The sequence below is a fragment of the Micromonospora sp. AKA38 genome (genome assembly GCF_027925725.1).
In the GTDB taxonomy this organism is placed as follows: Bacteria; Actinomycetota; Actinomycetes; order Mycobacteriales; family Micromonosporaceae; genus Micromonospora.
Window position 1 is genome coordinate 57,319 of record NZ_BNEI01000004.1, and the last position, 56,854, is coordinate 114,172.

Annotated in this window: 50 protein-coding genes (2 of these 50 running past the window's edge); 34 read left to right on the plus strand and 16 right to left on the minus strand. The window is 72.7% G+C overall.

All coding sequences use genetic code 11. From position 1 onward, the window contains the following. On the plus strand, window positions 1-711 hold the 3' portion of the coding sequence (locus tag TPA0908_RS15905) for a DUF3097 domain-containing protein (protein WP_281938723.1). Its footprint begins 102 nt before the window's first position; only the last 711 of its 813 coding nucleotides appear in the window; its start codon lies beyond the left edge, outside the window; its stop codon occupies window positions 709-711. Window positions 712-877: 166 nt separating this feature from the next. Here TPA0908_RS15905 and TPA0908_RS15910 read toward each other — a convergent pair whose 3' ends face one another. Together TPA0908_RS15910 and TPA0908_RS31795 are read right to left on the minus strand one after the other, a co-directional pair. After that, a complete protein-coding gene (locus TPA0908_RS15910) occupies window positions 878-1,768 on the minus strand; it encodes a transposase (protein WP_374709222.1) in 891 nt (296 codons plus the stop codon). Next, window positions 1,765-1,932, minus strand: coding sequence for an IS110 family transposase (locus tag TPA0908_RS31795; protein ID WP_374709223.1), 168 nt, complete (start codon window positions 1,930-1,932; stop codon window positions 1,765-1,767). Before TPA0908_RS31795 ends, TPA0908_RS15910 begins: the two co-directional genes overlap by 4 nt. A gap of 317 nt (window positions 1,933-2,249) precedes the next feature. On the opposite strand from TPA0908_RS31795, the gene TPA0908_RS15915 reads away from it, so the two are divergent. After that, a complete protein-coding gene (locus tag TPA0908_RS15915; protein WP_281938725.1) occupies window positions 2,250-3,323 on the plus strand; it encodes an IS110 family RNA-guided transposase in 1,074 nt (357 codons plus the stop codon). A 105-nt stretch (window positions 3,324-3,428) separates the two neighbouring features. On the opposite strand, the gene TPA0908_RS15920 is transcribed toward TPA0908_RS15915, so the two are convergent. After that, window positions 3,429-4,739, minus strand: a complete 1,311-nt coding sequence (locus tag TPA0908_RS15920) for a serine hydrolase domain-containing protein (RefSeq protein ID WP_281938726.1) — start codon at window positions 4,737-4,739, stop codon at window positions 3,429-3,431. 87 nt (window positions 4,740-4,826) lie between these two features. Between TPA0908_RS15920 and TPA0908_RS15925 the strand changes: the two genes are divergently transcribed. From TPA0908_RS15925 to TPA0908_RS15935, 3 genes are all read left to right on the plus strand, one after another. After that, a complete protein-coding gene (locus tag TPA0908_RS15925) occupies window positions 4,827-5,300 on the plus strand; it encodes an NfeD family protein (RefSeq protein ID WP_281938728.1) in 474 nt (157 codons plus the stop codon). Window positions 5,301-5,304: 4 nt separating this feature from the next. Further along, entirely contained in the window at window positions 5,305-6,411 is a 1,107-nt protein-coding gene (locus TPA0908_RS15930) for an SPFH domain-containing protein (protein WP_281938730.1), read from the plus strand. A gap of 129 nt (window positions 6,412-6,540) precedes the next feature. Then, on the plus strand, window positions 6,541-7,362 hold the full coding sequence (locus TPA0908_RS15935; RefSeq protein ID WP_281938732.1) for a hypothetical protein: 822 nt from the start codon (window positions 6,541-6,543) through the stop codon (window positions 7,360-7,362). 11 nt (window positions 7,363-7,373) lie between these two features. On the opposite strand, the gene TPA0908_RS15940 is transcribed toward TPA0908_RS15935, so the two are convergent. Further along, complete coding sequence (locus TPA0908_RS15940) at window positions 7,374-9,074, minus strand: glycoside hydrolase family 27 protein (protein ID WP_281938734.1); 1,701 nt, start codon at window positions 9,072-9,074, stop codon at window positions 7,374-7,376. 230 nt (window positions 9,075-9,304) lie between these two features. On the opposite strand from TPA0908_RS15940, the gene TPA0908_RS15945 reads away from it, so the two are divergent. Beyond that, on the plus strand, window positions 9,305-11,506 hold the full coding sequence (locus TPA0908_RS15945) for a transglycosylase domain-containing protein (protein ID WP_281938735.1): 2,202 nt from the start codon (window positions 9,305-9,307) through the stop codon (window positions 11,504-11,506). Window positions 11,507-11,651: 145 nt separating this feature from the next. After that, window positions 11,652-12,212, plus strand: a complete 561-nt coding sequence (locus TPA0908_RS15950; protein ID WP_281938737.1) for a dihydrofolate reductase family protein — start codon at window positions 11,652-11,654, stop codon at window positions 12,210-12,212. A 40-nt stretch (window positions 12,213-12,252) separates the two neighbouring features. On the opposite strand, the gene TPA0908_RS15955 is transcribed toward TPA0908_RS15950, so the two are convergent. Further along, a complete protein-coding gene (locus TPA0908_RS15955; RefSeq protein WP_281938738.1) occupies window positions 12,253-14,091 on the minus strand; it encodes a thiamine pyrophosphate-requiring protein in 1,839 nt (612 codons plus the stop codon). A 111-nt stretch (window positions 14,092-14,202) separates the two neighbouring features. On the opposite strand from TPA0908_RS15955, the gene TPA0908_RS15960 reads away from it, so the two are divergent. From TPA0908_RS15960 to TPA0908_RS15970, 3 genes are read left to right on the plus strand one after another with little or no spacing between them, the layout of a single operon-like run. Beyond that, window positions 14,203-15,012: a TrmH family RNA methyltransferase gene (locus tag TPA0908_RS15960; RefSeq protein WP_281938740.1), complete on the plus strand. Its 810-nt coding sequence runs from the start codon at window positions 14,203-14,205 to the stop codon at window positions 15,010-15,012. Window positions 15,013-15,054: 42 nt separating this feature from the next. Beyond that, a complete protein-coding gene (gene argG, locus TPA0908_RS15965; RefSeq protein ID WP_281938741.1) occupies window positions 15,055-16,506 on the plus strand; it encodes an argininosuccinate synthase in 1,452 nt (483 codons plus the stop codon). A gap of 59 nt (window positions 16,507-16,565) precedes the next feature. Continuing rightward, window positions 16,566-18,446, plus strand: coding sequence for a PucR family transcriptional regulator (locus TPA0908_RS15970; RefSeq protein ID WP_458575193.1), 1,881 nt, complete (start codon window positions 16,566-16,568; stop codon window positions 18,444-18,446). Between the two features lie 78 nt (window positions 18,447-18,524). Here the strand turns inward: TPA0908_RS15970 and TPA0908_RS15975 are convergent, their stop codons facing one another. Further along, a complete protein-coding gene (locus tag TPA0908_RS15975; RefSeq protein ID WP_281938745.1) occupies window positions 18,525-19,874 on the minus strand; it encodes a hypothetical protein in 1,350 nt (449 codons plus the stop codon). Between the two features lie 48 nt (window positions 19,875-19,922). Between TPA0908_RS15975 and murD the strand changes: the two genes are divergently transcribed. From murD to TPA0908_RS16010, 7 genes are all read left to right on the plus strand, one after another. Beyond that, window positions 19,923-21,272: a UDP-N-acetylmuramoyl-L-alanine--D-glutamate ligase gene (murD, locus tag TPA0908_RS15980; protein WP_281938746.1), complete on the plus strand. Its 1,350-nt coding sequence runs from the start codon at window positions 19,923-19,925 to the stop codon at window positions 21,270-21,272. Window positions 21,273-21,285: 13 nt separating this feature from the next. Then, window positions 21,286-22,050, plus strand: a complete 765-nt coding sequence (locus tag TPA0908_RS15985; protein ID WP_281938748.1) for a protein phosphatase 2C domain-containing protein — start codon at window positions 21,286-21,288, stop codon at window positions 22,048-22,050. Between the two features lie 175 nt (window positions 22,051-22,225). Beyond that, window positions 22,226-22,606, plus strand: coding sequence for a hypothetical protein (locus tag TPA0908_RS15990; protein WP_281938750.1), 381 nt, complete (start codon window positions 22,226-22,228; stop codon window positions 22,604-22,606). A gap of 59 nt (window positions 22,607-22,665) precedes the next feature. After that, window positions 22,666-23,679 (plus strand): UDP-N-acetylmuramate dehydrogenase, encoded by a 1,014-nt coding sequence (locus TPA0908_RS15995; RefSeq protein WP_281938753.1) that lies wholly within the window; start codon window positions 22,666-22,668, stop codon window positions 23,677-23,679. A gap of 204 nt (window positions 23,680-23,883) precedes the next feature. After that, a complete protein-coding gene (locus TPA0908_RS16000; protein WP_281938755.1) occupies window positions 23,884-24,219 on the plus strand; it encodes a CATRA system-associated protein in 336 nt (111 codons plus the stop codon). Continuing rightward, window positions 24,216-25,670: a CATRA conflict system CASPASE/TPR repeat-associated protein gene (locus tag TPA0908_RS16005; protein WP_281938756.1), complete on the plus strand. Its 1,455-nt coding sequence runs from the start codon at window positions 24,216-24,218 to the stop codon at window positions 25,668-25,670. The genes TPA0908_RS16000 and TPA0908_RS16005 overlap by 4 nt, the downstream gene beginning before the upstream one ends. Window positions 25,671-25,710: 40 nt before the next feature. Beyond that, window positions 25,711-27,084: a hypothetical protein gene (locus TPA0908_RS16010; protein ID WP_281938758.1), complete on the plus strand. Its 1,374-nt coding sequence runs from the start codon at window positions 25,711-25,713 to the stop codon at window positions 27,082-27,084. On the opposite strand, the gene TPA0908_RS16015 is transcribed toward TPA0908_RS16010, so the two are convergent. The 3 genes from TPA0908_RS16015 to TPA0908_RS16025 are packed head-to-tail and all read right to left on the minus strand — an operon-like array spanning window position 27,077 to window position 31,388. Further along, a complete protein-coding gene (locus TPA0908_RS16015) occupies window positions 27,077-29,386 on the minus strand; it encodes a CHAT domain-containing protein (protein ID WP_281938760.1) in 2,310 nt (769 codons plus the stop codon). The genes TPA0908_RS16010 and TPA0908_RS16015 overlap by 8 nt on opposite strands. Then, window positions 29,383-30,543: a VWA domain-containing protein gene (locus TPA0908_RS16020; RefSeq protein WP_281938762.1), complete on the minus strand. Its 1,161-nt coding sequence runs from the start codon at window positions 30,541-30,543 to the stop codon at window positions 29,383-29,385. Before TPA0908_RS16020 ends, TPA0908_RS16015 begins: the two co-directional genes overlap by 4 nt. Continuing rightward, on the minus strand, window positions 30,540-31,388 hold the full coding sequence (locus TPA0908_RS16025; RefSeq protein ID WP_281938764.1) for an AAA family ATPase: 849 nt from the start codon (window positions 31,386-31,388) through the stop codon (window positions 30,540-30,542). Before TPA0908_RS16025 ends, TPA0908_RS16020 begins: the two co-directional genes overlap by 4 nt. A gap of 413 nt (window positions 31,389-31,801) precedes the next feature. Between TPA0908_RS16025 and TPA0908_RS16030 the strand changes: the two genes are divergently transcribed. Together TPA0908_RS16030 and TPA0908_RS16035 are read left to right on the plus strand one after the other, a co-directional pair. After that, the gene (locus tag TPA0908_RS16030) at window positions 31,802-32,686 is read left to right on the plus strand and encodes a hypothetical protein (RefSeq protein ID WP_281938766.1); all 885 of its coding nucleotides are present in this window, start codon (window positions 31,802-31,804) and stop codon (window positions 32,684-32,686) included. Beyond that, window positions 32,683-33,681: a hypothetical protein gene (locus tag TPA0908_RS16035; protein ID WP_281938768.1), complete on the plus strand. Its 999-nt coding sequence runs from the start codon at window positions 32,683-32,685 to the stop codon at window positions 33,679-33,681. The genes TPA0908_RS16030 and TPA0908_RS16035 overlap by 4 nt, the downstream gene beginning before the upstream one ends. A gap of 4 nt (window positions 33,682-33,685) precedes the next feature. On the opposite strand, the gene TPA0908_RS16040 is transcribed toward TPA0908_RS16035, so the two are convergent. From TPA0908_RS16040 to TPA0908_RS16050, 3 genes are all read right to left on the minus strand, one after another. Then, a complete protein-coding gene (locus TPA0908_RS16040; RefSeq protein WP_281938770.1) occupies window positions 33,686-34,162 on the minus strand; it encodes a DUF6114 domain-containing protein in 477 nt (158 codons plus the stop codon). 2 nt (window positions 34,163-34,164) lie between these two features. Continuing rightward, window positions 34,165-34,794: a DUF6230 family protein gene (locus TPA0908_RS16045; RefSeq protein WP_107156882.1), complete on the minus strand. Its 630-nt coding sequence runs from the start codon at window positions 34,792-34,794 to the stop codon at window positions 34,165-34,167. A gap of 176 nt (window positions 34,795-34,970) precedes the next feature. Beyond that, a complete protein-coding gene (locus tag TPA0908_RS16050; RefSeq protein WP_281939322.1) occupies window positions 34,971-35,714 on the minus strand; it encodes a TetR/AcrR family transcriptional regulator in 744 nt (247 codons plus the stop codon). Window positions 35,715-35,893: 179 nt separating this feature from the next. Between TPA0908_RS16050 and TPA0908_RS16055 the strand changes: the two genes are divergently transcribed. The 3 genes from TPA0908_RS16055 to TPA0908_RS16065 all read left to right on the plus strand — a co-directional run bounded on the left by TPA0908_RS16055 (window position 35,894) and on the right by TPA0908_RS16065 (window position 39,544). After that, window positions 35,894-36,580 (plus strand): Tat pathway signal sequence domain protein, encoded by a 687-nt coding sequence (locus TPA0908_RS16055; RefSeq protein ID WP_281938772.1) that lies wholly within the window; start codon window positions 35,894-35,896, stop codon window positions 36,578-36,580. Between the two features lie 178 nt (window positions 36,581-36,758). After that, window positions 36,759-38,057: an aspartate aminotransferase family protein gene (locus tag TPA0908_RS16060; RefSeq protein WP_281938774.1), complete on the plus strand. Its 1,299-nt coding sequence runs from the start codon at window positions 36,759-36,761 to the stop codon at window positions 38,055-38,057. Then, on the plus strand, window positions 38,054-39,544 hold the full coding sequence (locus TPA0908_RS16065; RefSeq protein WP_281938776.1) for a CoA-acylating methylmalonate-semialdehyde dehydrogenase: 1,491 nt from the start codon (window positions 38,054-38,056) through the stop codon (window positions 39,542-39,544). The genes TPA0908_RS16060 and TPA0908_RS16065 overlap by 4 nt, the downstream gene beginning before the upstream one ends. Here the strand turns inward: TPA0908_RS16065 and TPA0908_RS16070 are convergent. Beyond that, the gene (locus TPA0908_RS16070; RefSeq protein WP_281938778.1) at window positions 39,516-40,955 is read right to left on the minus strand and encodes an acyltransferase family protein; all 1,440 of its coding nucleotides are present in this window, start codon (window positions 40,953-40,955) and stop codon (window positions 39,516-39,518) included. The genes TPA0908_RS16065 and TPA0908_RS16070 overlap by 29 nt on opposite strands. 145 nt (window positions 40,956-41,100) lie before the next feature. On the opposite strand from TPA0908_RS16070, the gene ngcE (TPA0908_RS16075) reads away from it, so the two are divergent. The 4 genes from ngcE (TPA0908_RS16075) (at window position 41,101) to TPA0908_RS16090 (ending at window position 44,796) form a co-directional block, all read left to right on the plus strand. Beyond that, window positions 41,101-42,516 (plus strand): N-acetylglucosamine/diacetylchitobiose ABC transporter substrate-binding protein, encoded by a 1,416-nt coding sequence (ngcE, locus tag TPA0908_RS16075; RefSeq protein WP_281938779.1) that lies wholly within the window; start codon window positions 41,101-41,103, stop codon window positions 42,514-42,516. Between the two features lie 7 nt (window positions 42,517-42,523). Next, window positions 42,524-43,435 carry a carbohydrate ABC transporter permease gene (locus TPA0908_RS16080; RefSeq protein ID WP_281938780.1) on the plus strand — a complete coding sequence of 304 codons (912 nt, stop codon included), beginning with the start codon at window positions 42,524-42,526 and terminating at the stop codon, window positions 43,433-43,435. A 98-nt stretch (window positions 43,436-43,533) separates the two neighbouring features. After that, entirely contained in the window at window positions 43,534-44,307 is a 774-nt protein-coding gene (locus tag TPA0908_RS16085; RefSeq protein ID WP_199199721.1) for a carbohydrate ABC transporter permease, read from the plus strand. 90 nt (window positions 44,308-44,397) lie between these two features. Next, window positions 44,398-44,796 (plus strand): hypothetical protein, encoded by a 399-nt coding sequence (locus tag TPA0908_RS16090; RefSeq protein ID WP_281938782.1) that lies wholly within the window; start codon window positions 44,398-44,400, stop codon window positions 44,794-44,796. A gap of 319 nt (window positions 44,797-45,115) precedes the next feature. Here TPA0908_RS16090 and TPA0908_RS16095 read toward each other — a convergent pair whose 3' ends face one another. Beyond that, window positions 45,116-46,105, minus strand: a complete 990-nt coding sequence (locus TPA0908_RS16095) for an N-acetylglucosamine kinase (RefSeq protein WP_281938784.1) — start codon at window positions 46,103-46,105, stop codon at window positions 45,116-45,118. Window positions 46,106-46,263: 158 nt separating this feature from the next. Between TPA0908_RS16095 and TPA0908_RS16100 the strand changes: the two genes are divergently transcribed. The 8 genes from TPA0908_RS16100 to TPA0908_RS16135 all read left to right on the plus strand — a co-directional run bounded on the left by TPA0908_RS16100 (window position 46,264) and on the right by TPA0908_RS16135 (window position 54,766). Next, on the plus strand, window positions 46,264-47,211 hold the full coding sequence (locus tag TPA0908_RS16100; protein WP_281938786.1) for a MurR/RpiR family transcriptional regulator: 948 nt from the start codon (window positions 46,264-46,266) through the stop codon (window positions 47,209-47,211). Further along, window positions 47,208-47,957: an SIS domain-containing protein gene (locus TPA0908_RS16105; protein ID WP_281938788.1), complete on the plus strand. Its 750-nt coding sequence runs from the start codon at window positions 47,208-47,210 to the stop codon at window positions 47,955-47,957. The genes TPA0908_RS16100 and TPA0908_RS16105 overlap by 4 nt, the downstream gene beginning before the upstream one ends. A 25-nt stretch (window positions 47,958-47,982) precedes the next feature. Then, window positions 47,983-49,392, plus strand: coding sequence for an N-acetylglucosamine/diacetylchitobiose ABC transporter substrate-binding protein (gene ngcE / locus TPA0908_RS16110; RefSeq protein WP_281938789.1), 1,410 nt, complete (start codon window positions 47,983-47,985; stop codon window positions 49,390-49,392). A 23-nt stretch (window positions 49,393-49,415) separates the two neighbouring features. After that, complete coding sequence (locus tag TPA0908_RS16115; RefSeq protein WP_107156895.1) at window positions 49,416-50,357, plus strand: carbohydrate ABC transporter permease; 942 nt, start codon at window positions 49,416-49,418, stop codon at window positions 50,355-50,357. Window positions 50,358-50,370: 13 nt separating this feature from the next. After that, window positions 50,371-51,327 carry a carbohydrate ABC transporter permease gene (locus TPA0908_RS16120; protein ID WP_374709224.1) on the plus strand — a complete coding sequence of 319 codons (957 nt, stop codon included), beginning with the start codon at window positions 50,371-50,373 and terminating at the stop codon, window positions 51,325-51,327. 152 nt (window positions 51,328-51,479) lie between these two features. Beyond that, window positions 51,480-53,141 carry a bifunctional 3'-5' exonuclease/DNA polymerase gene (locus TPA0908_RS16125; RefSeq protein WP_374709228.1) on the plus strand — a complete coding sequence of 554 codons (1,662 nt, stop codon included), beginning with the start codon at window positions 51,480-51,482 and terminating at the stop codon, window positions 53,139-53,141. A gap of 143 nt (window positions 53,142-53,284) precedes the next feature. Beyond that, a complete protein-coding gene (locus TPA0908_RS16130) occupies window positions 53,285-53,878 on the plus strand; it encodes a nucleotidyltransferase family protein (protein WP_107156896.1) in 594 nt (197 codons plus the stop codon). Window positions 53,879-54,043: 165 nt separating this feature from the next. Further along, the gene (locus TPA0908_RS16135; protein WP_281938794.1) at window positions 54,044-54,766 is read left to right on the plus strand and encodes a VOC family protein; all 723 of its coding nucleotides are present in this window, start codon (window positions 54,044-54,046) and stop codon (window positions 54,764-54,766) included. Window positions 54,767-54,951: 185 nt separating this feature from the next. On the opposite strand, the gene TPA0908_RS16140 is transcribed toward TPA0908_RS16135, so the two are convergent. Beyond that, window positions 54,952-55,761 carry a metal-dependent hydrolase gene (locus tag TPA0908_RS16140; protein WP_281938795.1) on the minus strand — a complete coding sequence of 270 codons (810 nt, stop codon included), beginning with the start codon at window positions 55,759-55,761 and terminating at the stop codon, window positions 54,952-54,954. Between the two features lie 81 nt (window positions 55,762-55,842). Continuing rightward, window positions 55,843-56,854, minus strand: partial view of a serine/threonine-protein kinase gene (locus TPA0908_RS16145; protein WP_281938797.1) — the 3' portion only. 1,598 nt of this gene lie beyond the right edge of the window; the window shows 1,012 of its 2,610 coding nt (coding positions 1,599-2,610); its start codon lies beyond the right edge, outside the window; it ends in the stop codon at window positions 55,843-55,845.

Consider the following 56,854-nt stretch of genomic DNA (forward strand, 5'->3'; position numbering starts at 1 on the left):
GACTCCGGGTTCTGCGGCGCGGTGGTCGGTTTCGACTCGGGCGCCGTGGTGCTGGAGGACCGGCACGGTCGGCGGCGCAACTTCCCGCTGCTGCCCGCCGCGTTCCTGCTCGACGGCCGGCCGGTCACGCTACGCCGCCCGGCTCGCGCCCCGGTCCCGGCCGCCCGGCGTCGGACCGCCTCCGGCTCGGTCGCCGTGGACGGCGTGCGGGCGCAGGTCGCCAAGGCCAGCCGGATCTGGGTGGAGGGTGTGCACGACGCCGCGCTCGTCGAGCGGATCTGGGGCGACGACCTGCGCATCGAGGGCGTGGTGGTGGAGCCGCTCGACGGCATCGACGCGCTCGCCGACGAGGTGCGCACGTTCGCGCCCGGGCCGGGCCGGCGGCTCGGGGTGCTTGTCGACCACCTCGTCCCCGGTTCGAAGGAGAGCCGGATCGTGGCCCGGGTGACCTCACCCCACGTGCTGGTCACCGGTCACCCCTACGTGGACGTGTGGCAGGCGGTGCGGCCGGCGGCGCTGGGCATCGCGGCGTGGCCGGTGGTGCCGCCCGGGCAGCCCTGGAAGGAGGGCGTCTGCGCCGCGCTCGGGGTGGCCGAGCCGGCCGACATGTGGCGGCACATCCTGTCCCGGGTGGACAGTTTCGCGGACGTGGAGACGCCGTTGATCAACGCGATGGAGCGGTTGATCGATTTCGTCACCTTGCCGGGGTGAGTGGTTGCGGTCGCCCCCGGCCCGTCGGGTGCGGTGCTCGCGGCTCGGTTCCGCGGTCGGTGGGTGAGGTCTTGCGAGGCGCTACGAACTTGAGTACGCGGACGAGTCACCCCTGACCCGTCCACGTACTCAAGTTCGTAGGCGCCCGGGGATGCTCCTATGGAAGTCAAGGGGTGTTGAGGGTGGTGAAGTCAGCGAGGAGGGCGGTGTGGACCTCGCGGACGATGTAGCGCTTGAGGCAGCGCATGATTTCTTTCTTGTTGAGGCCTTGTTTGGTGCGTTTGTCGACGTAGGCGCGGGTGCGGGGGTCGTGGCGCATGCGGACCAGGGCGATGGTGTGCAGGGCTGAGTTGGCGGCTCTGTCGCCGCCTCGGTTGAGGCGGTGGCGATCGGTGCGTCCTGAGCTGGCGGGGATAGGCGCGGCGCCGCAGAGGTGGGCCAGAGCGGCTTCGGAGCGGAGTCGGTCGGGGTTGTCGCCGGCGGTGGTGAGTAGTTGTCCGGCGACGTCGGTGCCGATGCCGTAGACGGCGTGCAGGTGTGGGGCGGTGCGGGCGACGGCGGGTCGTAGCCGCCGGTCGGCTTGGGTGATCTCGGCGGTCAGGGCCTGGATCCGGGCGGCGATGGCGGTCAGGGCGGCTTTGGTGGCCTCGACGGGATCAGTGAGTCGGGTCTGGTCGACGGGTAGCGCGGCGCACCGGTCGACCAGCGGTGGTCCCGGCTGGCTGAGGTCGTGGCGCAGGGACTCCGGAGCAGAGGCGACCAGGCCGTGGAGCTGGTTGAGCGCGGCGGTGCGGGCCTTCACCGCGCCGCGGCGGGCCACCCGCAGGGCGCGGATGGCCTCGACCGGGCCGGTGCGGGTCTTCGGCGTGCCGCTGGCCAGTCCGGACAGGGCCGCCCGGGCTGCGGCAAGCGCGTCGAGAGGGTCGGACTTGCCCTTGGCCCGGCGGGCTCGCCGGGCCGGACGGTCGACCTCGACCACAGCGATGCCCTCAGCGGTGAGGTGGCGGGCCAGTCCCGCACCGTAGGTGCCGGTGCCCTCCACCCCAACCTTGATCACTGACCGAATCGGCGTAGCCAGGCCAGTAGTTGCCGGTAACCCGCCGCCGACGCGGGAAACTCCTGGTCACCCAGTACCCGGCCAGCACCGTCGATGACGGCGGCGTGATGAGTCTTACCGTGGGTGTCGACACCACCTGTGACCTGACGCTTCTTGGCTGCCATGCTGGAACCGTCGTCCCTCTCGCTTGCACCGAACAGGGTCGGCACGCACCGCCGGGACGGGCGGACAGGACAGTGACGGGACCTCTTGCACAGGCTCCTGACTTGTTGAATCGGGGGCAGACGCGAGGGTCTGCAGCCCATAGCGTCCAGGGCGCCGGTCGGCTCAGGTCCGCATGTTCCTTGCCGCCTTTGGGTTGGCTCACTGATAGCGTGCCACGCCGGCCGGCGCCCGGCCGTGGCGTGGCTCGACAGAGGCATGCGATCGATCTTCAAGTCAGGATGCCCACCACGGCGAACGTCACCCCGTCAACGCCGTCGTGGAGAACCTCGCTGTGATCGTGATCGGTATCGACCCGCACAAGTCATCGCTGACCGCCGTCGCCGTCGACGACACAGGGCATGAACTCGCCGCCCGACGCTTCGTCGTCAATGCCGGCACCTTCACCCAGCTGACCAGTTGGGCCCAGCGCTGGCCGCAGCACCGCTTTGCCGTCGAAGGCGCCAAGGGACTCGGCCGCGGCATCGCCCAACAGCTCGCCGCCGGTGGCGCTGACGTCGTCGACGTCCCCGCCACCCTCGCCGCCCGAGCACGGCTGCTGACCACCGGCGGCGGCCGCAAAACCGACGCCACCGACGCTGCCAGCGTCGCCCGAGTCGCCCTGCACCATCACCGGCTCAATCCCGTGCAACCCGAAGATCAGAGCACCATCCTGCGGCTGCTGACCGAGCACCGCGACGACCTCACCCACGAACGCACCCGCATCCTCAACCGCCTGCACGGACTCCTGCGAGAGCTGGTCCCCGGCGGCGCACCCACCGGCCTGTCCGCCGATAAAGCCGCCACGGCCCTACGAGGCGTGCGACCGGCCACCGCCACCGACGCCTGCCGGCGAGACATCGCCCGACACCTCCTGGCCACGCTCCGACGAATCGACGCCCAGCTCAAGACAAACGAGACCCAGCTGAGCCAGGCAGTAACCGCAGCCGGAAGCAGCCTGACCGAACTACCGGGCGTCGGCGTAATCATGGCGGCGAAGATCCTTGGCCACGTCGGCAACGTGGCCCGGTTTCCCAACGCCGACCACTTCGCCAGCTACACCGGCGCCGCGCCTATCGACGCCTCCAGCGGACCCCGCAAACGACACCGCCTCAACACCGGCGGCAACCGCCAACTCAACTCAGCCCTGCACATCATCGCCGTCGTCCAAGCCCACCACTCAGACCTCGGACGCGCCTACTACCAGCGCAAACTCGACGAAGGCAAGACACCAGCCGAAGCCCGACGCGCCCTGAAACGCCGCCTCGCCAACATCATTTACCGACAGATCCTCAAAGATCAAAAACAAGCACTCCCAGCGCCCGCTATCAGGTCACGAACGCCCAGCAGGTGAGTGCAGGAACGGGTCACCCGGGCAAGTCGACGAATCCCTAGGACACCACGGTCAGTCAGAGGGTGAGTCAGACCGGCCGGGTGACCCGCTCCCACATCATCACTGTCAGGGGGCCTGGTCGGGGGAGCGGGTGAGGACGAACGTGGCGATGTCGAGTGCGACCGCCTCGCCGGAGTCGTCGCGGACGACGGTGAGGACCTCCCCGTCCTGCGGGCCGGACCGGCCCCGCCAGCGGTCCGGCCCCTGCGGGGTGAAGCGGAGCGGCGGGCCGCCCATCGGCCCACCCACCAGGTCACCGGCCGGATCGGCGCGGAACTCGTACTCGATGCCCATCCACCACCAGCGGCCGGTCAGCTCGGCCTCGTCGGCGGCGGGGGGAGCGGCCGGGCGCCACGGGGCGGGCGCGGGCGGCTCGGCGTCCAGCACTCGGGTGAGCACGTCGCGGGCCATCCCCACGACGTGGTGCCCGCGCAGCCCGTACGCGTTGGCGAAGTCCACCACCGCGGTCCGGGTGGGGCGGTGCACCACCAGGCCGGCGACGAAGCCGGGCATCGACCCGCCGTGGCCCACGTACACCCGGTCGCCGACCCGGTAGAGCTCCACACCGAGGCCGTGGCCGCCGGTCCACGAGTCCAGGTCGCTGATCGCCACCGGGACGCACATCTCGGTCAGCGTGGCCGGGTCGAGCAGTGCCGGGTCCGGGTCGGCGAGGAACGCCGCCCAGCGGGCCAGGTCCTGGACCGTCGACCAGAGCTGCCCGGCCGGCGCCATCGCCCCGGTGTCGGTCAGCGGCTCCTCGCGCAGCGTCTGGTGCCAAGGGTGCACGACGAAGCCGCGGGCGTACGGCTCGGTCGGCAGCACGGTGGTGCGGCGCATGCCGAGCGGGGTCAGCAGCCGCTCGGTCAGCAACGCGCTCCACGGGGTGCCGGTGATCCGTTCCAGCGCGCCGCCGAGCAGCCCGTACGCGAGGTTGGAGTAGTGGTAGACCCGGTGCGGCGGGTAGGCGATCTTGTTCGGGGTCAGCCCGGCGAGCAGCGTGTCGAGGTCGGTGCCGTCGGCGCGTTCCCACCATCCGCCGTCCGGCTCGCGTTGCAGCCCGCTGGCGTGCCCGAGCAACTGGCGCACGGTGAGCGCGCCGACCGGGGTGCCGGGCAGGTGCTTGTCGAGCGGGTCGTCGAGGGTCAGTCGCCCGGCGTCGCGCTGCTGCATCACCAGCACGGCGGTCATGGTCTTGGTGATCGAGCCGATCCGGTACTGCGTGTCGACGTGAGGGCGGGGCTGTTCGCCGGCGACGGACACGTGTGCCAACTCGCCGTCGCGGACCACGCCGAGGGCGACCGACGGCCCGCGTCCGTCCGCCTGGGCGTGGGCGACCAGCAGGTCCACCTGGCGTGCGGTCTCGGGCAGCAGAGCCATCTCGTCCTCCTCGTCGCCGTCGGCCCGGCCAGCCTAGCGATCATGACAGTTCGATGACACGTGCTCCGACGTGTCACGATTGGCCACGTGGACGCCGTGTTCTGGATCGTTCTGGGTGTGGTATTGGCGGTCGCCGAGATCTTCACGACGACGCTCTTCCTGATCATGTTCGGGGTCGGGGCGTTCGCCGCGGCCGGCGCCGCGGCGCTCGGCGCGCCGGTGGCGCTCCAGGCGGTGATCTTCGCGGTGGTCTCGGCGCTGTCCCTGGCGCTGGCCCGGCCGGCGCTCCGCCGCAACGCCCGGTCGGCGCTGGAGAACGGCGAGCAGCCGTTCGGCGTCGAGGCCATCGAGGGGGCCAGCGCGGTGGTGCTGGAGCCGGTGGACGCCGACCGCGGCATGGTCAAGATCGACGGCGAGTTGTGGACGGCCCGTTCGTTCGACGCGACGCGGGCGTACGCCGTCGGCGCACGGGTGCAGGTGATAAAGGTCCGGGGCGCGACCGCCCTGGTCTGGCAGGACGACATTTCCGCCCCGGGCGAGCTGCCCGAAGCGAGAGGGTGAAGATATGGAGTTTGCAGCGGTCCTGTTGATCGCCGTGGCGGTGATCGTCGTGGTGACCCTGGCCAAGGCGGTGCGGATCGTGCCGCAGCAGCGCCAGGACGTGGTGGAGCGGCTCGGCAAGTACAAGCGCACCCTGAGCCCGGGCCTCAACCTGCTGGTGCCGTTCGTCGACGCGGTGCGCACCAAGGTCGACATGCGTGAGCAGGTGGTCAGCTTCCCGCCGCAGCCGGTGATCACCTCGGACAACCTGGTCGTCTCGATCGACACCGTCCTCTACTTCAAGGTGGTCGACTCGGTCCGGGCCACCTACGAGATCTCCAACTTCCTCCAGGCGATCGAGCAGCTCACCGTCACCACGCTGCGTAACGTGATCGGCTCGCTGGACCTGGAGCGCGCGCTGACCAGCCGCGAGGAGATCAACCGGCACCTGTCCGGCGTGCTGGACGAGACCACCGGCCGCTGGGGCATCAAGGTGACCCGGGTCGAGATCAAGGCGATCGAGCCGCCGCCGAGCATCCGCGACTCGATGGAGAAGCAGATGCGCGCCGAGCGGGACCGCCGCGCCGCCATCCTCAACGCCGAGGGGCACAAGCAGTCCCAGATCCTCACCGCCGAGGGTGAGAAGCAGGCCGCGGTGCTGCGCGCCGACGGTGACCGGCAGGCCCGGATCCTCCAGGCGGAGGGTCAGGCCAAGGCGATCCGTACCGTCTTCGACGCGATCCACACCGCCAACCCGAGCCAGAAGGTGCTCGCCTACCAGTACCTCCAGGCGCTGCCGCAGATCGCCAACGGCACCGCCAACAAGGTCTGGATCGTGCCGACCGAGCTGACCCGGGCCCTGGAGGGCATGGGCGGCGCGTTGGGCGGGCTGGCGAACATGGTCGGCGACCAGCCGTCGCCGGAGGCCGCCCGGACCGCCAGCGAGGTCGAGCGGGAGGCCGCCGAGGCGGCCCAGGCCGCGGCCGTCGCCGCCCAGGAGATCCACGACGAGGTACGCGTGGCGGAGGCGCAGGCCACCGGCGGCAACACGGCGAAGGGCCTGCCGGCCCCGGAGCCGGTGGCCCCGGAATCCCTGCTCAACGATCCGGTGGACCAGCGCGAACGGGGCTGACCCGGCAAATCCGAGAATCGCTCATCCGGCGCCCCGGCGCCTGCCACCATCGGTCTCAGGACGGGTGGTGACCAGGGCCGGGGCGTCGTTGCGCGTACCGGGCCACCCGTGGCGCGAGCGAGGTGGCGCATGACGGAACCGGCGAACCGGCTCTTCTCCCGTACCCCGGTCCCCGGCGCGCACGACCCCGGCGGACCGCTCGGCTCCCGGCGCACCGGTGGGGGGTTCCGGGTCCTGCCGTTCGTCTCCGAACCGGGGCCGGGGGCCCCGGCCACGGACGCGAGCTGGGCCTGGTCCGTCCGGCGGTTCGCCCGCGCGGCGGTCTGGCTGCTCCCGGCGTACGCGGTCCTCTACGGCGTGGTGGCGATGGCCAGTGACGGCGGGGTGGGCAACGACCCCTACCCGGCCGACGGCCAGCCGCTCTATCTGGTGGGCTGGGTGCTGTCGGTCTGGCTGGGGTTGCTGGCCCTGCTCGCGCTCACCGGCCTGCTCGCGGCCACCCGCTGCCGCCGCGTCGCGCTGGCCGGGCTGCTGGCCAGCATCGGCGGCATGGTGCTGATGCTGCCGTTCGCCGGACTGGCCGAGCAGACGCCGGTGTTCGGCCTGACCGCGCGCGGCATCGTGCTGTTCGGGGCCACCTGCTACAGCGCGGGCTGGTTGCTCACCGGCTGGTCGGTGGCCCGCTCCGGGATGTTCTCCTACGGCGACGGCACCATGCTGATGATCGCCGCGCCCCTGCTCGGCCTGGGCGGCGCGCTGATCGGCTCGTTGCAGACGTTCGGCGCGATCTTCGTGCTGGTCGCCGGCATCGGCATCGGCTACCGCAGCGGCCGGCTGGTCCCGGAGACCATCGCCCGCGACGCCGCCAGCGCCAGCGTCGCCACGCCCGCCGGGCCGGGTGGAGGCGGTGCGGTCCCCGGGGCCGGCGGCGGCCCGCTCGCCGCCGGCTGACCGGGCGCTGCCTAGCGCCAGCTCCACCGCTGGTTGTCGGCGGAGCCGCAGCTCCAGAGCACGATCTTCGTGCCGTTGGCGGTGGCCGCCCCCGACGCGTCGACGCACAGGCCGGACTGCACGCCCCGGATCGTCCCGTCGCTGTTGACGGTCCACTGCTGGTTCGCCTGACCGTTGCAGTCCCAGATGACCACCCTCGTGCCGTTCGCGGTGCCGGCGCCGTACGCGTCCAGGCACTTGTTGCCGTAGACCATGAGCTGCCGGCCGGTGGTGTACGTCCAGGTCTGGTTGTTCGCGCCGGTGCAGTCCCACAGTTGGGCCTGGGTGCCGTTGGCGGTGGCGAAGTTGTTGATGTCCAGGCAGCGGCCGGACTGCCGGCCGACAAGCGTTCCGGTGCGGTTGCCGCCGCCGGGGTTCTCGGTGCCGGTGACGACGAGCAGGACGGCCTTGCGGGCGGGCACGCTCGCGGTGTAGCTGGTCGTACGGGTCCCCAGGTCGGTGGCGCTCCACACGTTGCGCACGGTCGCGCTGGCACCGAGCCCGAGGTCGGCGAAGCGGGTCGTGACGTTGGCGGTGGCGCCGGTGCGGTTGAGCAGCAGGACCGCCCGCCGGCCGGTGGCGGCGAGCACCTTGCTGTAGACCTGGAGGCCGGCGGCGTCCTCGGCGACCTTGACGCCCTGCCGGCTCAGCGGGTCCTGGTCGATGGCGACGACCTCCGGGTTGCCCAGGATGGCCCGGGTCTCCGCGGACATGGTGGTGAGGTTGTTGCCGGCGAGCAGCGGGGCGCCGGAGATCGCCCACAGGCTCAGGTGGGTGCGGTTCTGGGCCGCGCTGAACCCGGGCATCCCGGCGACCAGCATGTCCGGGTCGTTGTAGTGGCCGACGCTCTGGGCGGCGGGATGCTGCGCGGAGTCGAAGTTGGCCAGCACGCGGTCCATCGACGGCTGCTGGCCGTAGTAGATGATGTCCCCGCTGGTGCGCCACATGGTGGACATGCCGGGGGCCCAGTCCCACGGGTTCTGCACGCCCCAGTTGCAGACCGACAGCACCATCGGCCGGCCGGTCTGCGCGGTGGCCCGGCTGATCGAGTCGCTGATGGCCTGGTACGCGGTCCGGGGGCTGAGCCCTTCGGCGGCGCCGCCGCACCAGTCGACCTTGACGAAGTCGAAGCCCCACCGGGAGAACGCCAGGAAGTCCTGGTCGTAGTGTCCCTCGCTGCCCGATCCGGGGGCGGCGGGCCGGCCGGTGGGGTAGTAGTACCCGCAGCCGTCCCGGCCGGCGTCGGTGTAGATGCCTGCTTTCAGCCCCTTGCTGTGGATGTAGTCCGCGATGGCCGTCATGCCGCCGGGCCACTCGGCGGTGTCCACGGTGATGTTCCCGGCCGCGTCCCGGGTGCCCTGCCACCAGCCCTCGTCGATGTTCACGTACTGGTAGCCGGCGGCGGCCAGGCCGCTGGACACGAGGCTGTCGACCTGCGCCTTGATCACGTTGTAATTGATCTTCGCGGCGAACGTGTTCCACGACGCCCACCCCATGGGTGGCCGGCTGACCACCGGGTCCGCCGCGGCTGCCGCCGCCGGGGTCTCGTCGGTCGTCGCCCGGGTCGCGCCCGCCGAGGCGCTGGCCGGCGTGGTCCCGCCGGCCAGCGTCGAGGCCAGCGCCAGGGCCACGGCTACCACCGCCCGTACGGTCGGCCCGCTGACTGCTCTCATCTGATGTCGCCTTCCGTTTCGGGGATGTTGCCGTCCGGTGCGCACCCCGTCAGTGTTAGCGTTAACATCGCTGTCTGTCAATTGCTGTCCGCGTTGTCCGGTCCGGGACCGGACAACGGCCCCCAGAGGCCACCCGACGCCGCGAAGGCGCTGGCAGTCGCCGGTGAATTAGCTGACAACCCGTTACCGGAGGTGGTCGGATCGCAACTTTCGTGGCAATCCTTGGCTCCATGCCGTCTCCCCGGTCGCCGCTGTCGCGGCTGTTCACCGTGCTGCTCGCGGGCCTGCTCGCCGGGCTCGTCCTGGCGCTCGCCGCGCTCCCGACCGGCCTGCTCGGCGGGTTCGTCGCCAAGGCGAGCCTCGGCGCGTACGCGGAGCTGCCCGACGCGCTGCGCACCCCCGCGCAGCCGCAGCGCTCCTACCTCTACGCCAACGACGGCAAGACGCTGATCACCACGTTCTACGACGTGAACCGCACCGACGTGCCGCTGGCCGAGATCGCGCCGGTGATGCGCCAGGCGATCATCTCGGCCGAGGACCGGCGGTTCTACTCGCACGGTGGCGCCGACCTGCGCGGCATCGCCCGCGCGCTGGTCGCCAACGTGAAGGGCGGCGGCACCGAGCAGGGCGGCTCCACGCTGACCATGCAGTACGTCCGCAACGTGCTCAAGACCGACCCCACCCGCACCGCCGAGGAGCGGCAGGCCGCCACCGAGCAGACCGTCGGGCGCAAGCTCCAGGAGATCCGGTACGCGAACGCGCTGGAGCAGTCGCTGTCCAAGGACGAGATCCTCAACCGGTACCTCAACATCGCGTACTTCGGCTCCGGCGCGTACGGCGTCGCCGCCGCGAGCCAGCGCTACTTCGGCAAGGCGCCGGCGGACCTGACGCTCGGCGAGGCGGCGCTGCTCGCCGGCCTGGTCCAGTCGCCCGACGAGTACAGCCCGATCGACGGCGACAAGGACGCGGCGCTGGCCCGCCGGGCGTACGTGCTCGACTCGATGGCCGAGACCGGCGCGGTCACCGCCGCGCAGGCGGCGGCGGCCAAGGCCGAGCCGCTGAGGCTGCGCCCGACCGCCCAGCCCAACGGCTGCACGGCGACCGCGCAGGGTCACGACGACTGGGGCTTCTTCTGCGACTACCTGCGCCAGTGGTGGCTCACCCAGCCGGCGTTCGGTGACACCGCCGACGAGCGCGAGCAGGCGCTGCGCCGCGGCGGCTACCGGGTCGTCACCACGCTCGACCCGAAGATCCAGCAGACCGCGCAGGCGCAGGCCACCAAGGTCTACGGGTACGACGACAAGCGCGCGCTGCCGATCGCGGCGGTCGAGCCCGGCACCGGTCGGGTGCTCGCCATGGCGGTCAACCGGCACTACAGCCTCGCCGACAACCCGGACGGGCAGGCCAACCACCCGAACACGGTCAACCCGTTGATCTCCGGCGGCGCGAGCGTGGACGGTTACCAGGCCGGGTCGACGTTCAAGCTGTTCACCATGCTGGCCGCGCTGGAGGCCGGCAAGCCGCTCGCCACCGGCTTCGACGCGCCGGCCAAGCTGCCCACCCGGTACGCCTCCGACGCCGAGGGCAACTGCGACGGCATGTGGTGCCCGAGCAACGCCAACCCGGAGTGGATGGACGGCTACCGGATGATGTGGGACGGCTTCGGCCGCTCCGTCAACACGTACTTCGTCTGGCTGGCCGAGCAGGTCGGCGAGGACAAGGTGGTGGAGATGGCGCAGCGTCTGGGCATCACGTTCCGGGCCGACTCCGACGCCGCGTTCGCCCGGAACAACGCCGCCAACTGGGGCGCGTTCACGCTCGGCGTGGCCGCCACCACCCCGCTCGACCTGGCCAACGCGTACGCGACGGTGGCCGCCGAGGGCACGTACTGCACGCCGCTGCCGGTGGTCTCGGTCACCGCGCCCGACGGCGACGCGGTCGACGTGGGGCAGCCGAACTGCAAGCAGGTGCTCGAACCCGACGTGGCGCGGGCGGCCACCGACGCGGCCCGCTGCCCGGTGGGCCAGCAGTCGGCGTACGGGCAGTGCAACGGCGGCACCGCCACCGGCGTCGACGGGATCGTCGACCGGCCGGTGGCCGGCAAGACGGGCAGCTCGGAGCGGAACGCCACCGAGACGTTCGTCGGGTTCACCCCGCAGGTGGCCGTGGCCGGCATCGCGGCCAACCCGGACGACGCGACCGACCTGGTCGGCTCCGCGGTGCAGGCGAAGGTGATCGACGCGGTGGCCCGGACCATCAAGGCGGCGGTCGCCGGCAAGCCGGTGAAGGACTTCACCGCCCCGAGCCGCGAGCTGGCCGGCAACCCGCAGCGCCCCCAGCCGCGCCCGCAGCCCCAGCAGCCCACCCAACCCCGCCCCGACACCCGCAACCTCCCCTCCGACGTCCTCCGCTGGCTCCAGGGCCGGGGGTAAGGCCGGGCCCCCGCTTAACGCCTCCGGTAGAGAAGGGGCCCCTTCTCACCTGAACCGGGGCGGTGGGTCGGATCCGGTGCGGCGGCTCCGACCCACCGGTGAGCGCGTCCGAGACCGGGCGCACCGGTGAGTGGAGGAGCGCGGCATGGGCAAGGTCATCTACTGGGTGCACCAGTCGGTCGACGGCTTCGTCGAGGGACCGAACGGCGAGTTCGACTGGCCGGCGATGGGGGACGAGCTGTCCGCGTACTCCCTGGAGCTGGCCGGGCGGGCCGGCGCGTTCGGGTACGGACGGCGGGTGTGGGAGCTGATGGCCGGCTACTGGCCGCAGGTGGAGTCGATCTCCGACCACCCGCACGACCTGGCGTTCGCGCCGATCTGGCGGCGTACCCCGAAGGTGGTCGTGTCCCGCACGCTCGCCGCGGCCGACCACGGCGCCCGGGTGATCGGCGGCGGCGACCTGGCGGCGGAGCTGGCCGAGGTGCGGGCCGGGCTCGACGGCGACCTGCTGGTCACCGGCGGCACCGGCGCGGCGGCGGCGCTGGCCGCGCTCGGGCTGGTCGACGAGTACCAGGTTATCGTGCACCCGGTGCTGCTCGGTGGCGGGAAGCGGTTGCTGCCCGGCCTCGACCGGCAGGCCCTGCGGCTGGTCGCCACGCGCGGCTTCGACGGCCGGTCGGTGCTGCTGCGCTACGAACGGGCGTGACCGGCCGGCGGCGAGCATCCCGACCGGGCGGCGGGAACGGTCAGCGACCGCGCCGGCGGGGCCGGTAGGTGGCCACGGTGGCGGGCAGGCCACGCCGGAGGATGCCCGCCCGGTCGCTGTCGCCGCGCAGCAGCGCAGCGGCCGTCTTGCCGGCCTGCTCGGCGGTGAAGTGCGGCGGCAGCATCAGCTCCGCTGGGTCCACCACCGCGTTGACCACCACCGGCCGGTCCGCGCCGAGCACCCGTGGCCACAGGTCGGGCACCTGCTCGGGCGCGTCGACCAGCTCGCCGCCGAGCCCCAGCACCTCCGCCCAGCGGTGGTACGCCACGTCCGGCAGGTCCTGGCTGTCCGGGAACCGCGGCGTGCCCTCGCCGGAGCGCTGCTCCCAACTCACGAACGACAGGTCCCGGTTGTTGAGCACCAGCACCACGAACCGCGGGTCCGCCCACGCCCGCCAGTACTTCGCCACCGTGATCAGCTCGTTGACGCCGTTCATCTGCATCGCCCCGTCACCGAGCAGCGCGATGACCGGACGGTCCGGGTGGGCGAACTTCGCCGCCAGCGCGTACGGCAGGCCGCCGCCCATGGACAGCAGCGTGCCGGAGAGGCTGGCCAGCATGCCGGGCCGGACCCGCAGGTGCCGGGCGTACCAGGCGGTGGCCGTGCCGCAGTCCACGGCGAGCATGGCGTCGTCGGGCAGCGCGTCGTCGAGCGTGGCGAACAGCGACTGCGGGTTGACCGGGTCGGCCGGCTGGCCGGCCAGCTCCCGCTGGGCGGCCCGCCACTTGCCGGTGGCGTCGGCGATGGTGGCCCGCCAGGCGGTCGGCGCCGGGCCGGGGCCCAGCTCGTCCAGGAGGGCCCGCAGCGTCGGGCCGGCGTCGCCGGTCAGGTTCACCTCGGTCGGATAGCGCAGCCCCAACCGGCTGCCGTCCCGATCGATCTGCACCGCCCGGGCCTGCCCCTCCGGCGGGTAGAACTCCGAGTACGGCATCTGGCTGCCGACGATCAGCAGCCGGTCGCACTCCTGCATGAGCTGCCAGCTCGGGCGCGTGCCGAGCAGGCCGATCGCGCCGGTCACCCAGGGCTGCCGGTGGTCCACGGCGGCGAAGCCGAGCAGCGCGGTGGCCACCCCGGCGCCGAGCCGGTCGGCGATCCGGCGTACCTCGTTCTCCGCGCCGAGCGCGCCCTGCCCGACCAGCATGGCCACCCGCTCGCCGCCGCGCAGCACCTCGGCCGCGCGGCGTACGTCGGCCTCCGGCGGCACGGTCGGCGGGCTGCTCGGCACCGCGCTGGTGTGGTAATAGCCGTGCGCGTGCGGCGGCTGCGGCACCGCCGGTTCGTCCTGCACGTCGGAGGGAAGGACCAGGGCGGTCACGGTACGCCGCGCGAGCGCCGTGCGGCAGGCCCGGTCCACCAGGTGCCGGACCTGGGACGGGTCGTCGAGCTGGGCCAGGAAGCCGCCGGCCACGTCCTTGTAGAGCGAGAGCAGGTCCACCTCCTGGTAGTAGCCGCCGCCCTCGGCGGGCAGCGCGGTGTGCCCGAGCAGCGCCACCACCGGCTGGTGGTCGAGCTTGGCGTCGTAGAGGCCGTTGAGCGCGTGGATCGCCCCCGGACCGCTTGTCACCACCACGCAGCCCAGCGGCCCGCCGCCGTACTTGACGTGCGCGCCGGCGGCGAAGCCGGCGGTCTCCTCGTGGCGTACCTGGATGAACCGGGCGCGCCCCTCGGCGCGTTGCAGCGCCGACGTCAGGCCGTTGATGCCGTCCCCGGGATAGCCGTAGTAGCGGTGCACGCCCCACTCGGCGAGCCGGGCCACGATGTGATCGGCCACGGTGGCGCCGCGGGGCAGCCGGCCGTCGTCGGGGTGGTCCGCGCCCATCGTGGTGGTCCCTCCGTCGGTGTCCGCTTCCCCGGCTCCGTTCCCCGCCTCGGGCGGCGGAAACCCGGCCCGCGCCGGGGGACGGGTCGGGGCACCGGGCAGAATCGTCGGGTGCCCGTCCACGAGATCACCGACCCCGACGACGACCGGATCGCCGACTACCGCGCGTTGACCGACGTGGAGCTGCGGACCCGCTGGGAGCCCCCGCACGGGTTGTTCATCGCCGAGGGGGAACTGGTGCTGCGGCGGGCGCTGCGGGCCGGTTACCCGGCCCGGTCGTACCTGGTCGACGCGAAGCGGGCGGACCAGCTCGCCGACCTCGACACCGGCGACGCGCCGGTGTACGCGGCCACGCCGGCGGTGCTCCAGCGGGCCACCGGCTTCCACGTGCACCGGGGCGTGCTGGCCTCGTTCCACCGCAAGCCGCTGCCGTCGACGGACGAGGTGCTGGCCGCCGCCCGCCGGGTGGTGGTGCTGGAGGACGTCAACAACCACACCAACCTGGGCGCGATCTTCCGGGCCGTGGCGGCGCTCGGAGTGGACGCCGTGCTGCTGTCGCCGACCTGCGCCGACCCGCTCTACCGACGCAGCGTCCGGGTCAGCATGGGCGAGGTGTTCGCGGTGCCGTACGCGAAGCTGGAGCCCTGGCCGGGCGGGCTGGACCGGGTGCGCGCGGCCGGCTTCACGGTGCTGGCCCTGACGCCGGCGCCGGACGCGGTGCCGATCCAGCGGCTGACCGCCGACCAGCGGGCCCGCGCGGCGTTGCTGCTGGGCGCGGAGGGCGCCGGGCTGACGGCGGCGGCGATGGCCGCCAGCGACGTACGCGTGGTCATCCCGATGCGTCGGGGCGTGGATTCGCTCAACGTCGCCGCCGCGACCGCGGTGGCCTGCTGGGAACTCGGCCGCGACGACCCACTGTGACCGTCGCTTGCATGACCATGCGGCTTGGTGCATAATCTTCCTGTGTCCAAGGTCCTCACCTCCCTGCCCACCGGCGAACGTGTCGGCATCGCCTTCTCCGGCGGCCTCGACACCTCGGTCGCGGTCGCGTGGATGCGCGACAAGGGCGCCGTGCCCTGCGCCTACACGGCCGACATCGGCCAGTACGACGAGCCCGACATCGCCTCGGTGCCCGGCCGCGCGCTCAGCTACGGCGCCGAGATCGCCCGGCTGGTCGACTGCCGAGCCGCCCTGGTCGAGGAAGGTCTCGCGGCGCTGACCTGCGGGGCGTTCCACATCCGCTCGGGCGGGCGGGCCTACTTCAACACCACCCCGCTCGGCCGGGCCGTCACCGGCACGCTGCTGGTGCGGGCGATGGTCGCCGACGACGTCCAGATCTGGGGCGACGGCTCGACGTTCAAGGGCAACGACATCGAGCGGTTCTACCGGTACGGCCTGCTGGCCAACCCGCAGCTGCGCATCTACAAGCCGTGGCTCGACACCGCCTTCGTCACCGAACTCGGTGGGCGCAAGGAGATGTCGGAGTGGCTGCTCGACCGCGACCTGCCCTACCGGGACAGCACCGAGAAGGCGTACTCCACCGACGCCAACATCTGGGGCGCCACCCACGAGGCGAAGACGCTTGAGCACCTGGACACCGGCATCGAGACGGTCAGCCCGATCATGGGCGTCCGGTTCTGGGACCCGACGGTGGAGATCCCCACCGAGGACGTCACGATCGGCTTCGACCAGGGCCGCCCGGTGACCATCAACGGCAAGGAGTTCGGCAGCCCGGTCGACCTGGTGCTGGAGGCGAACGCCATCGGCGGCCGGCACGGCCTGGGCATGTCCGACCAGATCGAGAACCGGATCATTGAGGCGAAGAGCCGGGGCATCTACGAGGCGCCCGGCATGGCGCTGCTGCACGCCGCGTACGAGCGGCTGGTCAACGCCATCCACAACGAGGACACCCTGGCCAACTACCACACCGAGGGCCGTCGCCTCGGCCGGCTGATGTACGAGGGACGCTGGCTCGACCCGCAGGCGCTGATGCTGCGCGAGTCGTTGCAGCGCTGGGTCGGCACGGCGGTCACCGGCGAGGTGACGTTGCGGCTGCGCCGGGGCGAGGACTACTCGATCCTGGACACCACCGGCCCGGCGTTCAGCTACCACCCGGACAAGCTGTCCATGGAACGCACCGAGGACTCGGCGTTCGGCCCGTCGGACCGGATCGGCCAGCTCACCATGCGCAACCTGGACATCGCCGACTCGCGGGCCAAGCTGGAGCAGTACGCCTCGCTCGGCATGGTCGGCGGCACCGCCCCGCAGCGGATGGTCGGCGCCGCGCAGGCGGCCTCGACCGGCCTGATCGGCGCGATGCCCGAGGGCGGCGCGGAGGCCATCGCCTCCCGGGGCGTCCCCTCCGCGGAGGACGAGTGGCTCGACCGCGCCGCGATGGAGTTCGGCGTCGACTGAACGGGGACCGCACGGACGGGGCTTCGGTTCCGGTGGTGACGCAGGGTAGCGTGTCGCCCGTGTTCCCTACCGTGCGTGAGGTGCTCGGCCTGGTGCCGGTGCGCCACGGCGCGCCGCGCCTGGTCGCCGGCGACGCCGGGCTGGACCGCCCGGTGCGGTGGGTGCATGTCACCGAGGTGCCGGACATCGCCACCCTGCTCGGTGGTGGCGAGCTGGTGCTGACCACCGGCATCGGGCTGCCCGCCGACGACGCCGGGCTGCGCGCTTTCGTCGGCGACCTGGCCGACGTCGGGGTCTCCGGGCTGGTCGTGGAGCTGGGCCGCCGCTACGTCGGCGGCGTGCCCCGGGTGATGGCCGCCGCCGCCGAACGGCGCGGACTGCCACTGGTCGAGCTGCGCCGGGCCACCCCGTTCGTGCGGATCACCGAGGCGGTGCACGCGCTGATCGTCGACGCCCAGCTCACCGAACTGCGGGCCACCGAGGAGATCCACCAGCGGTTCACCGAGCTGTCCGTGGAGGGTGCCGAGCCGGCCGAGGTGCTGCGGCAGGCCGCCGAGCTGGCCGGCTGCCCGGTGGTGCTGGAGAACCTGTCCCGGCAGGTGCTCGCGTACGACCCGGCGGGGGAGAACGCGGAACTGCTGCTGGACGGCTGGGAGCAGCACTCCCGCCGGATCCGGCCGGCCGGGCGGACCGCGTACGACCCGGACAGCGGCTGGCTGGTCACCACCGTCGGCGCGCGGGGGCAGGACTGGGGTCGGCTGCTGCTGCGCTGGCCGGCGGCCGAGGCCGCGCCGCCCACCCGGCTCACCATCCTGATCGAGCGGGCCGCCTCCACGCTCGCCCTGGGCCGGCTGATCCGCCGCGACGCCGAGGGCCTGGAACGACAGATCCACCGGACGCTGCTGACCGCGCTCATCGACCACTCCCGCCCGGTGGACGAGGTGGCGCTGCGGGCCAAGGCGCTCGGCGTCACCCTGGACCGCCGGCACCTGGTCGGCGTGGTGGTCCGGCACCGCAGCGACGACCCGGCCGGGGACGTCGGGCCGGACGGCCACGACGATCCCGGTACGGCGCGCCGCCGTGATCCGGAGGCCGTCGGCCCGGAGGCCGGCCCGGCCCGGCTCCGCGATCTCGCCGAGGCGGTCGGCCAGGCCGTGCGCGAGGCCAACCTGACGGCGCTGACCAGCGCCGTCGACGACCACGCGGTCGGCGCGCTGCTGGCGCTGCCCGACCCGGCCGCCGAGGAGAGGGCGCTCGCCGCGTTCGCCGCCGCGTTGCGTCGGGTACGCCTCGACGCCGCCCCGCCCCGCCCGCCGACACCCCGCCCGGCCCGCCCGACGGACGGGGCCGGCCGGGCTGCGGCCACCGGGGGCGTGCGCCCGGTCGACGGGGCGGGTCGGGGTGCGGCTCCCGGCCCGACGCGCCCGGTCGACGGGACCGGCCGGGGCGGTGCCCCGGGGGTCGTGCGGCCGGTCGACGTGTCGGCCCGTCCGGCGGTCGTCGTGGCGGCCGGCTCGGGGGTGAGCAGCCTGCGCGAGGCACGCCGGTCGCTGGTCGAGGCGCGGCAGATCGCCGAGGCGGCCCGGCGGGACCCGCGTGACCTGCCCTGTTTCCGGCTGCCCCACGTCGGGCTGGCCGGCCTGCTGCACCTGCTGCGGGACGAACCCCGGTTGCAGACGTTCGTGGAACGGGAACTCGGCCCGTTGCTGACGTACGACGCGCAGCATCCCCGGGAGCAGTTGCTCGGCACGTTGCGGGCGTACCTGGAGCAGGGCCGCAACAAGTCGGCGGGCGCGGTGGCCGCGCACCTGTCCCGACCGGCGTTCTACGAGCGGCTGGCTCGGATCGGCCGCATCCTCGACGCCGACCTCGACTCGGTCGACCAGTGCCTCTCCCTGCACGTCGCCCTGCTGGCCCTGGACGCCGTCCGCACCCCCTAGCCCGAGTTGATCAAGGAGTTTGCGTCAGGAATTCGCGCCGCGATGACGCAAACTCCTTGATCAACGGCAATTGAGGGGTCAGGTGAGGGACTGGAGAGCCTTGGCGTAGGGGGTGGGGACGAAGGTCTCGGCGGTGGGGGTGAAGACGTCGGAGGTGGTGGCGGCCTGCCAGGCGGTGTCCGGCAGCGCCGCGACCAGGGCGCGCACCACCGGGGCGTCCCGCCACTGGTCCTGCTGCGCGAGCAGGCTCAGCGCCACCACCGACTCCTCCACCTCGCCGACGCACTCGAACGGCTTGTGCCCGTCCACGCCGAGCAGCTCCCGGTAGCCGGGGACCTGGGACTCGTCGGCCAGCAGGTCACCGCCGAAGATGCCGGTGAGCCGCTCGCGGGGCATGAACGGGGCCATGGCCAGGAACACGAAGCGGCACTTCGGGCAGTTCCGGCACCAGCGCTCGCTCGCGTCGTGCAGCTTGAACGCGGCGTTGCAGCTCGTCACCACCGCGTCGTACCGGTCGATCTCGGCGAACAGCCGGGCGATGTGCAGCTCGGACAGGGAACGCAGGAGCGAGAAGTACGGCTCGGTGAGCCCGGCGTGCTCGGCCAGCGCGGCCCGCAGCAGCCCCTCCGCCTCGACGCCCTTGGACCACTGGTGGTTGATCTCGTGGCCCTGCCAGACCAGGTTCGGGTCGGACGCGGAGCGCTCGTTCGACATCACCACCGGCCCGAGGTCGTGCAGCACGGCGGTGGCGACCGCGATCAGCGAGTTGATCGCGGTGACCGGGATGTGCCCGTTGCGGGCCCCGGCCCGGTTCAGCTCGAACAGCACCGGGTCGAGTCGCCGCCGGGCAGCGAGCGGCACCAGGTCGGACGCCTCGTTCACCGAGACGATCACGTGGTTCGGGTTGACCGAGAACGGCACCGGGTCGAGGCCGGCCCGGCGCAGCGCCTCCAGCGTGACGATGGAGTCCTTGCCGCCGCCCACCGCCGACAGCGGACGCCGGTCGGAGTTGTCCCACGGCGCCGCCGACTCGACGGAACCGGCCGGGACCTCCGGGCGCAGCGTCAACACGTGCGGCAGCGCGTTGCGGTACGCGTACTCGGCGAGACCCTTGGTGTAGACGGCGGTGACCAGCTCGACAGCGGCGGAGCCCAGCGGCGCCGGCAGCACCAGCCGGGGCGGCGCGGCGGCCTTGTAGTAGCTGACGCCGGCGACCACGTGCAGCAGCTCCAGGACCCGGGCCAGCCGCGCCGCGACGGCGTCGGAGACCGGCTCCGCCGGCAGCGGAAGCGTGATCACCTCGGTGAACCGCTGATCGCCGTCGGGGCCGGTCAGGGCGTAGTCGAACAGAACCTCACCGGTGGCGAAGTCGATCGAGTACGACGGGAAGGTGAAGGCGGCCATCCGTCCGAGCTGTCCGTTAAGCACAGGTCATACTAGTCCGGACCCACCGGGACGCGAGCAAGGAGATTCAACGTGCGCCTGTCTGACCTGCGCGGACGCTCTGTGGCGATCTGGGGTACGGGGCGTGAGGGCATGGCTGCCGCCCGAGCGGTCGCCGCGCACGGTCCGGCCGGTCTCGTCGCGGTGGACGACCGGGCGAACTTCCTGTCGCTGCCCTGGGAGGGGGCGCTGGCCGAGGCCGCCCCACTGGTCACCGGCGAGCAGGGGCGGCACGCGCTCACCGCCGCCGACGTGGTGGTCCGTTCGCCGGGCGTGCCGCAGACCCACCCGTGGATGATCGAGCTGCGGCAGCGCGGCATCCCGGTGACGCAGGGCACCGCGCTGTGGATGGCCGACCACGCCGACCGGACCGTCGGGGTGACCGGCAGCAAGGGCAAGAGCACCACCTCCAGCCTGGTCAGCCATCTGCTGGTCGCCGTCGGCCGGCCGAACGTGTTCGGCGGCAACATCGGCGTGCCCACGCTGGAGCTGCCCGACGCGGAGCTGTACGTGCTGGAACTCTCCAGCTACCAGTGCAGCGACCTGACCGACTCGCCACGGATCTCCGTGGTCACCGCGTTGTTCCCGGAGCACCTGGACGCGCACGGCGGGGAGCGGGAGTACTACCGGGACAAGCTGAACCTGCTGGCGCACGGACCGGACGCCGTGGTGGTCAACGGGGCGGACCCCCGGCTCGCCGAGGAACTCGGCGACCGGCCGGCGGTCCGCGCCGGCTCGCCGGACACCACCCACGTGGCGACCGGCCCGGACGGCACGCCCTGGTTCCACCTGCGGGACACACCGCTCTTCCCCCGCGCGGTGCTGCCGCTTGTCGGCCGGCACAACGAGGGCAACCTCTGCGTCGCGCTCGCCGTGCTCGACGTGCTCGGCGTGGACGTGGCGGCGTACAAGGACACGCTGGCCGTCGCGGTCGCGGAGTTCCAGGGGCTGGCCCACCGGCTCACCGAGATCCCCGACCCGTCCGGGCTCACCTTCGTCGACGACACGCTCGCCACCAGCCCGTACGCGGCCATGCACGCCATCGACGCGTACGACGGGCGGCCGTTGACGGTCATCCTGGGCGGCACCGACCGGGGGGTGGACTACGCGCCGCTCCGCGACCACCTGGCCGAGCGGGAGATCGCCGTGATCGGCATCCCGGACAGCGGCCCGCGGATCATCGAGGCGCTGGCCGGACTGTCGGGCGTGCGGTGCGAGATCGTCGACGACCTGTCCGACGCGGTGCGCCGGGCCCGCAAGATCACCCCGGCCGGCGGGGTCGTGCTGTTGTCGCCGGCCGCGCCCAGCTACGGCCGGTTCCGCAACTTCGAGCACCGGTCGGAGGCGTTCCGCGAGGCCATCGCGGAGACCATGGCCGGCTGAGCCGGCCGCGACAGTGGACTTCGCCTTCGCCACCGCGCCCGGATCGGACCGGCCCAACGAGGACCACGTCGTGGTGTCGGCCGACTGGGCGTTCGTGCTGGACGGCGTCACCCGGCCGCCCGGTCTCGACACCGGCTGCGTACACGGTCCGGCCTGGCTGGTGCGGCAGTTGGGCGACTGCCTGGTGGGCGCGCTGACGGCCGCCCCGGCGGCACCGCTCGACCGGGTCCTGGCCACCGCCATCGACCGGTTGCGGGGCCGCCACGGGGGCCGCTGCGACCTGTCCAACCCGCACAGTCCGTCGTCGACCGTCGCCATGGTCCGGGCCGCGGACGACCAGGTGGACTATCTGGTGCTGTGCGACTCGTCGGTGGTGTTCGAGAACGCGGACGGCCGCACGGTCGTGCACGACGACCGTACCGACACCCTGCCGGCGTACGACCGGCACACGGTGGCCCGGCTGCGCAACCGGCCGGGCGGTTTCTGGGTGGCGTCGACCGATCCGGCGGCGGCGGCCGAGGCGGTGACCGGCCGGGTGGCCCGGTCCGGGCTGCGTCGGCTGCTGCTCTGCACCGACGGCGTCTCCCGGCTGACCGAGTTCTTCGCGCTCGACTGGGCGGAGGTGTTCGGGATCGCCGAGCGGTCCGGCCCCGGCGCCGTCATCGACACCGTCCGCCGCCACGAGACCGGCCGGCCGGAGCTGTTGGCGCGGCCGGGGCGGGGCCCGGTCAAGCAGCACGACGACGCGACGCTCGCCGTGCTGCTTCCCCGCCCCTGAGCCGGCCGTCGGGGCCCCGGGGTGCCGCGCGGTGACGGAATCCCGACGGTGGTCTTGTCCTGCCGGGCGGGCGACTGTTCAATACTGCCGTTCTCGCCCACGCCGGGGACGCATCGCCAGGCGTCACCGCACCGGTTCCACGAACGGGCGGCCGGTTCGACGGAAGGTGCCAGCCGTGATCGAGGAGACGGGCGGTCCGATGTCCTCCGAGGACCTGTACCGGACGGCGGCCATGGACGCCAAGACGTTGCAGGACCGGATCCTCACGGCGGCCGGTCCCGGTGTCGACGTCAGTGACGGCCGCGCGCCGGCCCAGGCCCTCGCCGACGCCCTCCTCGCCGTGGTTCAGGACTACCTGGCGCAGACCTCGAACGAGCACGACGTGGAGCTGTTCCTCGAGGTCAACGGCCGGCCGCCGGAGGATCTCGCCGCCTGGCCGGTGAACATCCTGGCGGGCCTCGTCCTGCGCCGGACCCCGGCCGCCGACCGGCACGCGCTCTGCGAGCGCGCGGTGCAGATCGCGGCCCGGCGGCTCCGGTCGTCCTCCGGCGCCTGACCGACGGGTCGCGCCAAGGAAGCCGCGGGCGGCGGGGAGCCGGTCAGTAGGCTGGCACGGTGACAACCACGTTTGCTGACCTGACCACGATGCGGGTCGGTGGTCCGATCGGTCGCCTGTACGTGCCGGAGACCACCCCCGATCTGCTCGACCTGCTGCGCCGGGCCACCGCCGCCGGGGATCCGCTGCTGGTCATGGGCGGCGGTTCGAACCTGGTGGTGGGCGACGTCGGCTGGGACGGGACGGTCGTCAGGTTGGCGACCTCGGAGTTCCGCGTCGACGGGGAGCTGGTGACCGCGGCCGCCGGCGTCGAGTGGGACCGCCTGGTGGCGGCCACCGTCGACGCGGGGCTCGCCGGCCTGGAGGCGTTGTCCGGCATCCCCGGCCTGGTGGGCGGCACGCCGGTGCAGAACGTCGGCGCGTTCGGCACGGTGACCTCGGACGTGCTCGACTCGCTCTCCGTCTACGACCGGCAGACCGGCGGTCTGGAACGGTGGACGCCGGAGCGCTGCGGCTTCGGCAGCCACCGGCAGTCCGTCTTCAAGCACAGCGACAGGTGGGTCGTGGTGGAGGTGACGTACCGGCTGCGCCGCAGTGACCAGTCGCGGCCGATCGAGTACGTGGACCTGGCGAAGCGGCTGGGCATCGACGTCGGCGGCACCGCCGCGCCGGCGGACGTCCGCGAGGCCGTGCTCGCGCTGCGGCGCAGCCGCGCCATGGTTCTCGACCCGGCGGACCACGACACCTGGAGCGTCGGGTCGTTCTTCATCAACCCGGTCCTCGCCGAGGTGCCGGAGCAGGCCCGGGAGTGCCCCCGCTATCCGGACGTCAAGGGCACCAAGCTGCCGGCGGCCTGGTTGATCGAGCGGGCCGGCTTCCCCCGGGGCTACGGTCACGACTGGGGCAACGGCACGGTGGCGCTGTCCAGCCGGCACGCGCTCGCGGTGACCAACCGGGGTGGCGCCACCACGTCCGAGGTGATGAAGTTCGCGGCGCACATCCGCGCGGGCGTCGAGGCGCGTTTCGGAATCCGGCTGGGTCCCGAATGCGATCTGGTCAACTGTTCCTTCTGATCGGTCTTTCTCGGAGTGTCGGTTAGCCGACAATGTGCCGGCACCGATGTGAAGTGGCCGCGGTGATTGCGGTCGAACTGGTCGAAGGGCTGAACGTCCGGCAATTCGCGACCGGATCGGATGAGCGTCGGGCGACCGTTCCGGTGTCGGCACGCCTCCGACGGGCGACTTCTCCGCAGGCGTCCTCGCCTATGGTGACTGTCGATGAACGAGACCGGTGCGCCCGACCCCGACGACATCCTGCAATTCGCCATCGACGCGTTGGCCGACATCCGTGAGGCGACGCTCCCGCCGGAGAAATGGGAACAGTTCCGCAGTTGTCTGGTGCTGATGAATGAGGCACTGGATCGGCGCGACCTGGTCGCCGTCAACCGGTGCCGGCAACGGATCGAGGCGCTCGAGAATCTGTTGGGCGCCAAGGCGGACCTCGCCAGGGACGTCCGGCAGCCGGTGCCGTTGCGGGGGCAGGCCGATCGGCTGACCGACCGGCTGCGCCGGGAGAAGGGGGACGGGTCGGAACCGGACGGCCGGGGCCGATGAGACTGCACGCGTACGCGCTCAACGCGTACACCTATTTCGACGGCCTCCGGGACACCGGCATCGCGACCCGGATCACCGCCGCCTGCCGCGGCCTCGGCATGCGGGAGCCCGACCGGGTGCCGCTCGTGCACGGCGACGGCCTGCGGGCCCGGCAGTTCCTCACCGCCCCGGGCGACGGCACCCGGCAGGCGCTGCGTTACACCACGGCCCGCCTCGACGCGTTCCTGGTCTGCCTGGCGCCGGTCGACGGCACCGCGGACTGGCGCGACCTCGACCGGACGTGGCGGACGGCGGTGGGCGCGACGGCCGACGAGGACTGCATCGGTCGGGTGCGGCTGTTCTACGCGCTGTACGACGGCGACGGTGACGCCGACCGGCTCGCCGCCGCGGCGGCGGCCGCGCTGCCGGCCGGAGCGGACCTCGGTGGGGCGGAACCGACCGAGCCGGTGCCCGGCACCTGGCTGTGGGAGGTGCCGTCGCCCGACCCGGCTCGCCTGGAACGCGTCCTCGTGCTGCTGGCTCCCACCGCCGGCGAGTCGCTGAGCGACTCCTGGGTGTGGCCGGACGGTGACGCGCGACTCCGGCCGCTGCCCGGCTACCTCTGGGAGATGGCCAAGGTCCGCCACGAGGCCCGCCGGTTCGCGGAGCGCCGCTCGCAGGACCGACAGGCCCGGTTGTACGACCTCGCGTCCCGCGTCGAGGACAGCGAGCGGGCCGACCCCGAACCGACCGAGGCCCGGGAGGAGCGGCTGCGGAAACTCCGGCGGGAGACGGCGTTGGGCGCCGCCGACGAGGCCGACCTACGCATCATGTCCCGGACGGTCACGGCCGAGGAGCACAACGCCCGGCTCTGGTTGCGGGAGTGGGCGGACACGCTCGCGGTGCCGGACCGACCCGCCTGGGTCGAGGGCCTGGCCGGGCCGGTGGCCGCGGACCTGGCGTACGTGGCCTGGCTGCTGACCGAGATCGACGACGCGGCGGACACGGCGCGCAACACGGTGGCCTACGCGGAGCCGATGGCGCAGATCGGCGCCGCCGACCTGGAACGGCGGCTGCGTGCCCTCGCCGAACGCAACGAGTTCCTGACCGCGCTGCACACGTCGGTCCTCGCCGCCGTCGGTCTGCTGCTGGCCGCGTCCCAGTCGCTCAGCTACGACTGGCCGATGTACGCGTCGCTGCGGGCGCCGTTCATCGTCTCGGTGGCGGCCGGCGGGCTGTTCCTCCTGCTCGCCGCGGCGCTCCGGTCGACCCGCCGGCGCTGGGTCGGCCTGGCCGCCGCCGGCTTCGCCGCCTCGGTGACCTGGTTCGTGGTGACCTGGCTGGTCCGGTGGCAGACCGCGCATCCGCCCGCCGCACCGCTCACCCGCGGCTGGTCGGCCGCCGCCGCGGCGGTGGCGCTCGCCGGCTGGCTGGTCCGCCGGGCGATCCGGTCCCGACGTGAACTGCGATGACCCATCCCGACCGTGTGCGACGACGACCGCAGGAGGATCCGTGACCGTGATGAGCGCCGAGCGCCTCGAGGAACTCTGCCTTGCCCTGCGCCGGGGCGAGATCACCTGCGACGACGACCTGGTGGCCGCCATCGAGGCCGACGTGGTGGCGTACGGCCGTGACCCGCGTACCCAGGTGCCGCCCGACGACGTCGCCGAGCTGTTGCCGCTGATGGGCTGGCTGATGTACGAGGCGACCTGGTCGGCGCTGGAGCGGATTCCGAACCGGCGGGGGAGCGACGGCGACCGGGACAGGAATCACGAGTGGATCCTGCGGATCGCGAACGCCGCCCTCGACCTGCCGTGGCCGGAGTACGCCCCGCGGTCGTTGGGCGCGTTGCGGTCGTTGGCGCTCGCCGAGTCGAAGGAGGACACGCAGGCGTCCTACGACCGCGCGCAGGCCTTTCACCAGAAGGCACGCAACCGGCACGCCAGTTGTCTCTCCTACCACCGGGATCCGAAGAACGTCCCCTCCCCGTTCGCCGGGTTCGAGCTGCACTACGACGAGATGCTGCTCCAGTTGGTGCTGGCGGAGACCGGGACCGCGTGCCGGATCGCCGAGCGGGTGATCGACAGGTGGGCGGAGGAGTTCGCGGCCGAGGGTGACGACGCGGACCGCCAGCGCCGCGAGGAACGCGTACAGATGATCTTCAGTGATCTGGCGGAGGGCGCGACCCGGGGCGAGGAGGCGCTCACGGCGGCCGAGCGCGTCGCGGAGCACGGCTTCGTCGACAGGCCGACGAAGGAGCGGCTGGCGCTGCCCACCAGCTTCGTCAACCCGGGCATCATGACCGCCCGGGCCATCCTGCTGATGCTGGGGTTGTCTCCGGAGATGCAGCGGCTCGGCTACTTCCCGCTCGGCGACGACGATTCCTGGGACGACAGTCGGAAGGCCCTGGCGGCCCGCTTCGACCACGCCTACTCCAAGATCGAGAAGCCGATCCTGACCAGCGGGGGCGAGCCGCAGGAGCTGCGGCACGGCCTCCGGCTCGCCGTGGTGCAGATCCGGTTGGCCGCCGGGCTGCTGATGCCGGGCCACCGGCTACCCAGCACGCTGTCCTTCGCGCCGTGCCTCGCGCACGAGGTCCTCGACGACGACGCCGTGGAAGCCATGTCCGCCTGGTTGACGGAGCCGGTCACCGACGCGAAGGGCCACGAGGCGCAGCGCAGCCACCTGCGCGGGTTCGGCGGCGCGGTCATGCCCAACTTCTTCGACGGCGTCGAGGAGTGCCGCGTCGCGTTCGGCGGCCGGCCCGGCTACCGCGCGTGGCGCGCACGCTGGTTCATCCTCGACAAGTACGCCAACGAGCCGGGCCGGGCCGGGCGGGTGTCGGCCGTGCTGGGCCGGCCGGTGAACCGGACCCGCCCTATCTGACGTAGGCGCTGAACAGCGCCCAGTTCGCCACCGGCTCGCCCAACCGCAGGTAGTGCAGTTGGGCGAGCCGGAGCGCGTGGTCGAGGCGGATCCCGGACCGCCGGAGGAGCCCCACGAGATGGGCGCCCATCCGGCTGGCCGGGAGTTTCGCCACCTCCTCGATCGCGGCCGCGACGGACCGCCCACCTCCGGCCAGCACCGCCACCACGAGGCCGACCGGCTCGATGTCCGCCACGTTGGTCACCGCGCCGACCTGACAGGACACCATCAGCGTCGACGCCGGCCAGCGCAGGGCCAACGCGTACGCGGCGGACAACTGGGCGTCGGTGTCGGTCTCCTCCGGGAGGATCAGGTGCTGCCCGAGGCCGTGACCTTTCCCGTGCGCCTTGACGTGGAGCAGTCCACACTGGGTTCCCTGCCGGAGGGCCACGCTGATACGCGGGGACGCGTTCGCGGTGGGCCGCTGTCCGTCCAAGGGGCAGACGCTCAGCGGGACGTCCCCCTTGTTCAGGTTCCAGGCTTCCCGTTCCAGTCTGTCCGACGGGCCGTCGTGGGCCAGCGGCACCAGCCGGACCAGCGCCGGGCCGGTGACCACCGGGGGCGGCGAGCCGGACAGGCAGGTCAGCACCGGGGTGTGGGTGAGCACGGCCCGGCGCACCAGCCGGGTGCCGCCGCTGTCGAGCACCAGCGCCGCCCAGGGCACCAGGCACAGCTCCTGGTGCGCCGAGATCACCAGCTCCAGCGGGTCCCCGGCCACCGCGTCGAGCCGGCCGCGCAGCTCGGCGGGGAGCAGGTCGAGGGCCAGCCGGTGCCAGTCCGGGTCACCCAGGTCGAGGTCGATCGGCGCCTCCGGGTCCCGGGCCCGTCGACCGGCGACGTAGGCGGCGAGCTGCGCACCCGGGGTGAACCGTTCGAAGAAGACACCGTCGCCCGGGGTGATCAGCGCGCGGAACCAGTTCGTCCCCGTGGCGAGGCTGTCCGGCAGGGCGGCGAAGTCGAGCGCGTACCTGTCGTCCAACGCGCGGCGCAGGGTGGTCAGGTCCGTCGGGGTGGGCAGCGTCATCTCCGCGAAGATCGGGTTCACCCGCTTCTCGATCCGCCGGTGCAGGGTGTCGATCTCCCGGTTCTGCTCCTCCCGCTGAGCCTGCACCGCACGCGCGTCCGCCCGGTGGTCGAGGGGATCGACCCGTTCGGCCTTGAGCACGTCGTCGATCAGGCCCTGAAGCTGGTTGGGCAGCAACGACACCTCGGCCCGCATCTGCGCGGCCAGCCCGGTCTGCTTGGCCGCCAGGCACATGCGCAGTCCCAGCTCGGCGGCGGCCGGACCGGGCAGGGCCGCGGCCAGCAGCGCGATGTCGCCGTAGACCCGGCGGAACGCCGTCGACAACGGGGTACGGGCCCGGGAGATCACCCCCCACCGGCTCCGGATCCCCTCGGCGACCGTCAGCGCCCGCCCCGCGAGCCCGACCGCGCGATCGTTCCCGTGCCCGGTCAGCGCGAGCAGCTCGGCGAGCGTGAGCGCCAGCGACAACTCGTAGACGTCGTGCTGGGGGTCGGCGATCCGGAACTCCTCCAGATGCGCCAGCGCCGCGGTCATCCGGGTGACGGCCTCGTCGGTGTCGCCGGTGGCCTGGTCGGCCAGCGCCAGGATGAAGCCGTAGCGGTGCCGGGTCGAGTAGGAGCTGGCCTCGGTCGACTCCCAGTAGGTCTGGGCCAGCTCGCCGAGCGCGCTGTGCACCTCGGCGGCCTGGCCCAGCTCCAGCAGGCAGGCGCCGGTCTCGAAGTCGACGTCGCCGGCGCACGGCTCCGCGCCGCTGGCGAAGAAGAACTCGCGGTCCAGGGCTGCCGCCAGGGCCAGCGCGTCCGCGGGCCGCCCCGACGCCCGGAGGCTGCGGATCAGCCGGTAGGTCACGGTGACCTCGGTCCACCTGTCGCGCACCGGCCCGTCGGCCGGACGGATCTCGGCGAGCGCCGTCCCGTACAGCTCCTCGACGGCGGGCGTCGCGTCCAGCGGATGACCCAGGTAGGCGCAGAACCGCAGGATGGTGGCCGCGTTCGCGTTGCCGTCGCTGCGGAAGGACCAGTCGTGGTCGACCTGTCCCGTCCATTCACGGCGGGTGGTCGCCTCGACCAGGTACCGCTCGACCGCGATCCGGAGCAACGCCTCCTCGTTGTCGAACACCCGGGCCTTGTGGTCGTCCTTGCGCACGATGACCAACGCCTGCTCGGCGTCGTGGGCGAGCCGCAGCATGGTGTCGCGGGCCAGGGCGCGGCGTACCGCGTCGGCGAGGGCCTGGGTCACGTCGGGACACTCCACTTCCGGTGGTCGCGATGACGTCGGCAGCGCGGCCCGCAGCTCGGACAGGCAAGCATGCCGGCGAGGGCGCGCAGGGCCGCCGCGTCGGGCGTGGCGACCAGGTGGACGTACGGCAGGCTGCCCACCAGCGCCGGCGCGTACGGGGTGAACCCGGGATCGCCGGCCTTCGGGTGTCCCCAGATCACCGCGTGGGCCAGCCGGGACAGTCGGCTGACCTGGGCCACCAGGGGCGTCGGGTCGGCCAGCTCCCACCCGTCGGAGACGATCACCAGGTGCGCCGAGCGCACGACGCGGTGGCCGCCCCACACCCGGCCGAAGGCGGTGACGGCGCTCCCGAGCCGGGTGCCGGCGTCCCAGTCCGTGCGGCGGGCGGCCAGCGCGCGCAGCGCCGCCTGCGGATCGCGGGACCGCAGCTCCCGGGTGATCCGGTCGAGTCGGGTGCCGATGGTGAACACCTCGGTGGTCAGCGGTGCGGCGGCGACCGCCGCGTACCCGAACCGCAGCAGCAGAGCGCGGTACGCCCGCATCGAGTAGCTGAGGTCGAGCAGCAGGACCAGGCGACGTCGCGCGTGGAGACGACGGCGGTACCACAGCCGGGTCGGCTCACCCGCGGTCCGCATCATCGTCCGCGCGGTGCGGGACACGTCGACGTGCCGCCGCCCGCCGGAGGCACGTCGCATCGTGCGGCGCAGCGGAACCGCCGTGGTGAACGCCGCGACGAAGGACGCCAGTTCGGCGCGGTCGGCGGCGCTCAACGTCCACGGTGGGGCGGTCGCCAGCCGCTCGCCGGAGCCGGCCCGGGACCGGGCCGATCCCGGGTCGGCGGTGTCGTCCCGACCCGGCTCCTCGACCGTCGCCGGGCGGACCCGCACGGGGCCGGGCAGCGCGGAGTCGCCCGGCCCGGTGGACGCGGCCGGCCCGAACCAGGCGGCGAACGCGGCGTCGAAGACGGGCAGGTCCTCGCGGCGCGAGCACAACGTCAACCGGGTCGCCCAGTAGACGGCGTCCCGGTCGAGCCGCTCGTACGCGCCGAGCGCGCGCATCGCGGTGGTCACCCGCGCCACCTCGACGCGGAGCCCGTCGGCGCGGAGCCGACCGGCGAACCCGACCAGGTCGCGGACCGGGTCGTCGTCCGACGTCACGGGGCCTCCGCGCGCAGGACGTCGCGGACGGTCTCCTGGTCCTCGCGCTGCTTGACCAGCACCCCGAGCGCGTCGTCGGCGGCCTCGGCGACGGTGCGCCGGCCGAGCGCCGCGGCGGCCCGGGCGAAGGCGATCGACTCGGCGACCCCGGGCGGTCGCACCAGCGACAGTTGCCGCAGCTTGGCCATGGCGGCCGCGATCTGCACCGCCAACGGCGTGTCCGCCACCTCCGGCACGTTGCGCCGGATGATCTCCGCCTCGTCCTCCTCGGTCGGATGGTCGACCCAGTGGTAGACGCACCGCCGTTTGAGGGCGCCGTGCACCTCCCGGGTGCCGTTGGAGGTGAGGACCACGAACGGAGGCTCGTCGATCGTGATGGTCTGGTAGTCGGGAATGGTGAGCGTCTCGCCTTCGAGGACCTCCAGCAGGAATGCTTCGAACTCGTCGTCGGCCCGGTCGATCTCGTCGACGAGCAACACCGACGGACGTTGCTGCACGGCCCGCAGAATGGGCCGGGGGATCAGGAATTCCTTGCGGTAGATCGACTCGCCGTCCGGGGTGCCGCGCAGATGCAGCAGTTGGCGGGTGAAGTCCCACTCGTAGAGCGCCTGGGACCGGTCGATGCCGCTGTGGCACTGCAACCGGATCGGTGTGACGCCGAGCAGTTCGGCGATCTTCCTGGCCAGCACCGTCTTTCCCACGCCCGGGTCGCCTTCGAGGAACAGCGGCAGCTTGAGTCTCATCGCGAGGAAGACCGCCGCGGCGAGTCCGGGATCGGCCAGGTAGTTCAACCTCGCGAGTTCCTCCGCGATCCGTTCCGGGGTGGAGAAGGAAGCGTTCGGCATCGGTCGAGATTCGGCCCGGGGCCGTACGCCTGTCGATCCTATGAACGGGTGAGCCGCCGTTACCGGTCGACCGAGCGGGCGCGCCACGACACGTGCCGACCGGCCCGCCGGGCGGTCCTTCCGAGCGATTCCGCAGGTGTCGCGAATGCGGTGGAGCCGGCCGGGCGACGTGCGGTCGGATCCGTGTTGACCGGCCACGATGCACGGTCCGACGCCGGGAGCGCCAGCGACCGACGAACGTCGTTGTCGTCTAGAGTGCGAGGCGCGGTCGCGACTTCTCGGCCCGTCCGCGACGAGTTCCGCGAAGGAGAAACATGGTCAGTTTCGACGCTGTCGCCCTTCCGACTTGCGAGCCGAAATTCCGTCCGCGGGCGACAGCCGAGCAGATCCTCGCCTGGATCTCGTCGCCGCCGATGCGGGCGCTGGTCGAGGAGTACGGCGACGCCCTGCCGTCGGCCGGCGTGGGCGAGCTGCTGGAGTGGCTGGACGCGTTCTCCGACCGGCACTGGGACTTCCGCAAGCGGGGCAACGTCGAGCGCGACCAGGTGACCGCGCCGACGTTCGAGCCGGCCCGGGCGGCGCTCGTGCTCGCCGCGGCGACCGCCCTGCGTCTCGTCGAGCCGGTCGACCCGCCCCGGGCGGCGTACGACCACCTGCTCGTCCTGGGTGGTCTCGGGCGGGCCTGCCTGCAACGCACCGAACACGCTGCCCGGCTCGTCCGCGACGGTGTCGTCTCCGTCGGCGAGGTGGCGGCGCTGGGCAGCTTCCGACCGCTCACCGAGCCGGAGACCACACTGCCCGGCCTGGCCGACGGTCGGTTCGAGATGGACGCGATGGACGTCGGCGCGCGCCACGCGTTCGGGCTCACCGAGCCGGCGCGCGACGAGTCCTCCGAGGGGGCCGTGACGCACCGGTCCTGGCGGGTGCGCACCTACCGCCCCGCCGGCGGCCCGCCGGTGCAGGTGCTCGCCGCACCGTCCAGCGAGCCCGAGCTGCGTCGCGCCAACACCCCCGACACGTACGACTTCTGGGCCCGGCGCTCCCGCCTCCGCCCGTCGGACCGGATCCTCGTCGTCACCTCGCCGATCTACGTGCCGTTCCAGCACAGCGACGCGATCCGCATGCTGGCGGCGCGCTACGGCTGCGGAATCGACACGGTCGGGTTCGATCCGGCGCGGGCCACCGTGCCGCTCGCGCCGGACGCCACCAACCCCGACCGCTACCTCCAGGAGATCCGGTCGGGGATCCTGTCGATGCAGCGGCTGCACCGGGCGCTGGCCGGGAGTCTGGCCGCGTGACGGCGACGGTCTTCGCCGCGGTCCCGTTGCCCACCACCGGGCCGCCGGCGGGCCGGGCGGACGGGTCCGGCGTCGGCTCCGGTCCACCGGACCGGGCCGGGATCGCCGAGGGGATCGCCTCCTGGGTGGACTCACCGGCCATGGCCGCGCTGCTGGCCGAGTTCGGTGGTGGACCGCGGCCGGTCGGTCCGCTCGGCGACCGGCTGGACGCGCTGGAGGAGTTCTCCGCCCGGTGGGACCACCGCAAGGGGCGGCTGGAGCGGCACCAGGTGGTGGGGGAGAGCTTCGCCGCCGACACCGACGCGCGCATCCGGTCGGCGGCGAGGTCGTTGGGCCTGGCCGGCCGGGTGACGCCGCGGGGCCGGTCGTTCGACCACGTCCTGGTGCTCGGTGGTGGCGTCCGCACCATGATGGCCCGCGCGCATCTGGCCGCCACGATCCTGCGCCGGGGGGTCCGCGCCGGCTCGGTCGCGGGGCTGGGCAGCCTGCGGCCGATTCCGGAGCAGAACGTGGTCGCCGCGGGGCTCGGGCTGGGCGCCGTCGCGACCGAGGGCGACGCGGTCGACGAGGCGCTGCGGCACGCCTTCGGCGCGGCGCCCGCCACCGAGCGGCGCTCCGGCACGACCGGGGCCGGCCAGCCCTGGTGGGTCCGGTCCCACCGGGACGTGGACCCGCCGGTGCACGTGCTGGCCGCACCGTCGACCCGGCCGGGCGAGCGGGCCAACACGGCGGACACGTTGGTCGGCTGGGCGGAACTGGTGCGGCCGGCGTCGGTCGGCGTGCGGCTGCTGGTGGTCACGACCGACATCTTCGTGCCGTTCCAGCACTGTGACGCGGTCCGGCTGCTGGGCCTGCGGTACGGCTGCGCGGTGGAGACGGTGGGCTTCGACAGCGGCGACGATCCCTGGGTCCCGCCGCCGGCGACCTCCGCGATCCTTCAGGAGGTCCGGTCCGCCATCCGGTCCATGCGGGTGTTGTACCAGGCGGTCGCCTGAGCGGTCAGCCCCGGTCCAGCGGGACGACCTCCGTCGGGTCGTCGGCCGGCTCCCGGGGCGCGGGTGGTGGCGGCGCGGTGACCGGCGGGGCGCTCCCGGCCCGCTGTTTGTCCGGTGTCCAGGCGAACGCGAGCGCGCCGCCGACCAGCGCCAGCAGCATGCCGATGACGAACCCGCCGAGGTTCGAGGTGAGCCAGGAGACCAGCCCGAGCAGCAGCGACAGCAGCGCGTAGAAGACGCGTTGCTGCGGGGTGGCGACCAGCAGCGCCCCGCAGAGCACGAGGACCGCCGGGACCAGGTAGGCGGCCAGTCCCTGCGGCCCGACGTGCAGCAGCACCCCGAGCGGCGCGCGCAGCGTCACCAGCATCTCGATGCCGCCGAGCGCGATGAGCAGGCCGGCGGTGAACGGGCGGGCCCGCCGCCAGCGGCGCCAGCGCCCGCCGGGGCGGGCGGCCGGCGCCGCGTGCTGTCCGACGGTCATCGTCAGCACCCGTCGGAGCTGAAGCCCATGTGCAGGTTGGGCAGCGTGAAGACCGCGGCGGTGGTGGCGTAGTTGTTCTGCCGCAGGTTGGTGATCGTCACCGAGTCGGCCTGCTGGGCGAAGACGCCGGGGTTGCCCTTCACGCCGGGGACCTGGTCGACGGTGCTGGCGTCCTGCCCGACGTTGATGTTGCGGAACGAGGCGTTGCCGGCGACCTCGTCGCCGTCGACGACGAGCGTGCGGGCGGAGACCGGCTTGCCGGAGCCGCCCGCGGTGATCCGCAGGTTGATTCCGCCCAGGCTGATGCTCTGGCAGAGGTTGGTCAGTTCGGCCTTGTCGATGGCCGACACGATCACCACCACCTGGCCGCCGGTGTCGCCCTGGTTGGGGCTGTCCGGGATCATCTGGTCGAGCGTGGCGAACTGCTCGAAGCCGGTGCCTTCGAGTTTGTCGGCGGTGACGGTGAACGGCATGCCGGAGATGGCGAACTGCGCGCCGAGCACACCCTGCGCGGTCAGCACGACCATGCCGGCGGCGCCGGCCGCGACGGCGCCGAGCGTGACGGCGAAGCGGCGCCAGCGTACGCCGCTGCTCGGCTGGCCGGGCTCGATCGGTGCGGTCTGCTCCGACATGGCGGCTTCCTTTCGAGATCAATTCATTTGCGACGATGTGAATTGGCTTCGCAGGATTTCGCGCCAGGGGCGCAGGCCGAAGTTACCGCTGAGTAAAGTGGCGGTCAACAGAGAGTTCGCCGGCATGTGCCAAATGCGGCCAAAGTGAAAAACCGCAGCGGTTTCTCACCGGATCGTCAGTCGGCCGCACACGGCGCGGTCGTGCTCGGGCCGTCGTCCGGGCCGGCGTGCCGGGTGGCCCGGCGCGCGCCCTCGGGCCCGAGGAACGGCGCGGTGGCCGCGTACGTGAGCACCGGCAGCAGCAGCGGCAGCTCCTCGGCCCGTCCCTGCGCCACCCGGGCGCGGATGGTGGCGTGGATGCCGCCGACCACGGTGGACACCAGCACGTCCCGGTCCACCCCGGCGACCGCCGGCCCCGGTCCGGCGTCGGCGAAGAACCGGCGGAAGCTGTGCAGCAGCGCGTCGCGTTCCCGGCGGGCGTCCGGGCCGGCGGCGTCCACCTCGACCAGCGCCATCCGGGCGAAGGCGGGCACGCTGGCCAGCACGTCGAGCAGGGTGCGCAGCGCGGCCCGGGCGGCGTCCGGCCAGGCCGGCCCGGCGTCGGCGTAGGCGGTCTCCATGAGTTGCGAGACCACCGCGATGCCGTGCCGGTAGGTGGCGAGGAACGCGTCCTGCTTGCCGCTGAACAGGGCGTAGAAGGCCGGCCGGGTGACGCCTGCGGCATGGCAGATGTCGGTGACCCGGGCGTTGTCGTACCCCCGGGTGGCGACCTCGCGGACCAGCCCGTCGAAGAGGCGGTCGCGCTGGGTCGCGGCCACCTCCTCGGCCGGTACCCGCCGGGGCCCGCGCTTGATGGCGCGGTCCGGATCGCGGCCGTGTCGGGCACCCGGCAGCGGTGCCGGCGGCGGCGGGCTCTGCATGGTCAAGATATCGCCCTTCCGTGATGCGTTGACTTTACGACCCTCTGAGGTTTATAACTTTCGACACGCTCAGTTCACAGCCCGTCACCATTGGTGATCACCACGGAAGGGCTCGAACGGCGTCATTATCGCCGTCCGGCTCCACCACCACCCCCGTCCCACCGCCGGAAGGAACCACCATGCCCAGGTACGGACGCATCGGCGCGGGCCTCGCCGCCCTGGCGCTGCTGACCGGTCTGGTCGGCGCCACCCCCGCCACCGCCGCCCCCTCCACCTCGCTGGCCAGCGCCGTGCTGACCTACCCCACCGCGGCCGGCACCGCCGTGTCGGTAAACGACGTCATCCAGGCCAGCCTGAAGACCGGCACCAACGCGACGTTCTACTCCTCGGCCAGCGGCACCACCGGGGTCAAGTGCGCCGCGTCCACGTTCAGCGCCAAGGTGCTGACCAACCCGACCGCTCCCGGCACCGCCACCGAGAGCCTCACCGCGCAGTCGTTCACGAGCTGCACCAGCAACATCATCGGCACCACCGGCGTGCAGAGCGTGACCGTCAACAACCTGCCGTACACCACGTCGGTCACCAGCGGCGGCGTGGTCACCATCTCCGGCACCGCGACCGCGCCGATCCAGAGCACGGTGGTGCTGAACTCGCTGCTCGGCCCGATCACCTGCGTCTACCGGACCAGCACCAACAAGCTGACCGGCGTGGCGGCCAACGCCACCAACTCGATCGCGTTCACCAACCAGACCCTGACCAAGTTCTCCGGCACGTCGCTCTGCTTCAGCACCGCGTACTTCACCGCGACGTACTCGCCGGTGCGCGACACCAGCAAGACCGGCAGCCCGGCGGTCTTCGTCAACTGACCACCCGGCCCACGGGCCGGTGCGCGGCGGTTCGCCGTGCACCGGCCCCCCGCCGTGCCGACCTGATCGGGTACGTGGTGTCAGGTGGGCGGGGTCGCCGCGCGACACAGTGACAGTTGTCCCGGCCCCGGCGCGGTGGCAGCGTGCGGGAACCAGACCCGCCGCTGAAGGGTGCGCGATGACCGACGACCTGCTGGCCCGGCACCGGGCCGTGCTCCCGTCCTGGATGCCGCTCTACTACGCGGAACCACTCGAACTGGTCGCCGGCTCCGGCCGCCGGGTGACCGACTCGGCCGGCCGCAGCTACCTGGACTTCTTCGGCGGCGTGCTGACCAACATGATCGGCTACGACATCCCGGAGATCCGCGAGGCGGTGGAGCGGCAACTGCGCACCGGCCTGGTGCACAGCTCCACGCTCTACCTGATCCGGCAGCAGGTCGACCTGGCCGAGAAGATCGCCCGGCTCTCCGGCATCCCGGACGCCCGCGTCTTCTTCACCAACTCCGGCACCGAGGCGAACGAGGCGGCGCTGCTGGTCGCCACCAACCACCGCCGCTCGCACCAGATCCTCGCGGTGCGCAACAGCTACCACGGCCGGTCGTACGCGACCATGGGCGTCACCGGCAACCGCGGCTGGACGGCCAGCGCGCTCAACCCGTTGCAGGTGGCCTGGCTGCACTCCGGTGAGCGGCTGCGCGGCCTGCTGGCCCGGCTCGACGCCGCCGACCGGGTGGACGCCGCGGTCGAGGACCTGCGCGAGGTGCTCGCCACCCAGACCGCCGGCGACGTGGCCTGCCTGATCGCCGAGCCGATCCAGGGCGTCGGCGGCTTCACTTACGCCCCGGACGGGCTGTTCGCGGCCTGGAAGAAGGTGCTCGACGAGCACGGCATCCTGCTCGTCAGCGACGAGGTGCAGACCGGCTGGGGGCGCACCGGCGAGCACTTCTGGGGCTACCAGGCGCACGGCGTCACGCCGGACCTGCTCACCTTCGCCAAGGGCATCGGCAACGGCTTCGCGCTGGCCGGCGTGGTGGGCCGGGCCGAGGTGCTGGAGACGGTGCCGGCGATCAGCTTCTCCACGTTCGGCGGCAACCCGGTCTCCACCGCCGCCGGCAACGCGGTGCTCGACTACCTGCTCGACCACGACCTCCAGGCCAACGCCGCCCGGGTCGGCGCGATCCTCGCCGACGGCCTGCGGGCCGCCACCGCCGGCCTGGACCGGGTCGCCGAGGTCCGCGGCAAGGGCCTCATGCTGGCCGTCGAGTTCGTCCGCCCCGGCACCGTCGAGCCGGACCCGGAGCTGACCACCCGGGTCTTCGAGGCGTGCCGGGCCGGCGGTCTGCTGGTCGGCAAGGGCGGCCTGTACGGCAACGTGGTGCGGATGGGCCCGCCGCTGACGCTGACCGAGGACGAGGCCCGCGAGGGCCTGGCCGTCCTGGTCGACGCGATCCGGACCTGCGTGGCGGTGGCGGCATGACCGTGATCGGGCACTACGTCGACGGCAAGCGGACCACCGGGGACTCCGAGCGGCGCGGGGACGTCTTCGACCCGGCCACCGGCCGGCGTACCGGTCGGGTGGCGCTCGCCGGGACCGCCGACGTGGCCGGCGCGGTGCAGGCCGCCGAGCGCGCGGCCCGCGGTTGGCGGGACGCCTCCCTGGCCCGGCGCACGGCGGTGCTGTTCGCCGTCCGGGAGCTGGTGCACGCCCGCCGGGACCGGCTCGCCGAGGCGATCACCGCCGAGCACGGCAAGGTCCTGGCGGACGCCGCCGGCGAGGTCCAGCGCGGCCTGGAGGTGATCGAGTACGCCTGCGGCATCGCCCCGGCGCTGCGCGGCGGGTTCAGCGAGAACGTCTCCACCGAGGTCGACTCGTACAGCCTGCGGCAGCCGCTGGGCGTGGTCGCGGTGATCTCCCCGTTCAACTTCCCGGTGATGGTGCCGCTCTGGTTCGTGCCGGTGGCGATCGCCTGCGGCAACGCGGTGGTGCTCAAGCCCAGCGAGAAGGACCCGAGCGCGGCGTTGCTGCTGGCCGAGTGGTTCACCGAGGCGGGTCTGCCCGACGGGGTGTTCAACGTGGTCAACGGCGACAAGGAGGCGGTCGACGCACTGCTCGACCACCCCGGCGTCCGGGCCGTGTCGTTCGTCGGCTCCACCCCGGTGGCCCGGTACGTGCACCAGCGCGGCGCGCTGTCCGGCAAGCGGGTGCAGGCGCTGGGCGGGGCGAAGAACCACATGGTGGTGCTTCCCGACGCCGACCTGGACCTGGCCGCCGACGCCGCGGTCAACGCCGGTTTCGGCTCGGCGGGGGAGCGGTGCATGGCGATCTCCGCGCTGGTCGCGGTGGAGCCGGTGGCCGACGCGCTGGTGGCCCGCATCGCCGCGCGGATGGGCCGGCTGCGCACCGGGGACGGCCGGCGCGGCTGTGACATGGGGCCGCTGGTCACCGCCGCGCACGCGGAGCGGGTCCGCAGCTACGTGGAGTCCGGGATCGCGGCCGGCGCGGTGCCGGTGGTGGACGGGCGGGACGTCACCCCGGACGGCGAACCCGGCGGCTTCTGGCTCGGCCCGACGCTGTTCGACCACGTCACGCCGGAGATGTCGATCTACACCGACGAGATCTTCGGCCCGGTGCTGGGCGTGCTGCGGGTCGGCTCGTACGACGAGGCGGTGGAACTGGTCAACGCCAGCCCGTACGGCAACGGCACCGCGATCTTCACCAACGACGGCGGCGCGGCCCGGCGCTACCAGCACGAGGTGGAGGCCGGCATGGTCGGCATCAACGTGCCGATCCCGGTGCCGATGGCGTACTACTCCTTCGGCGGCTGGAAGGCGTCGCTCTTCGGCGACCTGCACGCGCACGGCGCCGACGGGGTGGCGTTCTTCACCCGGGGCAAGGTGGTCACCAGCCGCTGGCTCGACCCGCGCCACGGCGGGGTCAACCTCGGCTTCCCCACCCAGACCTGAGCAGCCGCAGCAGCCCCGCCCCGGCCAGGTACGCGACAAGCGCCGGGACGGGCAGGCCGAGCGGCTCCGGCGCGGCCTTCGGCGCGAGGCTGTTCAGCAGCAGGCCGGCGACCAGCCCGGCGTACCCGATGACGGCGAGCGTGGTGCGCAGCCGCCGGCCGCCGTCGCCGGCCGGCCCGGTCGGGGGTGGGCGGCGGGTGCGGGCCTCGACCGGGCCGAAGACGGCGACCAGCGCGGCCAGCACCACGGTCAGGGCGAGCAGCCACGGCACCCGCCAGCCCCACCAGGCCGCCGAGCCGACCGGGGGAGTGGGCAGCACGCCGAGCGCGGCCAGCAGGCCGATCAGCAGGATCGCGGCGGTCAGGTGCCACAGGAAGACGGTGAGCACCACCGCGTTGACCGCGATCACCGCCTGCCACCGGCCGGGCCGCCGCAGCCAACGGCCGGCCGGGCGGCGCAGCAGCACGATCAGCCCGAGCTGGGCGGTGGCGGCGGCGAGCAGCGCCAGACTCGGCGGCGCGGCGTTGTCCAGCCGTTCGCCGGGCACGTGCAGCATCGCCACCGGGTACGGCCCGACCACGGTCAGCAGCACCAGCGCGACCAACCCGACCGCCAGCAGCGTGCCGCCGGCCCGGCGGCCCAGTGGCAGCCGGCGACGGCGCAGACCGGCCCGTTCGGCGGCGGCGCCCGGGTCGGGGTCGGCGGGCGCGGCCGTGCGGTCCGGGCCCGGGGCGGCAGTTCCGGCGGGGTGGGCCGCCGACCGGCTCGCGTCGAACCAGGCGAAACCGAGCTGGTGCACGGCCAGCCAGGCGAACAGGTAGTTGCCGTCGGCCAGGACCGCCGGGCCGAGAAGCCGACCGAGGTCGCCGAGCGCGACGAGCGCGACCAGCACCACCGGCACGGCCAGCCCGAACCGGCGGTGCAACGCGGTCATCGGCGGGGTCAGCGCCACCACCACGAAGTAGGCGACCAGGAACCAGAGCGGGATGGTCGCGAACCAGACCACGGTCCGGACCTGCGCCGGGTCGGCGCCGCGCGCCGAGGCGACCGCCGCGCCGGCGACCAGCACCAGCAGCAGCGTGGTGGTCGGCCGGACCAGCCGGGCGCTGCGGTCGACCAGCCAGCCGGTCGCGGTCCCGCCCCGGCCGCGGCGGGCGGCCAGCGAGGCGGCGTTGGCGTAGCCACCGACCAGGAAGAACACCGGCATCACCTGGGCCAGCCAGGTCAGCGGCCAGGCCCAGGGCAGGTCGGCCAGCGCCGAGTGACCGGCCGGGCGGCCGTGGTCGTACCCGATCGCGGTCACGCCCCAGTGGCCGAGCACGACCATCGTGATGGCCAGCGCCCGGAGCAGGTCGACGTAGCGCTCCCGCTCCGGCGGCGTGCGCTCGGCGAGCTGCCGCAGGCGGCGCATGGACCCAGGCTATGCCAGTCGGCTCCGGCCGGGACGGATAACGGATCGGTCATGAGGTCTTGTGGTCCGCGTCGCGTCGGCGTAGAAATTCTTCAACGAAAATGTGCCCCGTGAAGAGAAGCGACGGAGTCACCGAGGAGATGCGATGAACAGGCGTGAGATCCTCCGGCGCAGTGCCGCCGCCGGTCTGCTGGCCACCCCCGCCGCCGGGCTGCTCGCCGGCTGCGCCACCTCCGGTGGCGACGACAAGGGCGACGGCGGCACGTACCAGGGCACCAAGAGCGAGCAGAACCCGCTCGGCGTCAAGGAGGACGCGCCGCTGGAGGTGGTGATCTTCAACGGCGGCTTCGGCGAGGAGTACGCCAAGGCCCACGAGGCGATGTACAAGGAGAAGTACCCGAAGGCGGAGATCAAGCACTCGGCCACCCAGGAGATCAGCAAGACGCTCCAGCCGCGCTTCGTCGACGGCAGCCCCCCGGACGTGGTCAACAACTCCGGCGCCGGCCAGATCGACTTCAACGGTCTGGTCTCGCAGAACGCGCTGGCCGACCTCGGTGAGCTGCTCGCCGCGCCCAGCCTCGACGTTCCGGGCAAGACGGTCAAGGACACGCTGCTGCCCGGCACCGTCGAGGTCGGCTCCTACGACGGCAGGTTCCTGGTGCTCAACTACACCTACACGGTGTACGGCATCTGGCACTCGACCAAGCTCTTCGCCGACCGCGGCTGGAGCTACGCCAAGACCTGGGACGAGCACATCGCGCTCTGCCGGCAGATCAAGGCCGCCGGCATCGCCCCCTGGACGTACGCCGGCCTGCACCCGCGCTACATGAGCTGGCCGGTGATCTCCACCGCGATCAAGCTGGGCGGCCCGTCGGTCGCGCTGGCCATCGACAACCTGGAGCCCAACGCCTGGAAGTCGGACGCCATGAAGACGGCCGCCGACGCCTGGCACCAGATCGTCAAGGACAAGTTCATCCTCGCCGGCTCCCCGGGCCTGGACCACAAGCAGTCGCAGACCGCCTGGTGCCAGGGCAAGGCCGCGTTCATCTCCTGCGGCTCCTGGCTGGAGAGCGAGCAGAAGGACGTCACCCCGGCCGGCTTCAACATGACGGTCGCGCCGACGCCGAGCCTGGGCAGCGGCGACAAGCTGCCGTTCGAGGCGATCCGGGGCACCGCGGGCGAGCCGTTCATGGTGCCGGCGAAGGCGAAGAACGTGGCCGGTGGGCTGGAGTACTTCCGGACCATGCTGTCGCGCAAGGGCGCCCAGGACTTCACGAAGAAGGTCGCCAGCCTGCCCGTGGTCGCCGGCGCCACCGACGGCGTCGAGCTGCCGTTCGGGCTGGCCACGGTGGTCAAGGCGCTGGACGCGTCCGGCGCCAACGGGTTCAACTGGGTCTACAACAACTACTACCGCAAGCTGGAGCGCAACCTGGTCGACGCGGCCTGTGGCGAGTTCTTCAGCGGCCGGATCTCCCCGACCGAGTTCCTCGACCAGTGCCAGCGGGGCGCCGACTCGATCGCGCAGGACAACTCCGTCAAGAAGTACAAGCGGGCCGCGTGACGATCGGATGCGACACGGCCGACTCCCGCTGATCCTCAGCTTCCTGCTGCCACCGCTGGCGATCTACGGCATCTTCGTGCTCTCGCCGTACCTCCAGGCGTTCCAGATCTCGACCACCGACTGGCTGGGCTACTCCGCGCAGGCCGACCAGGTCGGCCTGGCGAACTTCCGCACCCTGCTGCACGACGGGTACGTCTGGAACGCGTTGAAGAACAACGCGATCCTGCTCGCGGTGGTCCCGGTGGTGACCATCGCGCTGGGTCTCTTCTTTGCCAGCATGCTCACCATGGGCGGGCGCAGGGGCCGCGCCGGGGTGACCGGGGTACGCGGCACCGCGCTCTACCGGCTGGTCTACTTCTTCCCGCAGGTGCTCTCCGTGGTGATCATCGCGTTGCTGTGGAAGGAGATCTACAGCCCGACCAGCGGCCTGCTCAACGGCGCCCTGCGCGCGATCGGGCTGGCCGACCCGCCGGCCTGGCTGGGTGATCCGCGGTTCGCGTTCTGGTGCGTGCTGGCCGTGATGGTGTGGAGCAACGTCGGGTTCTACGTGGTGCTGTTCGGCGCCGCCATGCAGGCCATCCCGCGCGACATCTACGAGGCGGTGCTGCTCGACGGCGCGTCCCGCGCCACCATGCTGCGGAAGATCACCATCCCGCTGCTCTGGGACACCATCCAGGTGGCCTGGATCTACCTGGCCATCGCCGCGCTTGACGGTTTCATCCTGGCGCAGCTCATGACCAACGGCGGGCCGAACTTCTCCTCCGACGTGATCGGCCTGCGGATGTACGACACCTCGTTCGGCAGCGAGAACAAGTTCGGGTACGCCTCCGCGATCGGCGTGGCCATGTTCTTCCTGACCCTCTCGGTGGCGGTGCTGGCGCTGCGCACCGCCCGGCGTGATCGGATCGAGTACTCGTGAGCACAGCGCAGGCCCGGGTGCCGGCCGACCGTCCGCCGCGCCGCGAGACGGGCGTGGCCAACGTCTTCTCGCACGGCTTCCTGCTGCTCTGGGCCGCGATGACCATCCTGCCGCTGGCCTGGATGCTGCTCAGCTCGTTGAAGAGCAACGGCGAGATCATCGCCGACCCGTGGGGCCTGCCGGAGGCGCTGCGGTTCGACAACTGGGCGCGCGCCTGGACCACCGCCCACATCGGCCGGTTCTTCCTGAACAGCCTGGTGGTGGTGGCCGGCTCGCTGAGCCTGACCATGCTGCTCGGCGCCACCGCCGCGTACGTGTTCGCCAGGTACGAGTTCCGCGGCCGCCAGGTGGTGTACTACCTGTTCGTCGGCGGCATGATGTTCCCGGTGTTCCTGGCCCTGGTGCCGCTCTTCTTCGTGGTGCGCAGCGTCGGCCTGCTCGGCACCTGGCCGGGGCTGATCCTGGTCTACACGGCGTACTCGCTGCCGTTCACGGTGTTCTTCCTGACCGCCTTCTTCCGGACGCTGCCGACCTCGGTGGCGGAGGCCGCGATGATCGACGGTTGCGGCCACTTCCGGCTCTTCTTCCGGGTGATGCTGCCGATGGCGCGACCGGGACTGATCAGTGTCGGCATCTTCAACTTCCTCAGTCACTGGAACCAGTTCCTGCTGCCGCAGGTGCTCATCCCCGGCGACGGGCCGAACCGGATGCTCGCCCAGGGCCTGAGTTCGCTGGCGGTCAGCCAGGGTTACGCCGGCGACTACGCCCAGCTCTTCGCCGGGCTCACCATCGCGGTGCTGCCGGTGCTGGTGGTCTACGTGGCGTTCCAGCGGCAGATCCAGGCCGGCCTGACCGCCGGGCAGCTCAAGTGAGGTGGTGGTTGCCACAGGCAACGGGACAGTGCGGATGATCGCGCTCCAATAAGGTGGGCCGGCACACTCACCTTGTTGACAGGAAACTCCATGTTCTTTCTCATCTACACGCTGTTGTTGCTGCTCGGCGGCATCGCGATGGTCGCCGTCGGCGTCGCCATCAAGGAGCAGGGGACCGGGTCGCGCGTCCTCAACGTGATCGTCGGCCTGGCCTTCTTCGCGTATGGCTTCTACCTGCTGTTCCTCTTCGACGGCGGTAGCTACCGGATCTTCTTCTACGTCTTCATCCTGCCGATCCTGCTGATCGTGCGCGCGGTGAAGGCCCGCCGGGAGGCTCGCGAGCAGGCCGCCGCGCACCAGTTCGCCGGCGCGCCGCAGCCCCAGTACGGGCAGCCCGTGTCCCAGGGCTGGCAGCCGGCCCAGCCGGGGAATTCGGCCCAGCCGGGTCACCCGACTCAGCAGGGATGGTCCGGCGGCCCGATCGGCTGACCAGGCTTGCCCAGGGCGCCGGTCGACCTCGTGTCGGCCGGCCCCCCGCTCGCCCGGCGACACGCGCCGCCTGTCCGATTTTGATCCGCGCGGTGGACAGGGTGACCCGTGGCGTCGGCCGCGCCCGGATCGGGCAATGCGTCGAGGTGAGTTCCGGGCGTCGGACGGTGAGCCCTCAGGGCGGTACGAAGTGCCTACGAACTTGAGTACAGGGATGGGCCACCGCGTTGACCCACCTATGCGCTCAAGTTCGTAGGCACTTCGACCGGAGGTACGTCCCGGGACGATCGCCACCGTTGCTCCCGCCGGTGCGGGGTGGTCAGGCGGGGGGCGGGACGAGTCGGGCGTGCAGCGCCGCCGGGTCGGTGGCCTCGGGCAGGTCCCGGGCGGCGAGCCAGGCCGCGGCGGCGGCGCCGTCCCCGGCGGAGTGCAGCGGGGCGGCCGGCCAGCGGCGGGCCAGTTCGGCGCGGACGACGGTGGCCAGCGGGGTGTCGCCGGTGAGCAGGCCGCCGCCGAGCACCACCGGGTCGGTCGCGTCGGCGGGACGGATCCGGGAGACGCTCTCGGCCAGCAGCGCGGCGGCCTCGGCGATGATCGCCCTGGCGGCTTGCTCGCCCTGGCGGGCGGCGGTGACGACGAGTGGCGCGAGTCGGGCCAGGTTCACCGGCGGTCGTCGGGTGACCGCCTGCACCACGGCCCCGGCGGTCTCCCGGGGGCGGGGGGCCACCTCGGTCGAGCCGGTCAGTTCCGCCAGCACGCGGCGGGCCAGTTCCCCCGGCGCCTCGGCCCGGTCCAGGTCGGTCAGGAGCCGGCGGACCGCCTCCCGTCCCAGCCAGAACCCGGAACCCGCGTCGCCGAGCAGCCAACCGTGGCCGTCGGCGACGCGGTCCAGGCGGAGCGCGTGCACCTGGGCGGCGATCGCGCCGGTGCCGGCGATCAGCACGGTGCCGTCCGGGGCGGCCGTGCCGGAGGCGTACGCGACCAGGGCGTCGCCGTGCACCGTGTACGGGCAGCGCAGCCCCGCCTCGGCCCACGCCCGGTCGAAGGCGGCGCGTCCCTCGGGATCGGCGCGGAGGCGGCCGGCGCCGGCGAGGCCGATCACGCCGGCGCGTACCCGGGTCGGGTCGACCTCGGCGAGCGCCGCGCGGAGGGCGGCGAGCAGCTCGGCGGCGGCCCGGTCGGCGCCGTGGCTGGTCGGGTTGCCGCCCCCGGCCCGGCCGGTGCCCAGGCGTGCGCCGTCGAGGCTCACGGCGGTGGCGCGGGTGGACGTGCCTCCCACATCGAGGCCGACCACGACGGTGTCCGACATGGTCCTCATGCTGTCCGGCCAGGCCCTCCGCGCGCAAGATCGCGGCCGTGCGCCAGGTAACAGTTTGAAAACTTCGCCCACGCTCTTGACACGGAGGGGCCGTCAGTAAGAACTTTTACCACTAACAGTTAACACTCTTTTCCGAAAGGCTTTCGCCGATGGTCGAGCACGAGGTCGAGACCTCCGCGGCAACCGCGGTGGTCGATGCCGCGCCGGCCGACCGGCGGAGCGTCGACGGGGTGCTGGCCCGGGTCCGGGCCGGCGCGGGGGAGCTGACCGGGGCGCTGCGCCGGGTGGCCGAGCACGTGCTCAGCGACCCGGAGGCGGCGGCCCGGGCCACCATCGTCGAGCTGGCCGAGCGGAGCGGCACCTCACCGGCGACCATCACCCGGTTCTGCCGGGCGATGGGCTTCGAGGGCTACGCCGACCTGCGGCTCGGCATCGCCGCCGAGACCGGCCGGGCCCGCTCGGCGGGCTGGACCGTCGACATCGGCCGGGAGATCCAGCCCGGAGACCCGCTGTCCCGGGTGCTCGACCAGATCATGGCCGCCGACACGCGGGCCATGCACGACACCGCCGCGCTGCTCGACCTGCACGAGGTGGAGCGGGCGGCGATGGCCATCGCCGGGGCGAACCGGGTGAACATCTTCGGCGCCAGCGGCAGCGCGCTGGTCGGCGAGGAGATGCAGTTCAGCCTGCACCGTATCGGGGTGGCCGCCTGGGCCTGGAGCGACGTGCACGAGGGGCTGGCCAGCGCCGCGCTGCTGGGCGTCGGCGACGTCGCGCTCGGCATCTCGCACACCGGCCAGACCCGGGAGACGATCGAGCTGCTCGCCGAGGCGGGCAGTCGCGGGGCCACCACCGTCGCGCTGACCGGCTTCCCGCGCTCGCCGCTCGCCGAGCTGGCCGACATCGTGCTGGTCACCGCCAGTCAGGCCACCACGTTCCGGCCGGACGCGCTCTCCGCCCGGCATCCGCAGCTCGTCGTGCTCGACCTGCTCTACATCGCGGTGGCGCAGCGCACCCACGACCGCGCCCACGCGGCCTTCCGGCGTACCGCCCAGGCCGTCGACGGGCACAAGGCCGCCAAGGGGGCCCACTCATGATCAGTGCCCAGCGGTACGCGGACGCCGTCCGACCGGTCCTCGACCGGCTGGTGGACAGCCAGGCGGACGCGGTGGACCGGGCGGCGGACCTGATCGCCGGCGGACTGCGTGCCGGCGGCGTCCTCCAGGCGTTCGGCGCCGGCCACTCGGAGGCGTTCGCCGCCGAGCTGGTGGCCCGCGCCGGTGGCCTGGTCCCCAGCAACCGGCTCTCCCTGCACGACCTCGTGCTGCACGGCGACGCGCCCCGCGACGTGCTCGCCGACCCCAAGCTGGAACGGGACCCGACGGTGGCGCACCGGCTGTTCGGGTTGGCGGCGCCGCAGCCCGAGGACGTGTTCGTGGTCGCCTCGCAGTCCGGCATCAACGGCTCGGTGGTCGAGCTGGCGACGCTGGTCAAACGCGGTGGCCACCCGTTGATCGCGGTCACCTCGGTCGAGCACACCGCCCGGGTCGCCTCTCGGCACCCCTCCGGGCACCGGCTCGCCGACCTCGCCGACGTCGTGCTGGACAACGGCGCGCCGTACGGCGACGCACTGCTGCCGCTCGAGGGCGGCGGCGCGGTCTGTGCGGTCTCCTCGGTCACCGCGGCGCTGCTGGCGCAGCTGCTGACCGCGGAGGTCGTACGACGGTTCCACCAGGCCGGAGAGGTACCCCCTGTCTACCTCTCCGCCAACGTCCCCGGTGGGGACGAGCACAACAACGCCCTCGAGTCGCGGTACGCCGGGCGCCTCCGGCGAACCGCCTGACCCGACACCACAAGGAGAGACAAAGATGTCGGTTATCCCCGAGAAGTCCGACCTGAGCCGTCGGACGCTGCTCCAGCGCGCCGGCGCGGCCGGTCTGCTGGCCATCCCGGCGGCCGGTCTGCTCAGCGCCTGCGCCGGCAGTGAGCCGAGCAAGTCCGACGGCGGCGGCGCGGCCAAGAGCAAGGACAACCCGTTCGGCGTCAAGGACGGCAGCGCGGTCAAGGTGGTCGTCTTCAACGGCGGGCTGGGCGACCAGTGGGCCAAGGAGGACAAGGTCGTCTTCAACGCCAAGCACCCGAACGTCACGGTCAACATGTCTTCCACCCAGAAGATCAAGACCGAAGAGCAGCCCAAGATGGCGACCCAGCCGAGCGATCTGGTGATGAACTCGGGCGCCGACATGATGGACCGCAGCACGCTGATCAACGAGGGCGCCATCGAGCCGCTCGACGACCTGCTCACGGCGCCCGCCTGGGACGGCGAGGGCACGGTCGGCGACTCGCTGCTGCCGGGCACCGTCGGCGACGGCACCCAGAACGGCAAGTTCTACGTGGTGAACGTCGCGTACACGGTCTGGGGCAACTGGTACAACGCGGCGCTGTTCAAGAAGGAGGGCTGGACGGCGCCGACGACCTGGGACGAGTTCTTCGCCCTGGCGCCGAAGATCAAGGCCAAGGGCATGGCGCCGTACGTGCACGACGCGGCGCACGGCTACTACCCGCGCTGGGCGCTGTTCGCCAGCATCTGGAAGGCGGTCGGCAAGCAGGCCGTCGTCGACATCGACAACCTGAAGGACGGCGCCTGGAAGGCCGACGGGATCGTCGCCGCGCTGGAGCCGTGGGAGAAGCTGGTCAAGGACAAGCTGCTGCTGCCGGGCAAGCTCGACCACACCCAGTCGCAGCAGGCGTTCCTCGACGGCAAGGCGGCGTTCATCCAGGTCGGCACGTGGCTGAAGAACGAGATGGCGGCGACCATCCCGCCCGGTTTCGAGCTGACCATGTCGGACTACTGGAGCAAGGCCGGCGACAAGGCCGCCAAGGACGTCTTCGCCGCCTCCGGCGAGGGCTTCGTGGTGCCCAGCAAGGCGCCGAACAAGGAGGCCGCGAAGGAGTTCCTGCGGGCCATCCTGTCCAAGGCCGGGTCGGCGAAGTTCGCCGAGCTGACCAAGTCGCTGGCGTCCACCAAGGGCTCCGGCGACAACGTCCAGGACACGGCGCTGGCCAGCGCCAACAGCCTGGTCAAGGGCGGCAGCGGCGAGCTGATCTCGGTGAAGTTCCCGGACTTCTACGCCGACCTGGACAAGGAGAGCCAGAACCTCTCCGAGGAGCTGATGGCCGGCCGGCTCACCGCGGCGCAGTTCGTCGACAAGATGCAGGCGGCCGCCGACAAGGTCGCCAAGGACTCGTCGATCAAGAAGCAGACCCGCACCGCCTGACGCTGTTCGAGGAAGTGAGTCCAATGCGGCACGGAGTCGCGCGTTTCGTCACGGGCTTCCTGGCCCTGCCCGTCGCGCTGTACCTGTTCTACGTGGTGTGGCCGTTCGCGCAGGCGGCGGGTTACTCGCTGACCGACTGGGGTGGGTACTCGGATTCCCAGCGCTTCGTCGGGCTGGACAACTACGTCCGGCTGTTCTCCGACGAGCTGATCCGGAAGGCGTTCTGGCACAACGTGTTCTTCCTGGTCACCGTGCCGCTGTTCACGATCGCGCTGGCCCTGTTCCTCGCGTTCCTGCTCAACGTGGGCGGACGCGAGGACAGGGCCGGCATCCGCGGGGTCTTCGGCTCCGCGCTCTACAAGGTGATCTTCTTCTTCCCGCAGGTGCTGTCGCTGGTGGTCATCGCCGTGATGTGGCAGCAGATCTACCGGACCGACGGGCAGGGCCTGATCAACGGTCTGCTGATCAAGATCGGGCTGGTGGACGCGGACAACCCGATCGCGTTCACCGCCGACCCGGAGCCGTTCCTCGGCGTGCCGGCGGTGCTGTGGTGGCTGCTGCTCATCGCGGTGTGGAGCGGCGCCGGGTTCTACATGGTGCTGTTCTCCGCCGCCATGCAGTCGATCCCGAAGGACATCTACGAGGCCGCGATCCTCGACGGCGCGGGCCGGTTCCACACGTTCTTCAAGGTGACGCTGCCGCTGCTGCGGGACAGCATCTCGGTCGCCTGGGTCTACCTCGGTTTCATCGCGCTGGACATGTACGCGCTGGTCTTCGTCATGACGCCGAGCCAGGGCGGGCCGAACCACGCCAGCGAGATCTTCGCGTCGGTGCTCAACTTCACCGCGTTCCAGAAGGGCCAGTTCGGCTACGCCTGCGCGATGGGTGTCGCGCTGGCCATCTTCACGATCCTGCTCGCCGCCGTGCAGTTGAGGATCACCCGTCGTGACCGTATCGAGTACTGAAGGAGGCGCGGCGATGAGCACGGCGACATCCGATCTCGACCGGGCCGGACAGGCCACCAGCGGGTCCGGGGCTGCCCCCGTACGCCGGGGGGAGCGGCACCGCGGCGGAGTCGGCGCCCGGATCTTCAACGGCTTCTCCCACATCTTCCTGGTGGTCTGGGCCGTGATGGTCATCTATCCGCTGTTGTGGGTGGTGATGTCCGCGCTCAAGGACGACTCGGAGGTCATCCGCGAGCCGCTGTCCCTGATCCCGGACAAACTGCACTTCGAGAACTTCGGCCGGGCGTGGACCGAGGGGCACCTCGGCTCGTTCTTCCTGAACACCCTGCTGGTGCTGGTCGGTAGCGTCACGCTGACCATGCTGCTCGGCTCGATGGCCGCGTACGCGCTGGCGCGGTTCGAGTTCCGCGGCAACCGGCTGATCTACTACATGTTCCTGTCCGGCCTGACGCTGCCGATCTACCTTGCCGCGGTGCCACTGTTCAAGGGCGTCTACAACACCGGGGTCAGCTTCCCGCTGCTCGGTCCGAACAAGCACGTCATGCTGATCCTGGTCTACGTGGCCTGGTCGCTGTCGTTCACGATCTTCTTCATGCACTCGTTCTTCCGGACGCTGCCCGACTCGATCGCGGAGGCGGCCTCGGTGGACGGGGCCTCGCACACCCGCACGTTCTTCAGCGTGATGCTGCCGATGGCCAAGCCGGGCCTGATCAGCATCGGCATCTTCAACGTGCTGGGCCAGTGGAACCAGTGGTACCTGCCGACGCTGCTCATGCAGTCGGTGGCCGGTGAGCCGAAGCACCAGGTCATCGCGCAGGGGCTGATCGAGTTGTCGGTCAACCAGGGCTACAAGTCCGACTGGTCCGGTTTGTTCGCCGGCGTGACCATGGCGATGCTGCCGGTGCTGATCGTGTACATCGTCTTCCAGCGCCAGGTGCAGTCCGGCCTCACCGCCGGCGTCGGCAAGTAGCCCCACGGTTGCGGGTAAGGAGGGGCCCCCTTCTAACGCGTCGCGGTGAGAAGGTGCCCCTTCTCTACCGCAGGCGTTAACAAGGGGCCCCTCCTTACCCGCGCAGCGTGTCGGTGGGGCGAGGCAGAATCGCGTCCGTGGGGGCGGTGGCGATGGTGGCGGGGGAGCGGGGCGGCGGCGTGCTGCAACCGCTGGACGGTGACGGCCGCCCCACCGGGCCGGTCGAGGAGGTGGCGGATCTCGCCGCCGCCGTCGCCGTCCGCGAGGCTGCCGAGCGGCCCCGCTGGGTGTGGGCCAGCGGAGCGGCGGTCTATCCGGCGCTGCTGCGCGCCGGCGTCCGGCTCGACCGCTGCCATGACGTCGAGCTGACCGAGACGTTGCTGCTCGGGCACGCCGGCCGCTGGGGCGAGCCTCGCGCGCTGCCCGCCGCCTGGGCCCGGCTGACCGGGGCGCCGGTCCCGCCGGACCCGACGCCCCGCCCGCCCGAGCCGCCCGGCCACGGCCAGGGCGCGCTCTTCGACCCGCCGTCCGGCCCGCCGGGCCCGGGCATCACGGCGTTGACCCGGGTGTACGCCGACCAGCTCGCCCGGATCGCCGCCACGGCCCACCCCGGCCGGTTCCGGCTCCTGGTGGCCGCCGAGTCGGCCGGCGCGCTGATCGCCGCCGAGATGGGTGCGGCCGGCCTGCCCTGGCGTGCCGACGTGCACGACGCGATCCTGGCCGACCTGCTCGGGGAGGCGTCCCCGGTCGGCGGGCCGCCCCGCCGGCTGGCCGAACTCCAGTCCCGGATCGCCGCCGCGTTCGGCGTACGCCATCTGCACGCCGACTCGCCCGCGGAGCTGTTGCGGGCATTCGCCCGCGCGGGGGTGGAGCTGCCGAACACCCGGGCCTGGGTGCTGCGCGGGGTGGAGCACCCGGCGGTGCCGCTGGTCCTGGAGTACAAGGAGCTGTACCGCGTCTGGACGGCACACGGCTGGGCCTGGCGCGACGCCTGGGTCTCCGGCGGCCGGTTCCACCCGGAGTACGTCCCCGGCGGCGTGGTCTCCGGCCGGTGGGCGACGCGCGGCGGCGGCGCGTTGCAGATCCCGAAGGTGATCCGACGGGCCGTGGTGGCGGACCCGGGGTGGACGTTCGTGGTGGCCGACGCCGGCCAGCTCGAACCACGGGTGCTCGCCGCGGTCTCCGGCGACGAGCGGCTGGCCGCCGCGGGCGGTGCGGGCGACCTGTACGCCGCGCTGGCCCGGGACGCGTTCGCCGGTGACCGGGCCCGGGCCAAGGTGGCGCTGCTCGGCGCCATGTACGGGCAGACCGGCGGCGCGGCGGTGCCGGCGCTGGCGGTGCTGCGGAAGAACTACCCGACCGCGTTCGGGTACGTCGAGGCCGCCGCCCGCACCGGCGAGGCGGGTGGGCTGGTCCGGTCGTGGCTGGGGCGCACGTGCCCGCCGGGCGCGGTCGGGTTCACCGACGGGGACGAGGCGGCGTCGGACGGTCCGGTGGACCCGCACGGCCCGGCCGCCCGCGCGGCCCGGTCCCGGGGGCGGTTCACCCGCAACTTCGTCATCCAGGCCACCGCTGCCGAGTGGGCGTCGACGCTGCTGGCCACGCTCCGCACCGAGCTGGCCGGCACCGCGGCCGAGCTGGTCTTCTTCCAGCACGACGAGGTGATGGTGCACTGCCCGGTCGACGAGGCGGACGCGGTCACCGAGGCGGTCTCCGCCGCCGGGGCGCGGGCCACCCGGCTGTTGTTCGGCGACACCCCGGTCCGGTTCCCGCTCGACCTGTCCACGGTGGACTGCTACGCCGACGCGGCATAGTCACACATTTTTCCGTTTTGCCCCGCTACCCGCTCGCCGCCGTGCTCGTTGGGCCCGGTGTGCGTACGACGGGACGGACCGGGCGCGGCTGTGCCCGGTCCGTCCCCCTGGTCGAGGGGGCACCGCTGAACCGGATCGCTGCAATGATCATCGCCGCGGGTGGGGGACGCCGCATCGGCGGTCCCGAGGCGCTGCTGCACCAGGGCGAGAAGCCGCTGGTCCGCCGGATGATCGACACGATGACCGACGCGGGCTGCGCGCAGGTCGTGGTCGTGCTGGGCGCGGCGGCCGAGCAGGTCCGGCGGACCACCGACCTGACCGGCGCCACCGTCGTGGTCAACCGCGCCTGGGGCACCGGCGTGGGCTCCTCGATCCGGGCCGGGCTCGCCGCGCTGACCGACGACGGCATCGAGGCGGTCGTCGTGGTGCCGGTGGACATGCCCGGGCTCACCGAGGTGGCGGTCCGCCGGGTGACCGCGCTGCCGTACCCGGACGTGCTGGTCTGCGCCACCTACGACGGCCTGCGCGGCTACCCGATGCTGTTCGGCCGCCGGCACTGGCCCGGCATCGCCACGCTGGCCAGCGCCGACGTCGGCGCCCGGCCCTACCTGCTGGCGCACAAGGACCAGATCGTCGACATCGCCTGCGACGCGGTGGCCGACGGCAGCCGGATCGACAGCCCGGAGCTGATGGCGCTCTACGGCCTCTCCATCCCCGAGCAGCGCATCGGCGCCTGATCGGTCCGGGAGATGTCAGGTCTGTCCGTGTACGAGCTGATCGGTGAGCCCGAGCACTGATGCCACCCCCGCCTGCCGATATTCGGCTGTGGGTGGCGGCGTTCTTCCCTAGTCTGAGCCCCCAGCCGGACCGGGCCGGACGGCGGAGCGGAGACGAACAGCGCGATGACGAGCCACCTTTACGCGATCAGTTACGACGCGCGGGAGCCGCTGCGGCTCGCGCGCTTCTGGGCGGGGTTGCTCGGCCGGGAGGTGGTCGACGACCCGCACGAGGGGGTCGCGCTGCGGCCGGACGGCGACGCCGGCCTGCGCATCCGGTTCCTGCCGACCGAGGCGACGAAGGCCGGGCAGAACCGCATCCACCTCGACCTGACCAGCGCGTCGCCGGACGCCCAGCGGGGCACGGTCGCGCGGGCGATCGAGTTGGGCGGGCGGCACGTCGACATCGGCCAGGGCGCGGAGGAGGACCACGTGGTGCTCGCCGACCGCGAGGGCAACGAGTTCTGCGTCATCGAGGCGGGCAACAACTTCCTCGCCGGCTGCGGGTCCGTCGGCGCGGTGAACTGCGACGGTACGCAGGCGGTGGGCTACTTCTGGAGCGCGGCGTTGGATTGGCCGCTGGTCTGGGACCAGGATCAGGAGACCGCGATCCAGTCGCCGCGCGGCGGGCCGAAGGTCACCTGGAGCGGTCCGCCGCTGATGCCGAGGCACGGCCGGGACCGCGTACACCTGGATCTCGCGCCGCCGGCGGACGGCGACCGGGAGGCGGAGATCGACCGGCTGCTCTCGCTCGGGGCGACGTGGGTCGGCCGGGGCCGGCACACCGCCGACGACGTGGTGCTGGCCGATCCGGACGGCAACGAGTTCTGCCTGCTGACGCCCCGCTGAGGCCGGCCGACGTCGAACACCTGCGAACCTGATGGCGTGGACGGTTCAGACCCGGCTCCCGCCGGCCGACGGCCCTGAGTCGTTTACGCCCTCAAGTTTGCAGGCGGTCCGAGGCCAGGTCCGGGGGCGCCGCCGCCGCGGTGATCGACCCGGCCACGCCGGGCGCGCCGCGTCGCTGCCCCGCGTCAGACCTGGATGTCGAAGCGTTGCAGCACCGAGGGCGCAACCAGGCCCAGCGCGGCGAGCACGGCCAGCACGGTCAGCGCGCCCCGCAGCACGACCGTCTCGGCCTTGCTGCCGGTGCGCAGCGCGATCTTGTTGGGCAGCCCGATCATCGTCCACATCCGCCGTCTGATCGGGATGGGCCAGAGGATCGGCACCCCGGCCCTAGTGATCATGTCGCCGAGGATGTGCACGAAGCAGCCCACGCCGACCGCGAGGCCGATCATCGGATAGCCCCGGTCGCCGGGCAGGTTGGCGAACGTGAACCAGGCCGCGGCGGCGGACACCAGCGTGACCACCACCCAGCCGGCCCGCTCGGCCCACTCGTCGAAGAGCCCGCGCAACGCCAGGCCGATCATGAAGAACAGGATGCTGACCACCGCCCACTTGCCGTAGTGGGCGCAGAGCGCGGTGGTGCCCCACCCGACCAGCACGGTGAACGGCACGGTGTGGGTCAGCGTGCGGTGCCCGTTGTTGCGGCGCGGATCCTTGCTGAGCTTGGTGGCGTAGTAGACGCCGAGCGAGATCTTCTCCATCACCTCGGCGACGAAGAGGCTGAACACGCCGAACGTCCGGGCCACGGTGGCGCCGCCCTGGTTGCGGGTCACCTTGCCGGAGAGGTCGAGGTCGGGAAAGAGCGCCCCGCCCGCGCAGACCGCGGTGCCCACCGCCAGCGCCAGCGGCGTCTGGTGATAGTCGGCGAACTGGTCCAGCGCCCAGGAGCCGGTCAGCCACACCGCCGCGCCGGACAGCGCGTGGGACGGTCCCATCATCTCGGCTCGCCCTTTCCGAAGATCTTGATCGACGAAACTACGCCACTGTAGTCAGTCGGTGCGACTGCGGGACGCCCGCGGTCATCCCGCCGTGCGGGTGGGTCGGATCGGCCGGATGCTGTCCCGGATCAACGCGAACTGGTCCTCGGCGGCGGCCCAGTCCGCGTCCGAGGTGGTCAGGCCCAGCGTCCACCCGGCCTCCTCGCCGGGCAGCACCCGCAGCGCGTGCATGCGTTCCCCGTACGGCGCGTCCCAGCGGCACTCCCACTCCGCGCCGTCGCCGTCGGCGGCGAGCCGGACCTTGTCGTAGCCGGGGAGGCGGCCGGCGGAGGTGAGGTCCCGCTCGGCCGAGCGCAGCCGACCGACCGGATCACCACCCGGGTACGGCTCGACGCCCAGGATGCGCCGGGTGGCCGGGTCCTGGAAGCAGGTGGTGTCGCCGGAGCGGAGCTGGAGCCACCCGGCGGGCAGCGCGATGTGGAAGCCGCCGGTGTCGGCGGGCCAGACCCAGCCGGCGGGTATGGTCACCGCCGGGTCGACCGGCGGCGGGCCCTTCTGCACCGGCGTGCCGGCCACGTCGGGGCGGATGCAGGGGAACGGCGGGGGTGGCGGCCCGCCCGGACCGTTGCCGGGCGGGGGCGGTCGCTCCCAGGGCTGGCCGGGCGGCGCGCCCTGGTCGTCACCGTCCGGCTGATGCCGGTGGTCACCGTCGACGGCGAGGGCGGTGCCGACGCCGGCCAGCACCGCCAGCAACGCGGCCCCCGCGGCGAGGAGCCAGCGCCGGGTGGCCGCCCGGCGCCGGTCGCCGTCGGCGGCGTCGGGCGGCGAGCCGATGCCGCCGGTCCCGCGCCGGCCGGGCACGCCGGGCGTCAGGCCGCCGGAGGTGGCGCCGCTGTCGCCGACCACGCCCGCCGGTGCGTTCCCTCGCGCGCGGTCGTCATGGAGCGCGCCACTGCCGGTCAGCCGGCCGGCTGCCGGGTCGACCGGGCCGCCGGAGGTGACCGGGGGCGGGCTCGTCGTGGGAGCGCCGCCGAGCCCCGGCGTGTGCACCGGGCTGGCCGCGTCGGCGCGGGCGGCCGGCCCCTCCGGGCCG

Bases quoted from the DNA above. Each gene is read 5' to 3' on its own strand.
- TPA0908_RS31795 (WP_374709223.1), bottom strand. From the start codon at position 1,932: ATGGCAGCCAAGAAGCGTCAGGTCACAGGTGGTGTCGACACCCACGGT.
- TPA0908_RS15920 (WP_281938726.1), bottom strand. From the start codon at position 4,739: ATGGCTCTGCTGCCCGAGACCGCACGCCAGGTGGACCTGCTGGTCGCC.
- TPA0908_RS15930 (WP_281938730.1), top strand. From the start codon at position 5,305: ATGGAGTTTGCAGCGGTCCTGTTGATCGCCGTGGCGGTGATCGTCGTG.
- TPA0908_RS15935 (WP_281938732.1), top strand. From the start codon at position 6,541: ATGACGGAACCGGCGAACCGGCTCTTCTCCCGTACCCCGGTCCCCGGC.
- TPA0908_RS15940 (WP_281938734.1), bottom strand. From the start codon at position 9,074: ATGAGAGCAGTCAGCGGGCCGACCGTACGGGCGGTGGTAGCCGTGGCC.
- TPA0908_RS15945 (WP_281938735.1), top strand. From the start codon at position 9,305: ATGCCGTCTCCCCGGTCGCCGCTGTCGCGGCTGTTCACCGTGCTGCTC.
- TPA0908_RS15950 (WP_281938737.1), top strand. From the start codon at position 11,652: ATGGGCAAGGTCATCTACTGGGTGCACCAGTCGGTCGACGGCTTCGTC.
- TPA0908_RS15955 (WP_281938738.1), bottom strand. From the start codon at position 14,091: ATGGGCGCGGACCACCCCGACGACGGCCGGCTGCCCCGCGGCGCCACC.
- TPA0908_RS16000 (WP_281938755.1), top strand. From the start codon at position 23,884: ATGAACGAGACCGGTGCGCCCGACCCCGACGACATCCTGCAATTCGCC.
- TPA0908_RS16005 (WP_281938756.1), top strand. From the start codon at position 24,216: ATGAGACTGCACGCGTACGCGCTCAACGCGTACACCTATTTCGACGGC.
- TPA0908_RS16025 (WP_281938764.1), bottom strand. From the start codon at position 31,388: ATGCCGAACGCTTCCTTCTCCACCCCGGAACGGATCGCGGAGGAACTC.
- TPA0908_RS16030 (WP_281938766.1), top strand. From the start codon at position 31,802: ATGCGGGCGCTGGTCGAGGAGTACGGCGACGCCCTGCCGTCGGCCGGC.
- TPA0908_RS16040 (WP_281938770.1), bottom strand. From the start codon at position 34,162: ATGACCGTCGGACAGCACGCGGCGCCGGCCGCCCGCCCCGGCGGGCGC.
- TPA0908_RS16045 (WP_107156882.1), bottom strand. From the start codon at position 34,794: ATGTCGGAGCAGACCGCACCGATCGAGCCCGGCCAGCCGAGCAGCGGC.
- TPA0908_RS16050 (WP_281939322.1), bottom strand. From the start codon at position 35,714: ATGCAGAGCCCGCCGCCGCCGGCACCGCTGCCGGGTGCCCGACACGGC.
- TPA0908_RS16055 (WP_281938772.1), top strand. From the start codon at position 35,894: ATGCCCAGGTACGGACGCATCGGCGCGGGCCTCGCCGCCCTGGCGCTG.
- TPA0908_RS16060 (WP_281938774.1), top strand. From the start codon at position 36,759: ATGACCGACGACCTGCTGGCCCGGCACCGGGCCGTGCTCCCGTCCTGG.
- TPA0908_RS16065 (WP_281938776.1), top strand. From the start codon at position 38,054: ATGACCGTGATCGGGCACTACGTCGACGGCAAGCGGACCACCGGGGAC.
- TPA0908_RS16070 (WP_281938778.1), bottom strand. From the start codon at position 40,955: ATGCGCCGCCTGCGGCAGCTCGCCGAGCGCACGCCGCCGGAGCGGGAG.
- ngcE (WP_281938779.1), top strand. From the start codon at position 41,101: ATGAACAGGCGTGAGATCCTCCGGCGCAGTGCCGCCGCCGGTCTGCTG.
- TPA0908_RS16080 (WP_281938780.1), top strand. From the start codon at position 42,524: ATGCGACACGGCCGACTCCCGCTGATCCTCAGCTTCCTGCTGCCACCG.
- TPA0908_RS16085 (WP_199199721.1), top strand. From the start codon at position 43,534: ATGACCATCCTGCCGCTGGCCTGGATGCTGCTCAGCTCGTTGAAGAGC.
- TPA0908_RS16090 (WP_281938782.1), top strand. From the start codon at position 44,398: ATGTTCTTTCTCATCTACACGCTGTTGTTGCTGCTCGGCGGCATCGCG.
- TPA0908_RS16095 (WP_281938784.1), bottom strand. From the start codon at position 46,105: ATGTCGGACACCGTCGTGGTCGGCCTCGATGTGGGAGGCACGTCCACC.
- TPA0908_RS16100 (WP_281938786.1), top strand. From the start codon at position 46,264: ATGGTCGAGCACGAGGTCGAGACCTCCGCGGCAACCGCGGTGGTCGAT.
- TPA0908_RS16105 (WP_281938788.1), top strand. From the start codon at position 47,208: ATGATCAGTGCCCAGCGGTACGCGGACGCCGTCCGACCGGTCCTCGAC.
- ngcE (WP_281938789.1), top strand. From the start codon at position 47,983: ATGTCGGTTATCCCCGAGAAGTCCGACCTGAGCCGTCGGACGCTGCTC.
- TPA0908_RS16115 (WP_107156895.1), top strand. From the start codon at position 49,416: ATGCGGCACGGAGTCGCGCGTTTCGTCACGGGCTTCCTGGCCCTGCCC.
- TPA0908_RS16120 (WP_374709224.1), top strand. From the start codon at position 50,371: ATGAGCACGGCGACATCCGATCTCGACCGGGCCGGACAGGCCACCAGC.
- TPA0908_RS16125 (WP_374709228.1), top strand. From the start codon at position 51,480: ATGGTGGCGGGGGAGCGGGGCGGCGGCGTGCTGCAACCGCTGGACGGT.
- TPA0908_RS16130 (WP_107156896.1), top strand. From the start codon at position 53,285: ATGATCATCGCCGCGGGTGGGGGACGCCGCATCGGCGGTCCCGAGGCG.
- TPA0908_RS16135 (WP_281938794.1), top strand. From the start codon at position 54,044: ATGACGAGCCACCTTTACGCGATCAGTTACGACGCGCGGGAGCCGCTG.
- TPA0908_RS16140 (WP_281938795.1), bottom strand. From the start codon at position 55,761: ATGATGGGACCGTCCCACGCGCTGTCCGGCGCGGCGGTGTGGCTGACC.